This is a genomic window from Achromobacter sp. SLBN-14 (assembly GCF_006715415.1).
Taxonomy (GTDB): Bacteria; Pseudomonadota; Gammaproteobacteria; order Burkholderiales; family Burkholderiaceae_B; genus Achromobacter; species Achromobacter mucicolens.
Map to the genome: position 1 here is coordinate 795,787 of NZ_VFNE01000001.1, position 56,783 is coordinate 852,569.

The following is a 56,783-nucleotide window of genomic DNA, read 5'->3' on the forward strand; positions in this document are numbered from 1 at the left end:
CCACCGCGGCCGCCACGTCATTGAACGGCTGCGCCTTGCCGGTGCCGCAGTTGAAGATGCCGGATTGTTCGGGATGATCCAGGAAGTGAAGGTTCACCGCGACCACGTCTTCGACCGAGATGAAATCGCGGCTCTGGCCGCCATCCACGTAACCGTCCCAACCCGCGAAGAGGCGCACGTGCCCGTGTTCCAGGAATTGGTTCATGTTGTGAAAGGCCACCGAGGCCATGCGGCCCTTGTGCTGCTCGTGCGGGCCATACACGTTGAAATACCGCAGGCCGACGACTTGCGCCGTCAGGCTGTCCATGCGCTTGCGCAGCACCTGGTCGAACAGCAGCTTGGAATAGCCGTAGACGTTCAGCGGGCCTTCGTTGTCGGGATGCTCGACGTAGGTCGTCGACCCGCCGTACACGGCCGCGGAGGACGCATAGAGGAACGGCACGCGGCGCGTCTGGCAGAACTCGAAGAGCTCCAGCGTGACGCGGTAGTTGTTGTCCATCATGTAGCGGCCGTTGCGCTCGGTGGTGTCCGAGCACGCGCCCTGGTGCAGCACCGCGCGGATATCGGGCAGGCTGCCGTCGGCGACGCGGCGGCGGAAGTCGTCCTTGTCCATGTAGTCGGCGATCTTGCAATCGACGAGATTGACGAACTTGTCGCCTTCGGACAGGTCATCGACGGCAATGATGTCTTCGATGCCGCGGCGGTTGAGCCCGCGAACCAGGTTGCTGCCAATGAAGCCCGCGGCTCCGGTAACGACGATCATGAGGATTCTCCTGCCAATTCCGCGGCGGTGACGACGGACGTGCCCAGCTTGCCCACGGCGATGCCGCCGGCCTTGTTGGCCCAGCCCATGGCTTCGGCCCAGGGCAGCCCGATGGCGCGCGTGACCGCCAGCGTCGCAAGCACGGTGTCGCCCGCGCCCGACACGTCGAACACTTCGTGCGCCTGCGCATCGGTGTGATCGCGTCCCGCATCGGAAAACAAAGTCATGCCCTGCTCGGACCGCGTCACAAGCAGGGCTTCAAGGTCCAGATCCGCGCGCAGGCGCTGCGCGCGATCGGTCAATTCGGCCTCGGAATTCCAGCGGCCGACCGCCTGCTGCATTTCCGAGCGGTTGGGCGTGACCAGGGTCGCGCCGCGATAGCGCGAGTAGTCATCGCCCTTGGGATCCACCAGCACCGGGATGCCTGCGCTGCGCGCCAGCGCAATCAGCGACTCCACGCGGGTCAGCACGCCTTTGGCGTAATCCGACAGCACCACGATGTCGTGGTTGGCCAGGTGGCGCGCCAGGGCCGCGTCCACGGCGTCCAGCGACGCCTGCGAGGGATGCTGTTCGAAATCCACGCGCAAGAGTTGCTGCTGGCGGCCCAGGACGCGCATCTTCAGGGTGGTGTGCAGCTCGTTGTCGGCGATCAGGTCGCCCTGGATGCCGGCTTCGGTGGACAGGCGCCGGACGCTGTCGCCGGCCTCGTCCTGACCCAGCACGCCGACCAGCGTGACATGGCCGCCCAGCGCGGCCACGTTGCGCGCCACGTTGGCGGCGCCGCCCAGACGATCTTCGCGGCGGGCGACCCGCACGACCGGCACCGGCGCTTCGGGGGAGATGCGCTCCACTTCGCCGAACCAGTAGCGGTCCAGCATGACGTCGCCAACCACGAGCACGCGGCTACGCGAAATGGCTTCGGCGGGAAAAGAGTTCATTCAAGTTCTTCCAGACGGCGCGGCGCATAGGTTTCCCAGGCGTTGCAGCCGGGACATTGCCAGTAGAAGCGACGCGCTTGAAAACCGCAATTGCGGCATGCGTAGCGATCGAGCCGTTGCGTGTGTTTGTGGATCAGGCTGCGCAGCAGGGTCAGGTCCGCGCCAGGCACCGGGCCGTGGTCGCCATCGCTGTCGCCGTTGGCCAGTTCGGCCTCCAGGAGGCGATCCAGGCCGAGCAGCGAAGGATGGCTGCGCAGCGCGCCGCGCGCGAAGGCCCAAGCCGTCGCCGCGCCCTGCTGCACGCGCAGTTCCCGGAACACCACGTTGAACAGATCCAGGGACGCATGACGGCCGTACTGCTTTTGCAGGAAGTCCAGGCCCGCAGCGGCCTGGTTGGCGTTGCGATAGTTCGCCAGCAACTGCTCGGCCACCAGCCCGGCGTACTCGGACGCGTCGGTCATGACCGATTCCAGGTACAGCCTTTCGCGCTTGGGATCCTGCTCGATCAGCGCCAGGCGCGCGCGCAGCATGGCGGTGCGCACCTTGGCGCCCTTGCTCGAGGCGGCCTCGGTGGTGGTCAGCGCGTGGTCTGCGGCATCCAGCGCCTTGTGCGCGCTTTCGACGTCGGCGGGCTTGGCCGCCAGCGCGGTCTGCGCCTGCTCGCAGTAGTAGTGCACGATTTGCGGGACGGGCTCGTCGACCAGGCCCTGCAAGGTCTTGACGGCCTCGATCGCACGCGGCCAATCGTGTTCGGATTCATAGATGCGGATCAGCGAGCGCAGCGCGGGCAACGCATAACGCGTGTCCTTGAGCTGCTCGAAACCGCTTTCGGCCCGGTCCAGCATCCCGGCCTTCAGGAAGTCCTGCGCCAGTTCGTGCTGTGCGTGTTCGCGCTCGGCCTGCGGCAGGTCGGAACGGTTCAGCAGGCTTTGATGCACGCGGATGGCGCGCTCCATTTCGCCGCGGCGGCGAAACAGGCTGCCCAGGGCAAAGTGCAGCTCCGTGGTTTCCGGGTCCAGCTTGGCGACCTCGACGAACGCGTCGATGGCGCGGTCCGGCTCTTCGTTGAGCAGGAAGTTGAGCCCGCGGAAATAGGAGTCAGGCAGGCTACGCGTTTCCCGCAGCATCTGCCGGATATCGAAACGCGCGGCCAGCCAGCCCAGCGCGAACAGCACCGGGACGAAAATCAACCACCAAGGTTCAAAATCCACTATTCGGACTCATGCGGTAATTCGGTGCAAAAAAGCCGGCGCGATGTCACAGCGGCGACATGGGAGCGACGGCTTCGGGGGGCACGACGGGCGTGGTGCCGTTGGCGGCGGCCTGGATGCGATCCAGTTCGCGGCGCAGGCGGATGGCCTCGCGGCGGCGGCGCAGCGCTGCGGGAACGGTCAGCAGCAGCCCGAACAACGCGCCAAGCACGAATACGACCAGCATGACGACGATCAGCGGGACGTCCTGGATGACGTAGTCGGCGTAGAACTTCACGGCGACGGGGTCGGTGTTCTTCAAGGCGAACATCAACACCGCCACAAAGACGAGCAATCGCAGGGCCCAGACGAGATAGCGCATGGCGCATGCTCCAGATGATTCGAGACCGTCAATTGTAAGCGACGTCTTCACGGCGAGAGAAAAAAAAGCCCCAATGCGGAGCCCGGACAGCGAATGCCAAGGTGGGACGAACGCGTGAACGGGCGCCACAAAAACAAAGCCCCTTGATTTCTCAAGGGGCTTCGTTCGCGGTCCGATCTGCCCGAAGGCAGCTCTGCCTGGCCGACGCGTCAATGCATGGCGTGCAAACCTGCCATGGAAGACGGCATCGACTCGCTCGATCCGGAGGATTGAGCGTCCTCGTCATTGCCGCCGACCAGGTCCACCCGTTCGCGCAATTCCTTGCCTGCCTTGAAGTGCGGCACCTGTTTGCCAGGCACCAGCACCTGCTCGCCGGATTTGGGATTGCGACCGATGCGGGGAGACCGCTGCGACAACGAAAAACTGCCAAAACCGCGGATCTCGATGCGCTGACCCGAGGCAAGCGCCTGGGTCATTGCATCAAGTACGGTCTTGACCGCGTAATCGGTGTCGCGGGCGGCCAGCTGAGGATAGCGGGCCGCCAAGGCGGCGATCAGCTCCGACTTGGTCACGAATTAACCGTCGTTGCGCTGTTGGTCCAGCTTGGCCTTCAGCAGCGCGCCGAGGTTGGTGGTGCCGGACGAAGCGCTGGCGTCGGACATGCGCTGGATCGTGTCGGCGGTTTCGGCGTTGTCGCGGGCCTTGATCGACAGCTGGATCGAACGCGTCTTGCGGTCGATGTTGACGATCATGGCTTCGATGTTCTCGCCGGCGGACAGCACGGTGGTGGCATCTTCGACGCGGCCCGAGGAGATCTCGGAAGCGCGCAGGTAGCCTTCGACGTCCACGGACAGCGTAACCACGGCGCCCTTGGCTTCGACCGACTTGATGGTGCCCGGAACCACGGCGCCCTTGTCAAACGTGGCGACGAAGTTGTTGAAGGGGTCGCCTTCCAGCTGCTTGATGCCCAGCGAGATGCGTTCCTTGTCGGTGTCGATGCCCAGAACCACGGCTTCGATTTCGTCGCCCTTCTTGAAGTTGCGAACGGCTTCTTCGCCAGCTTCCGTCCACGACAGGTCGGACAGGTGGACCAGGCCGTCGATGCCGCCGGGCAGGCCGACGAACACGCCGAAGTCGGTGATCGACTTGATGGCGCCGCGGACCTTGTCGCCACGCTTGAAGTTCGTGGCGAACTCTTCCCACGGGTTCTGGCGGCACTGCTTCATGCCCAGCGAAATGCGGCGACGGTCTTCGTCGATTTCCAGGACCATGACTTCGACTTCTTCGCCCAGGGTCACAACCTTGCGCGGGTCGACGTTCTTGTTGGTCCAGTCCATTTCGGACACGTGGACCAGGCCTTCGATGCCGGCTTCGACTTCAACGAACGCGCCGTAGTCGGTCAGGTTCGTGACCTTGCCGAACAGGCGGGTGCCTTGCGGGTAGCGGCGAGCCAGGCCCACCCACGGATCTTCGCCAAGCTGCTTGACGCCCAGGGAGACGCGGCTCTTTTCCTGGTCGAACTTGAGGACCTTGGCTTCGACTTCCTGACCCACTTGCAGGACTTCGGAGGGGTGACGCACACGGCGCCAGGCCATGTCGGTGATGTGCAGCAGGCCATCGATGCCGCCCAGGTCGACGAACGCGCCGTAGTCGGTGATGTTCTTGACCACGCCCTTGACCACGGCACCTTCGTGCAGGGTTTCGAGCAGCTTTTGACGCTCTTCGCCCATGCTGGCTTCCAGCACCTGGCGACGCGACAGCACAACGTTGTTGCGCTTGCGGTCGAGCTTGATGACCTTGAATTCGAGGGTCTTGCCTTCGTACGGGGTGGTGTCCTTGACCGGACGCAGATCCACCAGCGAACCCGGCAGGAACGCGCGGATGCCGTTGGTCATGACGGTCAGACCGCCCTTCACCTTGCCGGTGATGGTGCCGGTAACCAGTTCGCCGTTCTCCAGGGCCTTTTCCAGTTGCAGCCAGGCCGACAGGCGCTTGGCGCGGTCACGCGACAGGATGGTGTCGCCGTAGCCGTTTTCCAGGGAATCGATGGCCACCGAGACGAAATCGCCGGGTTGCACTTCGAGCTCGCCCTGGTCGTTCAGGAACTCTTCCAGGGGGATCAGCGCTTCGGACTTCAGGCCGGCGTTGACGACGACGAAATTGTGGTCGACGCGCACGACTTCGGCGCTGATGACCTCGCCGGACTTCATGTCCTGGCTCTTGAGGCTTTGTGCGAAAAGGTCGGCGAAGCTTTCGCCGCCGGTGGCGGTAGTGGAAACGGAAGACATGGGGTTGAAATCCATTGGGCCGAAATGGCCGTTAAGAACACACCGCAGCGGATTGCCCGCCACAGTGGAGTCAAAATACCTGCCGGCAGGCTGACCCTTGCGGGGTGGCCCGTGGGGGAGTCGCCTGGCTTGAGCAGGGCCTAATCAAAAAACTGCTTTAAGTGCTGCGTCGCGCATCACTGGCTGGCTTGCTGCCAGAAATCCAGTATTGCCTGCACCGTTTCTGCGATTGTCAGGTTGGACGAATCCAGCACGTGTGCATCTGCTGCGGGAGCGAGCGGCGCGGTGGCGCGCCCGGTATCGCGCGCATCACGCTCGCGCATATCCCGCAAAAGGTCGTCTAGATTAGCAGAAATTCCCTTTTCGATCAACTGCTTACGCCGCCTCTCCGCCCGGGCGACAACGTCGGCCACCAGGAAGACCTTCAGGGACGCATCCGGGAACACGACGGTGCCCATGTCACGGCCGTCCGCCACCAGGCCAGGCGGCAGCCGGAACGCGCGCTGGCGCTCGAGCAGCGCCTGCCGCACGCCGGGAAAGGCAGCCACGCGGGACGCGAAATTGCCCACTTCCTCGCGGCGGATGTCATGGCCCGCATCGGCGCCCTCGAGGTACACGTGGGGCCCCTCGAAACGCACATCCAGCGTCTCGGCCACGCGCGCCACGGCCGGCTCGTCCTCGGCGGCAACGCCCCGGTTGATGGCGGCCAGCGCGGTCAGGCGGTACAGCGCGCCGCTGTCCAGCACGGCCCAGCCCAGCGCCTTGGCGACGCGATGAGCCACGGTGCCCTTGCCGGAGGCGGTGGGGCCGTCGATCGTGATGACCGGGGCTTGTGAGGCGGAAGTTGAAGCTGTCGAAGTCATGGATGCCATGCAGCGCTAGGCCGACACCAGGCCGGCGTAGACGTCAAAGTAACCCGGGAACGTCTTGCTGACACAACCGGGGTCGAGAATGCGGACCGCCGCCGGGCCAAACGCCGCCAGCGAGAAGCACATGGCCATGCGATGGTCGTCCCAGGTGCCGATGTGCGCATCGCGCCAGGCGTCCTGCGCCGGCGGCGTCACCTGCAGCCAGTCGGGGCCGGATTCCACCCGTGCACCCAGCTTTTCAAGCTCGGTCTGCATGGCGTGGATGCGGTCCGTCTCCTTGACGCGCCAGCTGCCGATGTTACGCAGCCGGCAGGGGCCGTCGGCATACAGGGCCAGCGCAGCGGCCGTCATGGCGGCGTCGGGAATCAGGTTGAAATCGGTGTCGAAAGCCTTCAGGCGCGCGCCGTCAGCGACCTGCACACCCGAGACTTCGATCCAGCCCGGGCCGTAGGTGACCTTGGCGCCCATGTCGGCCAGGGTGCTCGCGAATCCCACGTCGCCCTGGATACTGTCGGCACCCACGCCGGTCACCCGCACGGGGCCGCCGCCGATGGCGCCCAGCGCCAGGAAATACGACGCCGTCGATGCGTCCCCTTCCACGGCGATCTCGCCCGGGCTGCGGTATGCCGCGCCCGCGTCCACCACGAAACGGCTCCAGCCATCCCGCTGCACCAGCACGCCAAAGCGCGCCATCAGGTTCAGGGTGATGTCGATATAAGGCTTGGAGATCAGCGCGCCCACGACCTCGATGGTCACCGGCTTGCCGCTGCGGGCCGCCTGCAGCGGCGCGGCCAGCAGCAATGCGGTCAGGAATTGGCTCGACACCGAACCCTGCACGCGCGTCACGGCGTTCTCGGCGATGTCGCCGCGGCCGATGTGCAGCGGCGGATAGCCCGGCTGCCCCAGGTAGTCGATGCGCGCGCCCAGCGCGTTCAGCGCATCGACCAGGTCGCCGATGGGACGTTCGTGCATGCGCGGCACGCCGGACAGGCGATAGTCGCCGCCCATCAGCGCCAACGCCGCCGTCAGCGGGCGGATCGCAGTGCCGGCATTGCCCATGAAAAGGTCGGCGCTTTCCACCGGAAAGCGGCTCACGCCCTGCACCGTCACGCGGCCGGCGTCCAGGTCGGACACCTGCACGCCCAACTGGCGCAACGCAGCCAGCATGACGCGGGTATCGTCGGAGTCCAGCAGGCCGGTAATGACGGTCGTGCCCTCGGCAATGGCCGACAGCAGCAGCACGCGGTTGGAAATGCTCTTGGATCCCGGCAAGGCCATCATGCCCTGCGCGCGCCGCACGCGCGGCAGATCGAGGTAAGGCAAAGCGCCCATTGAACTACTCCTTGCGCCAGCCGCGGCGCGCACGCGCCGCCGTGTCCAGCAACGTCAGCAAAGCCTCGCCGTCGCCATCGGCAATAGCGCGCTCGGCACGGTCCAGCACCCCGCGCACCGCAGCCAGTTCGGCCAGCATCGCGTCGCGGTTGGACAGAAAGATGTCGCGCCACATCTCGGGCGATCCGGCGGCGATACGGGTGAAGTCGCGAAAGCCGCTGCCCGCCAGGTCAAGCCGGGTCTGGGCGTCGGCGGCCGTGGCCACCTGTTCCATATACACCGCGGAAAGCAGATGCGGAAGATGGCTGACCGACGCGAGCACACGGTCGTGCGCGCCTGCCTCCATGTCGATCACGTCCGCGCCGCAGGCCTGCCAGGCCCGGCGCACCAGCGTCAGGGCGGCTGCCTGGTTTTCCGGCACGGGCGTGAGGATGACGGTGCGACCGCGATACAGGCTGGCGTCCGCCGCCTCCGGCCCGGTACGCTCGGCGCCCGCGATGGGATGGCCCGGGACGAACTGCCCAATGCGGTCGCCCAGCGCCTCGCGCGCGGCGTCGACCACCTCGGCCTTGGTGCTGCCGCCATCGGTCAGGATGGTATTGGGGGCAAGGTGCGGCCGCATCTGCGACAGCACGTTGGTCAGGCCGCCAACCGGCGTGGCCAGCATGATGAGATCCGCCTGGGCGGCCGCGGCTTCCGCTGGCACGGCCTCGTCGATCAGGCCCAGCGCGACGGCGCGTTCCAGCGACTGCGCATTGCGTCCCACGCCCAGCACCTTGCCGACCTGCCCGGCTTGGCGCAAGGCCGCCGCGAACGAACCGCCGATCAAGCCGACGCCAACCACTGCCAACACAGGAATCAGGGGGCCCGCGGCCCCCTGATCGGAAGAAGGTAACGCGTCGTTCATGCGGTCAGGATGGCGGTCAGGGCGTCGATGAATCGGGCGTTTTCATGGGGCAGTCCAATGGACACGCGCAACCACTCCGGCAGGCCGTCGCCGGCCACCGGACGCACGATGACGCCACGCTTGAGAAGTTCAAGGTTGATGCGCGGCGCGTCGCCGACGTGGACCAGCACGAAGTTGCCGTAGCTGGGCACGTAACGCAGCTTGAGCTTGTCAAACGCGGCGCAGAGCTGAGCCTTGCCCGCCTTGTTGGAGGCGTAGGCTTCTTCCAGGTAGGCCGCATCGCCGAGCGCGGCGATGGCCGCGGCCTGGGCCAGCGTGTTGACGTTGAAAGGCTGGCGCACGCGGTTCAGCAGATCGGTCAGGCCGGGCTGCGCGACCGAGAACCCGACACGCAGGCCCGCCAGGCCATAGGCCTTGGAGAACGTGCGCGACACGATCAGGTTCGAATAGCGGCGCACCAGTGCAGTGCTGTCAAAGCGCAATTCGGGGTCGAGGTATTCGTTGTAGGCCTCGTCCAGCACAACGGTGACGCGGTCGCCGTGGGTGGCCTCTACGCGTTCGAGGAATTCGGCGACCTTCTCGCCCGGCACGAAGGTGCCGGTCGGGTTGTTCGGGTTTGCGATGAACACCAGCCGCGTGTCGTCGGCGATCGCCTCGAACATCGCATCCAGGTCATGGCCGTGGTCGACGGCGGGCACCACGATGTGGCGCGCGCCGCGCGCTTGCGTGGCCAGGCGGTAGACCGCAAACGAGTGCTGCGCGTACACCGCCGACGTGCCCGGTTCCAGCAGCGCGAGCGCGGCGATTTCCAGGATGTCGTTGGAACCGTTGCCCAGCGTGATCCAGTTCATCGGCACGCCATAGCGTTCGGCAAGCGCCGCCTTCAGGTCGAAACCGTTGGGGTCCGGATAGCGCGCCAGCGATTCGGCGGCGGCCAGCATGGCCGCGCGCGCCGACTTGGGCATGCCCAGCGGGTTTTCGTTGGAAGCCAGCTTGACGATGGTGGCCGGATCCAGCCCGAACTCGCGGGCCAGTTCTTCAATCGGCTTGCCGGCCTGGTACGGGGCAATGGCACTGACGTGCGCGGGGGCAACGAGGGGCTTGGATGCGTGGGTCATGATGTGGGATTCACTGCGCCGGGTACGAGCCCAGCACTTTGAGGTAGGCAACCTGCGCCTGCAAGGCTGCCAGGGCGCGCTCGACATTCGGGTCGTTCCGGTGGCCCAGGACGTCGACGTAGAAATAGTATTCCCACTGGCCGGTGCGCGCCGGGCGCGACTCGAAGCGCGTCATCGACACGCCGTTGGCGGCCATGGGCGCCAGCATTTCATAGACGGCGCCCGCGCGGTTGGGCACGGCCAGGATCAGGCTGGTCTTGTCCTTGCCGCTGACGAGCGGCTCGATGTTGCCGATCGCCAGAAAGCGGGTGCGGTTGTGCGGGTCGTCCTGGATGCCGGCGGCAATGATCTGCAGGTTCCAGGCAGGCGCCGCGACATCGCCGGCGATCGCCGCGATGGTCGGATCCCCGGCGGCAGCGCGCGCCGCTTCGGAGTTGCTGGACGCGGCCACGCGCTCGACGTCGGGGTGGTTGCGCGTCAGCCAGCCCTGGCACTGGGCCAGCGCCTGCGGATGCGCGGAAATGGTCTTGATGCCGTCCATGCTGCCCGATTGCGACATCAGGCAATGACGAATCACCAGCGAACGCTCGCCCAGGATCTTGAGCGGAGTGTTCAGCAGCAGGTCCAGGCTGCGGTTGACGGCGCCTTCGGTCGAATTCTCGACAGGCACCATGCCCACGTCGGCCTGCCCGGCCTCGACGGCCCGGAAAACTTCGTCGAACGAGGCGCAAGGCAGCTTCTGCACCGCATGCCCGAAGTGTTCCAGCGCGGCCTGTTCCGAAAACGAACCCTGCGGGCCCAGGAACGCGACCGTCATGCCGCGCTCAAGGCCGCGGCATGCGGAAATGATTTCGGTCCAGACCGACGCCACGCCGGCATTCGGAAACGGACCCGGATTGATCTGCTGCAGGCGGCGGATGACTTCGGCCTCACGCTCGGGCCGCAGCACGGGGCCATCGGCATGCGCCGCATGTTTGGCCTCGCCCACTTCCAGCGCGGCGCGGGCGCGCTGCGACAGGAGATCAAGGATTTGCGCATCGAGGTCGTCGATACGCTTGCGCAGGGGAAGCAGCTTGCGCTGCAGCTCTTCATCCATGGCGGCGCTCGAAGTCCTTCAGGTACTCGACCAGCGCCTTCACGCCTTCGAGCGGCAGCGCGTTGTAGATGGAGGCGCGCATGCCGCCCACGCTCTTGTGGCCCTTCAACTGCGTGAGGCCCGCTGCCTCGGCGCCCTTCAGGAAGGCGTCGTTGAGCGACTCGTCATGCAGCACGAACGGCACGTTCATGCGCGAACGCACGGGAGCGTGAATGGGATTGCGGTAGAAACTGGTGCTATCCAGGTAACCGTACAGCAGGTCGGCCTTGGCCTTGTTGGCCGCTTCCATGCCCGCCACGCCGCCATTGGCCTTGACCCACTTGAACACCAGGCCCGCGATGTAGATCGCAAAGGTGGGCGGGGTGTTGTAGCGCGAGTGTTCGGCGGCCACGTTGGCGTAGTCGAACGCGGACGGGCAGATCGGCAATGCCTGGCCGATCAGGTCGCGGCGCGCGATGACCATGGTGACGCCGGCCGGACCAGCGTTCTTCTGCGCGCCGGCGTACATCATGCCGCAGCGCGTCACGTCCATCGGGCGCGACAGGAAATGCGAGGAAGCGTCGATGACCAGCGGCACGTCGGGCGCGCCCAGGTCGGCGGTATCGGGCCAATCCAGGAACTCGACGCCGCCGATGGTCTCGTTGCTGCACAGGTGCAGGTAGGCCGATTCCTTGCGCACCTGCCAGGTGTCGGCAGCCGGCACCCAGGTCAAGGGCGCCTGCTCGCGGCCGTCGATCTGGGTGGCGTGGTCGGAGCTGGCCGCGATATGCGTGCTGCCGTAGCGGCCGGCTTCCTTGTACGAGCGCTTGGACCAATGGCCCGTCACGACGAAGTCCGCGGCCGGCGCGCCGCGGCGTCCCATGAGATTCATGGGAACGATGGCGTTTTCCCCGGAACCGCCGCCTTGCATGAACATGACGGCGTAGTCCGCCGGCAGGCCCAGCAGGTCGCGTAGATCGGACTCTGCTTCATCGCAGATCTGCACGAAATGCTTGCCGCGATGGCTCATTTCCATCACGGACATGCCGCTGCCGTGCCAGTCCAACATTTCTGCAGCGGCTTGCTGCAGCACCACCTCGGGCAGGACCGAGGGGCCGGCCGAGAAGTTCCAGGGGCGGGCCATTATTGCTCCGTAGGTTCCGTCGAATCTGCTGCGTCGCTGCTGTCGTCGCCACCGGCTTGCTGGCCGTCTTCGTCCAGTTCGCCGTCGTCGTCCGCATCGCTTTCCACGACACGGCGCACGCCGGACAGCGTGCTGCCATCGTCGACGTTGATCAGCGTGACGCCCTGCGTCGCGCGGCCCATTTCGCGGATTTCCGCGACGCGGGTGCGCACCAGGACGCCGCCAGTGGTGATGAGCATGATTTCATCCGTGGGCGTGACCAGCACCGCACCCACGACCTTGCCGTTACGCGAGGTGGTCTGGATGGCGATCATGCCCTTCGTGCCGCGGCCGTGGCGCGTGTATTCCGCGATCGGCGTGCGCTTGCCGTAGCCGTTTTCGGTGGCGGTCAGCACCGTCTGCGTTTCGTCGCCGGCGACCAGCAGCGCAATGACGGTCTGCGTGTCTTCGAGCATCATGCCGCGCACGCCGCGGGCATTGCGGCCCATCGGACGCACGTCGTTCTCGTCGAAGCGCACGGCCTTGCCGGCGTCCGAGAACAGCATGACGTCATGCTTGCCGTCGGTGAGGTCGGCGCCGATCAGGTAGTCGCCATCGTCAAGGTCGACGGCGATGATGCCGGCCTTGCGCGGGTTGGAGAAGTCGGACAGCGGGGTCTTCTTGACCGTGCCGCGCGAGGTCGCCATGAAGACGAAGTGGTCTTCGCTGAACTCCTTGACCGGCAGCACCACCGTGATCTTCTCGCCGTCGGCCAGCGGGAACATGTTGACGATCGGCTTGCCGCGCGAATTACGCGTGCCCTGCGGCACTTCCCAGACCTTCAGCCAGTAGACGCGGCCGCGGTTCGAGAAGCACAGCAGGAAGTCGTGCGTATTGGCGATGAAGAGCTGGTCGATCCAGTCGTTTTCCTTCATGGCCGTGGCCTGCTTGCCGCGTCCGCCGCGCTTTTGCGAACGGTATTCGGACAACGGCTGGCTCTTGATGTAGCCGCCGTGCGACAGCGTCACAACCATGTCGGTCGGCGTGATCAGGTCTTCGGTATCCAGTTCCGTCGCGTTCAGTTCGATTTCCGAACGGCGCGAATCCTTGGCGCCGGTCGAGAACTCGGCCTTGATGGCCTGCAGTTCTTCGCTGATGATCGTCGTGATGCGCTCGGGACGAGCCAGGATGTCCAGCAGGTCGGCGATGGTGGACATGATGTCCTTGTATTCGCCGACGATCTTGTCCTGCTCCAGCCCGGTCAGGCGTTGCAGGCGCATGTTCAGGATTTCCTGGGCCTGGGTGTCGCTCAGGCGGTACAGGCCGTCGCCCTGAAGGCCGAACTCGACGCCCAGGTCGTCCGGACGGAAGGCCGCGCGGCCTCCCGGCGTGTCGCCGTCGGCGCGCGACAGCATTTCACGCACCAGCGACGAATCCCAGGACTTCGCCATCAGTTCCTGGCGGGCCACCGGCGGGGTCGGCGCTGCCTTGATGATCGCGATGAAATCGTCGATGTTGGCCAGCGCCACCGCCAGGCCTTCCAGCACGTGGCCGCGCTCGCGGGCCTTGCGCAACTGGAACACGGTGCGGCGCGTGACCACTTCGCGGCGATGCTGCAGGAAGTAATCGATCATCTGCTTCAGGTTGAGCAGGCGGGGCTGGCCGTCGACCAGCGCCACCAGGTTCATCCCGAAGGTGTCCTGCAGCTGGGTGTTCTTGTAGAGGTTGTTCAGCACGACCTCGGGCACTTCACCGCGCTTGAGCTCGATGACAAGGCGCATGCCGTCCTTGTCGGACTCGTCGCGGATGTCGGAGATACCTTCGATCTTCTTGTCGTTGACCAGCTCGGCAATGCGTTCCTGCAGCGTCTTCTTGTTGACCTGGTAGGGAATCGCGTCGATCACGATCGCCTGGCGATTGCCCTTCTCCATGTCTTCGAAGTGCGTCTTGGCGCGCATGATGACGCGGCCGCGACCCGTGCGATAGCCTTCGCGCACGCCGGACATGCCGTAGATGATGCCGCCCGTGGGGAAGTCCGGCGCCGGGATGAGCTCGATCAGCTCATCGACCGTGCACGCCGGATTGCGCAGGCAGTACAGGCAGCCGTCGACCACTTCCTGGAGGTTGTGCGGCGGAATATTGGTGGCCATGCCCACCGCGATGCCCGAGCTGCCGTTGACAAGCAGGTTGGGCAGGCGCGACGGCAGCAGCAGCGGTTCCTGTTCGCTGCCGTCGTAGTTGGGTCCGAAATCGACGGTTTCCTGGTCGATGTCGGCCAGGAGCTCGTGCGCGATCTTGGCCAGGCGGATTTCGGTGTAACGCATCGCGGCGGCGTTGTCGCCGTCGATGGAACCGAAGTTGCCCTGCCCGTCGACCAGCATGTAGCGCATGGAGAAATCCTGCGCCATGCGGACGATGGTGTCGTAGACGGACTGGTCGCCGTGGGGGTGGTACTTACCGATGACGTCCCCGACGATACGCGCGGACTTCTTATAGGCGCGGTTCCAGTCGTTGTTCAGCTCGTGCATCGCGTAGAGCACGCGCCGGTGGACGGGCTTCAAGCCGTCCCGCACATCCGGTAGCGCCCGACCGACGATCACGCTCATCGCGTAATCGAGGTAACTGCGGCGCATCTCTTCTTCCAGCGATACCGGAAGCGTCTCCTTGGCAAAGGAATCCATATATATAACGACAGAATCGTGTAAGGAGGAACCCGGGCCGGGTAAACAGGAAATTCTATCATTCGATTGAGGGACCGGTCGGATGGGCCGTCGGAAGGCGCCGCAAGCGGACCGCGACGGATCGATCGGAAACGCCGCCCGGCCAAGCCCACCCGCGCCCCGCGGCCCTGTTGTCAAAAACCAACATGGGAAACGGCAGGAGTGCCGAAAACGTCATATCCAGCATTAATGCGCCTGTCCAGGGAAGCCAAAGCCCCCCAAATGCCTTAAGATTGTTTCCAGCACGCAGGAAACCCAGTAGCTATTCCTTTGAACCAGCTCTTGGCGTTGCTATACTGGCCCCGTTTTCCTGATATGCGGCGGGGGTTCGCTGCGAGTCACTTATCCAGCTTCAAGCTCAACGAGGAGAAACATGAACAAACCCTCCAAATTCGCTCTGGCGCTCGCCTTCGCCGCCGTCACGGCCTCTGGTGTAGCTTCCGCGCAAACCGTGGACAACTGGCGCAACCCGTTCGGTAACGTTTGGAAGAACGGTACGAACGAACTGTGCTGGCGCGATGCCTTCTGGACCCCGGCCACCGGCATCCCCGGTTGCGACGGCGTCCCGGTTGCCCAGCAGAAGGCGAAGCCGGCCCCGATGGCGGCAAAGGTCGTGTTCAATGCTGACACGTTCTTCGACTTCGACAAGTCGACCCTGAAGCCCGAAGGTCGCCAACTGCTGCAGCAAGTCGCTCAGCAAGCCAGCACCATCGATCTGGAAACGATCATCGCCGTCGGCCACACCGACTCGATCGGTACCGAACAGTACAACCAGAAGCTGTCCGAGCGCCGCGCCGCTTCGGTCAAGGCTTACCTGGTCAGCCTGGGCATCGACCCCAACCGTATCTATACGGAAGGCAAGGGCGAACTGCAGCCGATCGCTTCCAACAAGACGAAGGAAGGCCGCGCCCAGAACCGTCGCGTTGAGATCGAAATCGTGGGTAGCCGCAAGTAATTGCTGGACTAGCTACAATAAAGGGGCCTCGCATAGCGAGGCCCTTTTTTTCGCCTGCGCCGCGCCCGTCGGGTGCAGCGCCGAGCCCTCTCCTCGCCTAGCGCGCTGGACCCCTCTATATATAGAGCAGCCTTACGCCGGACCGCCCATGAACACGCAAACTCACGACACCGCGCAAGCCTCCGTCAACGCCGACCAGGCCGAAATCGACAAGTTCAGCGCCCTGGCCAGCCGCTGGTGGGATCCCGAAAGCGAGTTCAAGCCGCTGCACGCCATCAATCCGCTGCGCCTGGAGTGGATCCAGGAATGCGCGGGCAGCCTGGCCGGCCGCAAGGTGCTGGACGTGGGCTGCGGCGGCGGCATTCTGTCGGAAGCCATGGCCCGCAGCGGCGCCGAGGTGACCGGCATCGACCTGGCCGACAAGTCCCTGAAGATCGCGCGCCTGCACGGTCTGGAATCGGGCGTGAAGGTTGAGTACCGCAAGGTGCCCGTCGAGGAACTGGCCGCCGAGCAACCCAGCCAGTACGACGTGGTGACCTGCATGGAAATGCTGGAACATGTGCCGGATCCCGCCTCGATCGTGCGCGCGTGCTCGACCCTGGTGAAACCGGGCGGCTGGGTGTTCTTTTCGACCCTGAACCGCAACGCCAAGTCCTTCGTGTTCGCCATCATCGGCGCGGAATATGTCCTGCGCCTTCTGCCGCGCGGCACGCATACCTACGACCAGTTCATCAAGCCGAGCGAACTGTCGGCCGCGGCGCGCGGCGCCGCGCTGGAGCCGGTGAGCATGCGCGGCATGGAATACAACCCGATCACCCAGATCTACTCGCTGTCGTCCGACACCTCGGTCAACTACCTGATGGCTACCCGTAAATGAGCGCCCTGATTCTGTTCGATTTCGACGGCACCCTGGCCGACACCGCCCCCGACCTGGCAGCCGCCGCGAACCGGCAACGCACCCGCCGCGGCCTGGAGCCAATGGCTTACGAGGTGCTGCGTCCCGTGGCGTCCCAGGGCGCGCGAGGCCTGCTGCGCGTCGCGCTGGACCTGCAACCGGGTCATCCGGACTACGAGCCCACCCGCCTGCAGTTCCTGGAAGACTACGCCGCCAGCTCGACGGTGCACAGCAAGCTGTTCCCGGGCATCGAGGAACTGCTGGCCGATATCCGCAACCGGGGCATGTCCTGGGGTATCGTCACCAATAAGGTCACCTACCTGACCTTGCCCATCGTCGAATTCCTGGACCTGACGCGCGACAGCGCCGTGCTGGTGTGCGGCGACACCACCGCACACGCCAAGCCCCACCCCCTGCCCTTGCAGCACGCCGCGCGCGAAGCAGGCTTTGAGATCGACCGCTGCGTCTACGTCGGCGACGACCTGCGTGACATTCAGGCTGCCCACGCCGCCGGCATGCCCGCCGTGGCGGCTGCCTATGGCTACGTGGGCGAAGAAGACAACGTCATTGCCTGGCAGGCGGAAACCTGCGCCAATTCGCCCACGGAATTGTGGGCGGCCATCGAGCCCTTGCTGCCGCGCGACCTGCGCTGACCGTCGCGCACGGGCGGCCCGCCGGCTGCCCGTCCCGCCGGGGCGGCGTACGCGCCTGCCGGGTGCCCGCCACTGTTCGGCCTTATTAGCGCAACTGACCGAACAATCTATCCGGACGCCGGGGCTTTATCCGCCCCGCAATCTCCCCTAAAGTGTGAACCGTACACCGCGCTCCGGTTTTTTCGGATCGCTTCGCTACCGGCGCATGCCGGCGTCGTGGCCCAAGCAGGCTGCGGCGACTTCCCCGTGCTGACGGCCCTCAGCGTCCCGTCGCACCGTGCCCTGCCTGGCGTGGCGCACGCCAGACCTTTTAGACCTTGCCTTCAACTCCCTGCACGCGCGGCGCCTTCCGGCCTCGCGCCCAAGGAATGCCTATGCTTTTGCCCATCCTGCTTCTTTCCGCCGCCGGCTTCACCGTCCTGACCACCGAGTTCCTGATCGTGGGCCTCTTGCCCGGGCTTGCCCGCGACCTGAACGTCACCGTTTCCCAGGCCGGCCTGCTGGTGACGCTGTTCGCCTTCACCGTCGCGGCGACCGGCCCCCTGCTCACCGCCCTCGTGGCCAACATGGAGCGCAAGCGCCTGTTCATCGGCGTGCTGGTGCTATTTGGGCTGTCCAATGCGCTGGCGGCGGTGGCGCCCAACATCTGGATCATGGCGATCGCCCGCTTCGTGCCGGCGCTGGCGCTGCCGGTATTCTGGTCGCTGGCCAGCGCCACCGCCGTGGAACTAGTGGGACCGGCACGCGCCGGACGCGCCATCTCGACGGTGGCCTTCGGCATTGTGGCCGCCACGGTGTTCGGCATTCCCATCGGGGTGCTGATCTCGGACGCCTTCGGGTGGCGCGCCGCATTCTGGGTGCTGTCCGCGGTGGCATTCGCCAAGGCCCTGCTGCTGCTCCTGACCTTTCCCAGCACGCGCGTCCGGGCCGACAGCGTGCGCCTGGTCACGCAGTTGCGCATCCTGCGCGATCCCATGGTGGTCAGCCACGTGTTGCTGTCGCTGCTGGTATTCACGGGCATGTTCACCGCCTACACCTACCTGGCCGACATGCTCGAGCGCCTGGGCGGTTTTGACGGCGAGACCGTAGGCTGGACGATGATGGCGTTCGGCGCGGTCGGACTGGCCGGCAACACGCTGGGCGGGCGCCTCGTGGACCGCAGCCCGCTGGGCGCCACGGCCCTTTTTTCGGCGCTGATGGCCGTGGGCCTGACGTTCGTTGCACCCGCCATGCAGTCGCATGGCCTGCTGGCGGTGGCGCTGGGAATCTGGGGCATCGCGCAGGCCGCGCTGTTCATCGTCTGCCACGTGCGGCTGATGAAGTCCGCCCCCGAAGCGCCCGCCTTTGCCGCGTCGCTGAACATCTCGGGCGCCAACATCGGCATCGGCCTGGGCGCCGTGGTGGGCGGGCACGTGATCGACCACTACGGCCTGGCGGCGCTGGGCGGCGCGGCCGCCATCATCGTGGCAGTTTCCGTGGGCCTGGCCGCGCTGATGATGGCGGCGGCGCGCGGCCGGCGGCAGTCCAAGGCGGCGTGCGCCAACGCCATCTGAGCCGGCGCCCGTGTCCTGGCCGCCACGCCGGTTCCGGCGGGCAATTGCGCGATGGCAGGCTATTGCGTTTGACAGTACAATAGAGGTTCTTGGGGCCGATCCGGATTCGACGTGGGTCGCGAAACAACTCAGGGCATGCCGAGCACCAGTACGCTCGTTAAACCACTGGAACACTACAAACGCCAACGACGAGCGTTTCGCTCTCGCCGCTTAAGCGGTGAGCCGCTGCACTGATCTGTCCTTGGGTCAGGCGGAGGAAGGCAACTTCCTAGGGGGGTAACCCTCGAACCGCAGCAGCGACATTCACAAGGAATCGGTCTGCGCTGGGGTCACACGGCTCAGATTTAGATTACGTGAATCGCTTTGGTCCGGCCTGTCGGTTGGCTAAGTCCAAAGTTAAAACCAAATAAATCGACTACGCATGTAGAACTGGTTGCGGAGGGCTTGCGGACGGGGGTTCAATTCCCCCCGGCTCCACCAAATACTCTAGCAATATCAAGCACTTAGAAAAGGCCAACCCTTAAAGTTGGCCTTTTTTTTGGGCTGTTTGGGGCTGTTCGGTCAGCTCTTTGGTCAGCTTTTAATCGCCTGCCTAATCCCCTGACCGGCTGGCGGACCGGCCAGAAACACATTTCCATATGTGTAACAATAGGGAGTTCTTGGTCGTCGCCTCTCAGTCTATGAAAAGAATTCCGCTCGAACAGGCTCTAATGGCTCTGCGCCGCCGTCCCGCGTTGGACCTCCAGAAAAGAAAACGCATGATGGCGCAACGTCGTCGGCGTGGTCTGAGCGTAGAGAGCGGAGAGAGGCGAGATTTGTTCGGACCCAGGTCGAAGGTCATCGCCCTGCTGGCTCGGCACTCATCGAGGGCGCTGACCGCGCACAAGCGAAAAATTACCGTCAAGGTTCCGCCGGTATTGTCCATACTGGACGCCCCGGAAGACGCTGTAATACTGGCCTGCTCGTTCGCACGAGCATTGCACGAGGGCAAGGCGATTCGGACTATTACGTTCCACCATCAGCAATTGCGAAAGTACGACTTGGCGGCGAACGCTCTGCTGGACATCGTGGCGTCCGAATTTGAGGCTCAGTTCAAGATCAAGCGCAGCCGAGCACGATTGCGGTTCAACGGCTTTTTACCCACGGATGCGAGTGTTCAGCGCTTTATTCGCGCAATAGGCATCATCAAACACCTTGGGGTCGAGCATGAAGCGCCCAGCAAAGCTGAGGCTAGCCATCTTGAAGTTTTTGACTCTAGGCAAAAGCACTACTCCCCGAAGAAAAAGGGGACGGGGGCCGGCAAGGTCGACTCCACCGCGCGCCGATTCGTAGATCACATCAACAAGTGTCTCAACACAACGGGGCACGAACTTACCCCAGACGGCTTGAACAGCCTTACCGAGTACATCACTGAGATCCTCAACAATGCGGAGGAACATCCGGGATTTGTCGATTGGACACTACAGGGCTATTTGGATCAAAGCGCCCCCACACCGTGGTGCGAAATCGCGATCTTCAACTTTGGCCGATCAATTGCCGAATCCCTATTGCAATTGCCTAAGCCTTGCTACACCTGGGACCAGATAGGGCCCTACGTAGATATGCATAGCGGCAAGCGCCTGTTTAGCCCTGATTGGCGCGAGCAAGACCTGATCACAGTCGTCGCATTGCAACCTGACGTCAGTTCCAAGAATGAGACGGTGACGGACACCCGGGGGCAAGGTACGGTTGACCTCATCCAGTTTTTTCAAAGAGTGTACGAAGAATGCACTAGCGCAAAAAACTGCGCAGCGGAGATGGCAATTCTGTCCGGAAGCACCTATATTAGGTTTGATGGCACTCACAAATTGGCGTCGGACGCGCCTGGCGGTCGGCGAAAGATTGCGTTCAACGCGACCAACGACTTGAACGAACGGCCAGACTCGAGCTTTGTGCGGTCGCTAGGTAAGTTACATTTCCCGGGTACAATCATCAGCATCAGGTTTCCCCTAACCTCTGCAACCTTGGTCGGGGAGAGCGAGAATGGAACAAAAAGTGATGAAGATTGACTTAGCGAACTTCGAAGGCCCGGTGTACTCCGGGCGTGAGCGAGGTGAGACCATTCGCAAGCAGATCCGGTTGGATAAGGCGGATGCTGACGCGAGTCTGCTGGTGGATGTGGTCGTTCCGCACAACGCGTACAGCGTGACGAGCTCTTTCTTCCTAGGTTTGTTCGGGCCCAGCATTGTCAATGCAGGGTCCAGAGAGCATTTCTATCGTAAGTTTCGCTTTGCGGCGCAGCCGACTATCCTCAAGCGAATGGATTCGTTTGTGGTTCGCGCGCTTCAGCGAAAGGCTCTGTTTGGTTAGCCGACGGATCACACTGCAAGCTGAAGGCGGCCGCTCGGGAGCGGCCGCTCTTGCGTGCAGCTTCGTGTTGCTGACAGTCAGTTTGCTAACCTTTTCCATTGCGGAAGCAAGCCCTCCGAAGACACTATCAACGGTCGCAGAGTCATCGTCCGCGCAGGCTTCGCCCGACCGTAGTGTCGAATCTCCCCCCGCCGAGGCAGAACACAACTCCCCCTCCGCGCAACCCGCAGCTACACCGGGCACAACCTCAACACCGAGCCCGACGTCTAAAGCGGAAGCCGGACGATCTCTAGAGACGGTTTCCACCGAGACCGAGAGCGCAAAAGGGGATACGGTAGCTGACTCCTCTGAGCCTCTCCAATCATTCGATCGAACATCCCGTTCCGTCGCCAATGAACCACCAGTGGACAGCCCAACGCGCCTTCCCGCCGCGTCCCTGAGTGATCTTGGTCGCACGACTCCCTTCAAAGTGGAGATGGTGCCTGCGGAGTCGTTCTTGGAGAAGCAAGGCGTCGCGATGCTGGCCTTGCTCGCATCTCTTGCCGGCTTCTGGTTCACGTGGTTCATGACATCGCGCTCTCGTAAACAATCCATCCACGACGAATTTTGGATGCGACAGGTGACGTATCCACGGATCGTAGAGCCGATCATTCAGTACATGGCGCAGGTCACGCAGCAATTGCCCAGCGAGGCGACCTTGGAAGAAGCATCTGCCGATGCGGATTCATTTGGCCAGGATTTTGCAGCAGAAGTCGAGGGTCTGAGGTCATCCCTGGTACTGCTCAAGGCAACGATGAGTGAGCATGTTGCCGGACAGGTCTATGACACGATGGGCACCGCGTTAGACGACATTGAAGATGCAGTGACCCGCTACTGTTTTCTGCATTCCGAACCGATATCCGAGTATCCCCCACCGCTTACTCACACATCCACTCTTCAAGCAATTCAGGCGGGCATGGGCAAGTTGGTCGGTGCATTAAGAGACTTTCAGCAAAAAGCCTGAACCATCACTTTCGCCGAGGGCAGCATGTGCAGCCACTACCAGACGCTGAAAGACGCCGAACTGCTGCTAAAGAAGTTCGGCGTGACCCGGCCGGGTGTTCTAGGCAAATACGACATGTGGCCGCGGTACCAGGGCATCTTCGTGCGTCGGCCGCCAGAGCATGACGCCGGCGACGAGGCCGTACCCGGCATCGAAGCCGTCACGGGTCGGTGGGGCCTGATATCTGGTTCCACCCGCCCAGACGCGCTGGCCGGCGCGGAGAAGCTGTCCACCTTCAACGCCCGCGACGACCGTGTCGCCAACGCCTTCACCTTCCGCAACGCCTTCCACAGCCAGGCAACGCCCAGCCGGGCGTGGCGACTATAACCCCGGCTTCGAGCAACTAGACGTTTTTTAAGACCCGTCGCGCCCCTGAAGACAACCGGCAAACACGGCGTTTTTGAATTCCGCGATTGCATCATCTTGGTCTTCTAGCGACTTGCCATCTCCGTAAGAGTGGCGATCGACCTTCCCCAATAGCCCCCTGTCTCGGCTGCAACCGTCATGACTTCTGACATAGCAGCCCCCTCTTGGCGCAACGTCATCACTTTGCCTGCCATGTCCTCAAGATCCTTGGAGTTACCAGGGTTCAGTGGACAAGAGTAGTATCTGAACCGATTGGGGATGATCCATGTCTGCGAACAAGACGCCAAGCAAAGTAAGGCGAGCATACAAGTTCATTGAAGCCCATAGCGACGAGTACAGCATTTCGGCTATGTGCCGGGTTCTTGGCGTGGCGCGTGCTGGCTACTACGCTTGGCTAAGTGATCCAATTTCTGATCGGACGCAGGAGGACGTTCGGCTTCTCCGTTTGATTCGTGCCTCTTTCACGGCGAGCCATGGCATCTACGGCGCTCCCCGCGTCTTGCAAGACTTGCGAGAACGCGGAGAGACGTGCAGTAAGCATCGAGTGGCTCGACTCATGAGAGAGAACGGCTTGCGGGCGTTGCATGGTTATCGCACAAGACATATTCCGGCACCCAAGCCATCACCACTGATCCCCAACCTGTTGCAGCGGAAATTTACCGTTTCGAAGCCCAACGAGGCCTGGGTGACAGACATCACCTACATTCGAACGTGGCAAGGATGGCTTTACTTGGCCGTAGTTATGGATCTTTTTTCCAGAAAGGTCATTGGTTGGGCCACAAAGCCAACGATCCATCGAGAATTAGTCTTAGACGCTGTGATCAAAGCCGTACGACATCGACGTCCTCGGGGCACGCTGATCCATTCAGACCAAGGCACTCAGTATGGCAGTGATGCTTGGCGGCGCTTTTGCAAGGTCAATCACCTTGAGCCGAGCATGAGTAGGCGGGGAAACTGTTGGGACAACGCTGTAGCCGAGTCCTTCTTTAGCAGCCTGAAGAAGGAACACATCAAAAGGCATATCTACTCTGATCGAGATGCTGCCCGAGTGAGCTTGGCGGAGTACATTGATGATTTCTACAATTCCGTGCGACGGCACAGCTACCTCGGCGGAGTTAGTCCGAATGAATTCGAAGCTGCACATAGCAAGCGGAAATAGGCTGTCCACTGAACCCTGGTAACTCCACCTTGCAGTGTTCTAGCGCTTCCTTACTTGGCTTCCCAAGAGCCACGCCGGATTTTGCTAAGACCACAAGCGAAAGCGCAGCGACCAAAAAAAACTTAGATCGATTCAAGCGGAAACCCTCCTATTGAACGGCTAAGTGTAGCCATCCAAACCGCTGAAAAGCGGGTTTCGGCCAGCGTGGCGAGTCAGCGCTTGCCGAAACCCATCAGCTAGGAATCCAACTTGAACAAAGAACGCCGCAAGCAGCTTGACGCCCTGCGCCAGTGCATCGAAAACCTCAAGTCTGAAGCTGAAAGCCTTAAAGACGATCTGGAACGTCAGCTGAAACCAAAAATCCTCAAGGATGCAGATCCTTGAGGATTTTTTTCGTCTGAGCCTGGCGGGCCCGCCGGCATTGCGGCGTCACTGCCGGTTGATCCAGTCTTGCGCGCCCTCGATGAACCACGGCAGATTCAAGCGTTCGCCCTCGCCGGACTGGATGGTCAGGCGCTGGCCGGACGGGTTGGAATCTGCCCCTGCCGGGGAATCCAACGGCCGGCTGCGGTAGTCCACGTTGCTGCGCGGTTGCTGCGGCGTGTCGGCGCAGGCTGCGAGGGATGCGAGGGCTGCGAGGGCTGCTCCGGCAAGGAGCAGCCGCAGCGCTGCGTGATGTGTCTTCATGGTGTGCGGGTTCCTGCTGGCGGCACAGGCCGGTGTGCCGGGCAATAAGGCCTTCCCCGTACCTTACTCGCATTGGGCTGCCCGCGTCAGCCCGCCCCCATCCGGCGGCCGAGTCGGCTCCCCGCGTCAGAACTGGTACTTCACTGTCAGCATGGCGTGGCGCGTGGGCGCGTAGATGCCGGTGTAGAACGTGGAGTCCAGACCCTGCAGGTATTTCTTGTCGAACACGTTGTTCAGGTTCAGCGTGGCCGAGACCTGGCGGTTGAAGTCGTAGCGCGCCATCAGGTTGGCGACGGCGTAGGCCGGCTGCTCGCCCTTGAGGGTCACGCCGGGCAGGGACCAGGTGGTGGCGCTGTAGTAGATGCGGCTTTGCCAGTTGACGCCGCCGCCCACGGTCAGGCGATGCCATGCGCCGGGCAGACGGTAGGTGGTCCACAGCTTGGCCATGTGGCGCGGGAAGATGGTGCGGATGGTTTCGCCCGCGCCGTCCTGGGTGATGCTGTAGCTGTAGCTCAACGCCGCCTGCCAACCGGGGGCCAGTTCGCCGTTGAGCTCGACATCCAGGCCAGACGTCTTGGCGCCGCTGACGGCGCGATAGGCCGGCTCTCGCACCGTGCCGGGCACGAACTGGCCTTCGTCCACTTCGGCCAGGTTGTCCTGGCGGATCTGGTAGAGCGCGATGGCGCTGGTCAAGCGGCCGCCGAAGTAGTCGCTCTTCAAGCCGATTTCGTAGTTGTCGCCGGTGCGCGGGTCCAGCACGTTGCCGTCGCGGTCGCGGGCGCTTTGTGGCTTGAAGATGCTGGTGTAGCTGGCGTAGACGGAATGCTGGTCGTTCAGGTCGTAGACGAGGCCGGCGTAAGGCGTGACGACGCCGCTTTCGCTCATCTCTGTGATCTTGTTGTTGCGCGCCCACTCGGGCGACGTATAGATCTGCGAGAGTTTGTAGCGGTAGTTGCTGACACGCGCCCCCAGGATGACGGCCAGATCATCCGTGGGCTTCAGGCGCAGCGCGGAGTAGACGCCTTGCTGCTTTTGCCAGCCGTCGTAGTCCATGAGCTTCTGGCCAGACACGTTCGGCTTCGGCGTGTCGTTGCCCCAGTCGTAGATGTTGACGGCACGGCCTTCGATGTCGTCATCGGCTGGCTGGTGATAGTTCTTGAACTGCGCCCAATTCATCCCCACGACGAACTCGTGCTGCCGCCCCCACAACTCGAATGGTCCGGCTGCCTGCACGTCGAAGCCGGTCTGGCGCTGGCGGGCGCTGCCCAGGCCGCCATAGAACAGCACGCCGTCGCCCGTGTTGCGCTCGACGAAACCCCAACTAGCGTCGGCCGACGAGAACTCGCGTTTACCGTGCAGGTAGTTGCCCGAGAACTTGAGCTTCCAGTCATTGGCGAACTTGTGCTCGAGATTGAGAAAGGCGTTGTAGACCTTGAGTTCGTCGGTGTTCCAGCGTGCACCCGCGTTGTCGGATGCCTTGAAATCGGTCTGCTGGCCGTCGCTGTAAAAGAGCGGGAGACCAGACGACGACTGTCCGCGCGGATCGTTGTTCTGGTAGTCGACCCCCGCCGTGAGCAGCGTGTCGGGCGTCAGGTCGGCTTCCATCACGCCGTAGAAGACCGTCTTGTTTTCCTTGTAGTAGTCGATATGGGTGTTGCCTTGCTCGTGCGCGGCAACGAAGCGGCCGCGCAACGTACCGGCCTCGTTGATGGGGCCGCCCACGTCCAGCTCGCCGCGGCCGCGGCCCCAGGTGCCGGCGCCCGCGCTGACGTAGCCCTGGAATTCACGCGTGGGCTTCTTGCGGATGAGGTTGACGGTGCCCGAAGGATCGCCTGCGCCGGTCAGCAGGCCGGTTGCACCGCGCAGGACTTCGACCCGGTCGTAGATGGCCAGGTCTGTCTGGCTCTGCGGGATGTTCTGCGACACGATGTCGGTGGCGGTCAGGACGCCATCGAACTGGTAGTTGTCGATGTTGTAGCCTCGCGAGAGGATCGAGAACCGGCCGGTGCCGATGTTTTGCACCGAGATGCCGGCGGTGCGATCAAGCAGCGCCTCGATGCTGTCGACGCCCTCGTCCTCGATGCGCTGGCGCGTCATCACGCTGATGGTTTGCGGCGTCTCGCGCTGCGTGAGCGGCAGGCCGGTGGCAAAGGACAAGGGTCCGGTCATTGCGTAGCTGTGCGACCCCTCCGTCGCGCCGACGCCGTCGGCCTGCACCGTGACGGGCGCCAGCGTCGCCACGCCGCTGCCCGGCGCCGCGCGATGCAGCACATAGCTGCCGCCTTGCGCGGGTGAAGCCGCCAGACCGGTGCCGGCCAGCAAGGCGTTCAGAGCAGCCTGAGGGGTCAGGTCGCCCGACACGCCGGGGCTGTGGCGGCCTTGCGCGAGCTCGCCAGCGCCGGCAACCAGCACGCCCGATTCACTGGCGAAGCGCGCGAGCACCGTGCCCAGCGGGCCGGCGGGAATGTCATAGTGCCGCGACGCGAGCGCGGAGGCCGGCGCAGGCGGTTGAACGATCGCGGTCTGCGCGGCGGCGTCGGGCGCCCACCCGGCCAGGACCGCCACGCCGCCCGCAATCGCCAGTTGCACGAGGCACGCCGGGCGGGTCAGGCGAAAGCCGCCTGCGAGGCGGGGAAGCGACAGGGGCGGCCAAACGGCGGCGGGGACTGAATGACGGGGCATGACGAACTTAGGTTCCGATGAGGTTTATCGACGAGCCGTGCGATTGAATTCGCTCTCATTAGGGGAATCGAACGAGAACCTCAAAAGCGGAACCGGGCGGGAGAAGTTTTTTGCAATGCGGGGGCGGGAGCCGCTGCAATGGCGGCCGCAGGGTTGAGCCAAACGTTGGCCGCCACGGGTGCGAAGGTGCGCCTCGGCAGCGCGGGGTTCACGTCAGCGGCCGGTGGGCGGGCCGCTTCTTGGCTGAATGCTGATCCACCACGGCAAGGTGCGCTGGACGCGGATCGGGAGAACCGCTTCCAGCATGGTCAGCGCCCGATCGGGGTCGGTGGCGGGATAGCTGCCAATGACTGGCAGATGCGCGATCTCTGGCGCGACGCGTATTACGCCGCCGCGATAGCGCTGCAATTCGCTGGCGACATCGGAGAGCGGCGTGTCGTTGGTCACCAGAATGCCGCGCGCCCAGGCTTCGCGAGCGGGATCGGCCGATTGCGTGGCGGCGAGCATTGCATCCGTGAAACGCGTCTGCTCGCCTGTCTGGACGACGCGGGTGCTGCCGGTGGCGGCAGTGCGGGCTTGGACGGCGCCCTTGAAGACGGCGACCAGGGTCTCGTCGCCTTCCAGCCGGACCGTGAAGCGGGTGCCAAGGGCACGGACGCGTCCTTGTGGCGTATCGACGACAAATGGCCGCGCGGGGTCGGCGGCGGTCTGTATCAAGATTTCACCGGTCAACAGGTGCAGACGGCGCAGGCCTGCGCGGTAATCCTCGTCGAATGCGCTGCCGGTACTTAGCCAGACCACCGATCCGTCGGCCAGCTCAATGCGGCGGACCTCGCCGGACGGGCTGCGGTAATCCGCAGTCCAGGCCAGCACCGCGCCCGGCAAGGGCGTGAGGCGCCAGGCCGCCAGCCCGGACAAGCCCGTGCCGGCCAGCGCAGCCAGACCCAGCAGCATCTGGCGGCGCCGCGCCATGCGGCTATTGGCGGCACAGAAGCCCTTGGCGGCCGAGTCCCGGCTGGGACTGGTCTGGACGGGCTGGAAATGGCTGCTGATGCGCTCGACGTAGCGCCACGCGGTCCGGTTTTCCTGCGCGCGATCGAGCCAGGTCTGCCAGCCCCGGCGCTCGTCGGCCGTGGCCTCGCCGGAGCGCAGCAACGCAAACCATTCTGCGGCCTGCTCCAGCGCCTGATGCGAGGGTTCGGCCGGCGGCAGCAAGCCGTTCATGCCGGCCCTCTTGCTGATTCCGAGCGCCTCATGCCGGACCGGTTCCCACGGACGCCGCCGGACGCGCCGGCGCATCGGCCACCGCGGACCGCGCTTCCAGCATCAGGCAGTGCAGCATCGCCTGGGCGACGTACTTGCGCACCATGCGGGTGGACACGCCCAGCTCCAGCGCCACTTCCTTATCCGACATTTCGCAGGCGACCGCCATGACGAACGCATTGGCGGCTTTGACCGGCATGCTGCGCAGCATGCCGTCGATTTCCAGCAGCGCCTGGATCAAGATGACCTGATGTTCGGCCGATGGCGCCAGGGCTTCGGGCCGCGCGGCCAGCTCTTGCAGCCACATTTGCTCGATCTGGCGGCGGCGCCACAGGTCGACGCACATGCCGTTGGCCATGGCGCGCAGATAGGCGCGGGCTTCGGGCGCGCTATCGAAGCGGCGGGGTTTCTGGATCAGCCGCACGAAGGCGTCGTGCGCCAGGTCCGCCGCATCGCACGAATCGCCCAGGCGGCGGCGCAGCCACCCATGCAGCCATCCGTGATGGTGGGAGTAAAGGGATTCGATCTGGGAAGACGGCGTGTCGCTGGCCACGGCGGTAGAAGGACCTCGAGCCATCCTGGGACGCCCGGAAATCTAAATAAGAATTAATCGTGATTATCCTTGCAACCGCCCCCTTTTGCAACGCAACCTCTCCGTCCGCATGAAACGGCGCCGTGGACGCGGGCGTTCATAACGGAATTTTATTGTTTCATGCTTTATCTTGCCGGCAGAAACGACCGCCCGGGTTTCGACCCCAAATTTTGGAGGAAGTGTCTCCCGCTCCTGCGGCGCGATGGCGACCACTTCGTACTCAATGGGCAAAAGACCTTCATCACCAATGGCGTGAACGCGGGCCTGGCCATCGTGCTGGCCAGCACCGATCCGGACCTGGGCGCGCGCGGGCTGTCGCTCTTCTGTGTAGCGGAAAACCTGCCCGGCTTTACGAAGGGCCGGCCGCTGCACAAGATCGGCCAGCACAGCCAGGACACCTGCGAGCTCTTTTTCAACGACGCGCGCGTACCGGCCGATTGCCTGCTGGGTCCGCTCAACCAGGCGTTCGAGATCATGACGCGCGAACTGGCGCGCGAACGCCTGGCCATTGCGCTACGCGCCGCGGCCTCGCAGGAAGGGATGCTGGACGAAGCCGCGCAATACACGCGCGATCGCAAGGTGTTTGGCCGCCGCGTGATCGACTACCAGAACACGCGCTTCAAGCTGGCGAACGCACGCGCGCAGAGCGTCATGCTGCGCGTGTTTCTGGACGATTGCCTGGCGCGCATGATGGAAGGCGAGCTGGACGCCACGACGGCGGCCATCGCCAAGCTCAATGCGACCGAGATGCAGGGCAGCATCCTGGACGACCTGCTGCAGCTGTACGGCGGGTATGGCTACATGGCGGAATACGGCATCGGCCGCGCCTGGGCCGATGCACGCGCGCTGCGCATCTTCGGGGGCACGAGCGAGGTCATGCTGGAAATCATCGGCCGCAGCTTCAATTGACGCGGCGCGCGTCAGACGCGCGCGTCCATCCAGGCCTGCATCAAGGCGTGCGCCTCAGGCGTATCGCCGATCACCCACGGGTCCAGCGCGAAAGCCACGATGCGCTTGGCGCCATAGCCGCGCGCCACTTCCCATTGCTCGTACACCCGGGGAAAGTCGGCCGGACGGGCCTTGAACGTCGAACCGTCAGTCGCGCCTGACGGCAGTTCCTCGAAGAGCTCCAGGATCAGGTCGAACGACGCACGGCGTTCCAGCAGCATGTCGTGCAGCGGCGCCAGCGCGCGCAGGTTGTCCATCCCCGCCACCCCCACGCCATCCTGGATCATGGGATGGATACCCACGTGGTCCAGAATGCGGCTCCACAGTGTCGCCAGCGACCCGTTGCCCGGCAGCCGGCTGAAATAGGTGGAGATGCAGGGCACGTTGCCGCTGGTCTCCTGCGCCGCGCGCGACAGCGCGTCCAGCCACGGCATCAGCAGCGACTGGCGCTCGGCGGACGCCCAGTTGTACTGTTCCAGCTCATACGGCAGATACCATCCGCGGAAGGCGCGGCGCTGGTTCCAGCCGGATTCGCGCATGTACGCGATGCCGCGCTCGCGCGTCTGGTCCAGGAAGGCGGCCAGCGCGGGGGTGTCGGCGCGGGCCAGCACGTCCCACCAGCGCTGGTCGTACGGCAGGCCGACGTGGATGCCCAGGCCCTGGTGCGCGGCTTCGTCGAACAGCGTGTCCAGCAGCGCGCCGGGCGCCATCCAGTCGTCTGGCCGCCCGCCTTCCAGGCCGGTCCATTGCAGGAAGATCTCGCGGCTGCCCAGCCGGCGGAAACTGCGCAGCCGCAGCCGCCAGTCGTCAGCCGTCAGGTCCGCGTGGCTGCGCCAGAGCTGCAGGAACGTGGCATTTACGGAAACCGGCGGCGAGCATGCCGCCAAGGGCGCCAGCGCGCCGAGGGCCAGCGCCTGAAACAGGCGCCGGCGCAGGGGGGACTTGAGCTGCGGATGTTCCAGAAGACTGCCCTGCCCTTATCCGCGGTTGCCGAAGATGCCCGAAAGCGAACCCAGCAGATCGGCCGGGTTGAAGGATTGGCCGGGTTGCACCGCGCCGTCAGGCGTGGCCTTGTCGACCAGTTGCGGCAGCAGGGCCGACAGGGAATCCAGCACGGCGCTCTCGTCTTGCCCCGTCTTGGCGGCCAGTTCGTTCACGACGCCGGGATCCAGCACGGCGCCGAGCTGGCTCGGGCTGACGGGCAGGTTCTGGCCCGTGCCCACCCATGACGCCACGACTTCGCCCAGTCCGCCCTTCTGGAAGCTGGCGATCAGCCCGGTCAGGCCGCCGGGGTACTTGTTCAGTTGTTCGATCAGCGCGGGCAGCAGCGAGGCCGATCCGCCTTGCTGACCGCCGCCGGCCATCGAGGCCAAAGTGTCCAATAGGCTCATTGCCGCGCTCCTGAAAAAGTCGGGAAATCAGTATAGGCCCATGAAAAGCGCGGTGTGCGTCAATGCTGTTGCCGCCGGCGACGACTTTGCAAAAGTTGTAAATCGCGCGCGTGGCCACGCGATCCGGTTCACCCTTTGGCCGGGGCCGCCGATGCCCGCAGCGCCTTCAACGCCTTCTGGCCCGCGCGCCCGTCCGGCGGCAGTCCCAGTTCGCGCTGGGCGGCCTGCAAGGCCTGGCGCGTACGGGCGCCGATCATGCCGTCGGGTTCGCCCAGGTCGTAACCCCGGGCGATCAAGAGGCGCTGCAGCTCGCGCCGCTCGGCGCGCGACAGGCCAGGATCGTCCGTCGGCCAGGCCTGCAACAGCGGACCGCCGCCCCGCAAACGGTCTGACAGATGCGCGATCGCCAGCGCGTAGCTTTCGGCCGCGTTGTACGAATACAAGGCGTCGAAATTGCGCGTGACGAGAAACGCCGGGCCGTTGCGGCCGGCCGGCAGCAGCAGCCCGGCCGGGGTGTCGCCCGCCGGCAACGCCTGCCCGTCGGCGCGCGTCACGCCCTGTCTGGCCCACGCGGACATCGGGCGTTTGTTCTTGCGGCCTGCCCCGGACGTATCCAGCCCGGCCGGCAGCTTGACCTCATAGCCCCAGACCAGCCCCGGATTCCAGCCCGCGCGCTTGAGGAAATTGGCCGTCGAGCCCAGCGCATCCGGCACGCTGTCGACCAGATCCCGGCGGCCATCGCCGTCAAAGTCCACCGCCAACCGCAGGTAGGTGGACGGCATGAACTGGGTCTGGCCGAAGGCGCCCGCCCAGGATCCGACAAGACGCTCGGGCGCGATGTGCTCGTCCTGGATGATCTTCAGCGTGGCAAAGAACTCGCCGCGGAAATACGCCTGCCGCCGGCCGTAGCACGACAGCGTGGACAGCGAGGTCAGCAACGGCCGGCCGCCCAGCGTGCGGCCGAAATTGCTTTCCACGCCCCACACCGCGGCGATGGTGGCCGGGTCCACGCCATAGCGCACCGAGGCCCGGTCCAGCTCGGCCTGCCACCGTGCCATGCCGGCCTGCCCGTCGGCCACGCGCTCGTCGTCCACCAGACCCGCCATGTAGTCCCAGATGGGCGTCTTGAATTCCGGCTGCGCGTCCAGCAGATCGATCACCGCCATGTCGGGCACAAGCTGGGCGGTATGCGTGTCGAACGTCGCGCCCGAGACGCCGGCCTTCAAGGCGGGCGCCCGCAGTGTCGACAGGCAGGCGGCAAAGGAGTCGGCGGCCAGCGCCGCAGGCGCGGGCAGGATCAGCGCGGCGGTCGTTACCGCGGCGGTCGTCACCGCGGCGGTCGTCACTGCGGCGGTCGTCACCGCGGCGCGGGCGCCGCTCAACAGGGATTTCATGCTTGGGATTCCTTGGGAGGTGCGATCGCGGCATCGCCTTGCAGGCGCCGCGTCCAGTCTTCGACTTCACCGGCACGAGCGCGCTTTTCAAACAGCGCACGCCAGTTGGGCGACAGTTCGGGCAGCGCGGCAAGCGCGTGCAGCACGCCGGGATCGAGCACCCGGCGGTTCAGGATGTCCTGCACGCGCGCCAGCGTCCATTGCGGATGCAGCCGCTCCGCAAGCGTGAGGGTGTCGCCAGCGGACAGCCAGCCCGTCTGCAGCACGCGGTAATACCAGCCCGTCATGCCGCTGGCCTGAACCTGCGCGGCCATGCCCTTGTGCTGAAACCGGTGATCCAGTTTCCAGCATGGCTGGCGGGCCTGCGACACCTGGATCAGCGCCGTGCCCGCGCGATAGATGTCGCCCACGCATACGTCGCTTTCGGTCAGGCCGGTCGTGGAAAGATTTTCGCCGAAGGCGCCGGGCGCACGCAGCACGGCGCGTTCGCCCAGCGCCTGGCGCCATGCGGGATAGTGGTCGCGCGCATAGTGATGCAACGCCTTTTCCGGGCCGCCATGAAAGCGCCGGTCCGCCTGTTCGTCCCCGTCCAGCCCTTCCAGGCCCAGCCAGCGCCGTTCGGCAACCGGCTGCTTGTCGATGCCGCTGTCGCGCCCCGAGTCGCCCAGCGGCCGCACCGCGCCCGTCAGCAGGGCGTCGATCGTGATGTTCATTTTTCCGTCTTCCAATCAGCCGGCCTGCAGCGCGGCAAGCTCGTCGTCGTCGAATCCGGCGGCGCGCCGCGCCTCCAGGTTGAAGGGGCCACGCAGGCGGGGCGCCTGGTAGCGCGCCGCCAGTTCGGCGTAGCAGGCGACCGGCTCCTTGCCCGCCAGCGCGCACTGCTGCTTGTACCAATGGTTGCCGATCGCGACATGGCCGATTTCGTCGCGCAGGATGATGTCCACGATGGCCGCGCTTTGCGCATCCCCCGCGCCCGCCAGCTTGTTCCGGATCATGGGCGAGGCATCCAGGCCGCGCGCCTCGAGCGTGCGCGGCACTAGCGCCAGGCGCGCGAGCAGGTCGTCCCGCGTGCGCTCGGCCATGTCCCATAAGCCGTTATGCGCGGGGAAGTCGCCATAGGCGAATCCCAGCGCGTCCAGCCGCTGGCGCAGCAGGTCGAAATGCAGCGCCTCTTCGCGCGCCACGCGCAGCCAGTCGCGGTAGAAGGCCTCGGGCATGCCGGCAAAACGCCACATGATGTCCAGCGCCAGGTTCACGGCGTTGAACTCGATGTGGGCCAGCGCGTGCAAGAGCGCCGCGCGGCCCTCCTGCGTGGCCATGGAACGCTGGCTGACCTGGGCCGGCGGGACGAGTTCGGGCCGCGGCGGGCGGCCAGGCAACCCCGCGGCCGGCGCAAAGACGCGTGCGCAATCGAGCCGCGCATCGTCGGCAATGGCGCGCACGCGCGCCAGCTTCTCGGGCCATGCCGTGGCGGCCAGCGCCGCCAGCGCCTGCGCGCGGATGCAACGCGCATCGTCCTCCTGCCCGCCGGGGGCCGTCTTGCTGCTGTCCATGTTGCCGTCGTTCCCGGGCGCCGCCTGGGCGCCTCAAATCCCTGTCATTGCCATGGCTTGCACGCCAGGCATTGCCGAAGACTTTATCATTCGCGGATGGATCCCTTGCGCCTTACCTTGGAAACCGATCTGTCCCGCATCGACGCCCGCCAATGGGACGCGCTGGCCGGGGATCAGCCCTTTCTGCGCCACGCCTTTCTGCTGGCGCTGCACGAGACCGGCTGCGCATCGCGCCAGACGGGCTGGGCGCCGCATTTCATGGCGTTGTGGCGGGACGATGTGCTGGCCGGGGCCGTGCCGCTTTACCTGAAGTCGCATTCGCGCGGCGAGTATGTGTTCGACTACGCGTGGGCCGACGCCTTTCAGCGGCACGGCATGCGCTACTACCCGAAGCTGTTGTCGGCCATCCCGTTCACGCCGGTCACCGGCCCGCGGCTGTTGGCGGCCAACGACGAAGACCGCGCCACGCTGGTGCGCGGGCTGGTCGCGTTTGCCGAAGAGGTCAACGTGTCGTCGCTGCACCTGCTGTTCCCGATCGACGCCGACGTGCGCGCGTTGCGGGAAGCCGGCTTCATGATCCGCGAGAGCGTGCAGTTTCACTGGACCAATGCGGGCTATGCCGACTTCGACGCGTTCCTGTCCGCCATGAGCCACGACAAGCGCAAGAAGATCCGCCAGGACCGCAAGAAGGTCGCGGCGGCGGGCCTCGCTTTCCGCTGGCTGCGCGGCGGCGAAATTGGCGTGGAGGAACTGGATTTCTTCTACAGCTGCTACTGCCGCACCTACTTCAACCACGGCAACCCGCCCTACCTGAGCCGCGAGTTCTTCGAGCAGGCTCATCGCGACCAGCCCGACGCCTTCGTGCTGATCCTGGCCGAACGCGACGGCGATCCGGTGGCGTGCGCCCTGAATCTGGCGGGCGGCGACGCCCTGTACGGGCGCTACTGGGGCGCGACGGAATACGTGCCGGGACTGCATTTCGAGACGTGCTACATGCAGTCGATCGCGTATTGCATCGCGCATGGCATTGCGCGCTTCGAAGGCGGCGCGCAGGGCGAACACAAGATGGCGCGCGGGCTGCTGCCTACGCCGACGTGGTCAGCGCACTGGGTGGCGCACCCCGGTTTTGCCGAGGCGATCCAGAACTTCCTGGACGAGGAAACCGCGGCAGTGACGGATTATCTGGGGGAACTGGAATCGCACACGCCGTTCAAGGGCACGGGTATCTGACACCGACTTGGAAAGCCCGCCGGAACCGTCAGAGAAACCGGTCCAGCAGCTTGCGGCTGTGCTTGTCCAGCGACTGGATGTCGCGCACCAGGTAGAAGATGCCGTGGTTGTCGGCGATGAGCAGCGTCTGCGCGGACAGGCGGCGGATGTCTTCTTCGCCGCGCAGCGTGAACGAGGTCGCGCCGCGGTCGGTCTCGACCTTCCAGACGCTGGGCGTGGCGTAGGTGGACACGCTGGTCAGCTTGCGGATCTCGGGCATGAACTCGCGGCTGGCGAGTTCTTCTTCGATCAGGGCGCGCGGCTCGGCGGGGACGTCGGACAGGTGTTCGATCCACAGCAGCTCGTGCCCGTCGCTGGTCACCAGCGACAGGCCGCGGCCCGCCTCGCTGATCGGGAAGGCGCGCACTGGCAGGACGCCTTCATGCGATTCGCCGTCGGCGGACTGGAACTCCAGGCGGCCAAAGGCGTTGCGGCGCAATTGAAAGAACGGCAAGGTCATGGCGAGGTTATTCCGTTTCCGCGTCAGGCCACGGCGGCCATGTCTTCGCTGCCCGACGCCTGGGCGTCGGCTTCCGCCTGGCGCGCCTGCGCCTGATAGAGGCGGTAGTAGGCGCCCTCGCGGGCCATCAATTCTTCGTGCGGGCCCTGCTCCACGATCTGGCCGCGGTCCAGGACCACCAGGCGGTCGGCCTTGCGCAGCGTGCTCAGGCGGTGCGCGATCGCAATCGTGGTGCGGCCGCGCACCAGGTTGTCCAGGGCCTTCTGAATCTCTTTCTCGGTCGTGGTGTCCACCGACGACGTCGCTTCGTCCAGGATCAGGATGCGCGGGTCGATCAACAGCGCGCGCGCGATCGAGATGCGCTGGCGTTCGCCGCCCGACAAGGCCTGACCGCGTTCGCCCACCAGCGAGTCGTAGCCATGCGGCAGGCGCAGGATGAACTCGTGCGCATGCGCGGCGCGCGCCGCGGCCACGATCTCGTCACGGGTGGCGTCAGGCCGGCCGTAGGCGATGTTCTCGGCAATGGTGCCAAAGAACAGGAACGGCTCCTGCAGCACCAGCCCGATATTGCGGCGGTAGTCGGCCACGCGGACCGAACGGATGTCGGCGCCATCGACCAGCACCGCGCCTTCGGATACGTCGTAGAAGCGGCAGATCAGGTTGATCAGCGTGCTCTTGCCGGAACCGCTGTGTCCAACCAGCCCGATCATTTCGCCCGGCGCGATAGTCAGGTTCAGCCCGCGGATGACCTGGCGGTTGCCATAGCGAAAACCGACGTCGCGCAGCTCGATGCGGCCATTGATGTGCGGCAGCTTGGCGGGGTTTTGCGGCTCGGGCACGCTGGACACATGGTCCAGGATGTCGAAGATGCGCTTGGCGCCGGCAGCGGCCTTTTGCGTGACCGACACGATGCGGCTCATGGAATCCAGGCGCATGTAGAAACGCCCGATATACGCCAGGAACGCGGCCAGCACGCCCACGGTGATCTGCTTTTGCGAGACCTGCCAGATGCCGAAGATCCACACCACCAGCAAACCGACTTCGGTCAGCAGCGTGACGGTGGGCGAGAACAGCGACCACGTGGTGTTGACGCGATCGTTGACTTCCAGGTTGCGGTTGTTGGCTTCGCGAAAGCGCGCGACCTCGCGTTTTTCCTGCGCAAACGCCTTGACCACGCGAATGCCGGGAATGGTGTCGGCCAGCACGTTGGTGATCTCGGACCAGATGCGGTCGACTTTTTCGAAGCCGTGGCGCAGGCGGTCGCGCACGGCATGGATCATCCAGATGATGAACGGCAGCGGCACCAGCGTGACCAGCGCAAGCCACGGATTGATGCTGATCAGGATGACCGCCGTCATCGCGATCATGAGGATGTCGGTGGCGAAGTCCAAGAGGTGCAGCGACAGGAACACGCAGATGCGGTCGGTTTCGCTGCCGATGCGCGAAATCAGGTCGCCGGTGCGCTTTCCGCCGAAATACTCAAGCGAAAGCTGCTGCAAGTGCGCATAAGTGGTGGTGCGCAGATCGGCCCCGATACGTTCGCTGACCCACGCCAGAATATACGTGCGCGCCCAGCCCAGCCCCCACGCCAGGATCGCCGATCCCAGCAGACCGCCCAAATACAGGCGCACCAGGCTGTAATCGATGGGTGCGCCGTTTTGGAACGGGATCAGCACGTCGTCCATCAAGGGCATTGTCAGGTACGGCGGCACCAGCGTGGCCGCGGTGCCCAGCACTGTCAGCAGAAAGCCTGCAAACAGCGGGCCGCGATAGGGCCGCGCAAACCGCCACAGCCGCAGCAGCGCCCAGGTGGTCGACGGCGCGGCCTGTTCCTGGTTGCAGGTCGGACATTCTTCCTCGCCCGCAGGAATGACGTTATTACAGATGGTGCAGGTGCGCTCTTCCAGCGCTTCGGCCTGTTTGCCCGACAAACGGATGGACTGCTGGGTTTCAAACTGCGCCAAAAGCCGCAACGCCGCGGGATTGCACGCCAGCGTGAACCGCCAGACGGCAAGGCGCGCGCTGTCGTCATGCAGTTCCAGCACGGCGGCGCCGGCATGGTCGCTGAGGGATAGCTTCAGTTGGGGGCCATATGGCCAGGATTCCCAACCGGAATCGTCGGGAAGGCGGGCGATCAGCCGTTTATCGGTGACGGCGACCAGCCCCGGCTGGAACTTCAAGCGCTGATCGAGGTCTATTTCGACCCAGGCCAGAAGGGTTTCGTCATCCGCCAGTTCGGTGCGGATTTCATCCCGCCAGCGGGCAGGAAATGCGTCGGCAAGGCCGGAAAGCAGGTTTGGTTTTTTCATTGGAACGCATACCGGGCCAGGACTCTGCCCTACTAGGCGGCAACCGGTTTGACGCCAGGGGCGGCAAACGTGTCCCTTCCTTACAACACAACGAGTTCACGCCATGAAGGCGTCGTATAGTATCAGCCGATTTTTCTAATTAGGAACATCTGGGATCCCCCACTCGTTGGCATTATTCTTAAGGCGCAACCCCAATAAAATCGCGGTCTTGCATAGGGGCGTCCGCGCGTGCCAACCTGCTTCTCGAGCGAATTAAAACATGAAAAAGAAAGACATTGAATTTATCGATGTCGTGGCTTTGCGCGGCCCGAACATTTGGACGTATCGTCCGGTCCTTGAAGCATGGGTGGATATCGGCGAACTGGAGGACTACCCCTCCAACACGATTCCCGGATTTTATGAGCGCCTGACCGAATGGTTGCCGACCCTGATCGAGCACCGGTGCAGCCCCGGCGTGCGAGGCGGCTTCCTGGCCCGCCTGAAAGAAGGCACCTGGCCCGGCCACATTCTCGAGCACGTCACGCTTGAACTGCAGAACCTGGCGGGCCTGCGCGGCGGCTTCGGCAAGGCGCGCGAAACCTCCAAGCGCGGCGTCTATAAAGTCGTGGTGCGCGCCTGGCAGGAACAGGTCACCCGCACCGCGCTGAACGAAGCGCGCGACCTCGTCATGGCCGCCATCGAGGACCGCCCGTTCGACGTGTCCGCCACCGTCGCCAAGCTGCGCAGCCTGGTCGACCGCCACTGCCTCGGCCCCAGCACCGCGTGCATCGTGGATGCGGCCGACGACCGCGACATTCCGTATATCCGCCTTTTTGAGGGCAACCTCGTCCAATTCGGCTACGGCTCGGCGCAGCGCCGCATCTGGACGGCCGAGACCGATCGCACCAGCGCCATCGCCGAGGGCATCTCGCGCGACAAGGACCTGACCAAGGAACTGCTGTCGACCTGCGGCGTGCCGGTGCCCGAAGGGCGCCTGGTCGACAGCGAGGAAGACGCCTGGGACGCCGCCGAAGACATCGGCCTGCCCGTGGTGGTCAAGCCCTACGACGGCAACCATGGCCGCGGCGTCTTCACCAACCTGACGACCCGCGAGGAAGTGGTGTCGGCCTACCGCGTCGCCGTGGATGAAGGCAGCGGCGTCATCGTCGAACGCTTTGTGCTGGGCAACGAACACCGCCTGCTGGTGGTGGGCAACCGCATGGTCGCCGCTGCTGCCGGCGAACCGGCGTGGGTCACGGGCGACGGCAAGTCCACGGTCACCGAACTCATCGACAGCCAGATCAACACCGACCCGCGCCGCGGCCGCACCGAGAACCATCCGCTCAATTTTGTGCGCCTGGATTCCGCCGCCCGGCTGGAAATCGCGCGCCAGGGCCTGACCGAAGACAGCGTTCCGCCCGACGGCCAGCGCGTGCTGGTGCAGCGCAGCGGCAACGTCGCATTCGACGTGACCGACCGCGTTCACCCCAGCGTCGCGGCCACCGTGACGCTCGCGGCACGCATCGTCGGCCTGGACATTGCCGGTGTGGACCTGGTGGCCGAAGACATCACGCGCCCCCTGGACGAACAGCGCGGCGCCATCGTCGAAGTCAACGCCGGCCCGGGTCTCCTGATGCACCTGAAGCCCGCCGACGGCGCGCCGCGCCCCGTGGGCCGCGCCATCGTCGATCACCTCTTCCCCGAGGGCGAGGCTGGCCGCATTCCGATCGTCGGCGTGACCGGCACCAACGGCAAGACCGTCGTCGCCCGCCTGGTGGCGCGCCTCTTGCACCTGTCGGGCAAGCGCACGGGCCTGGCGTGCAGCGAAGGCCTGTATCTGGACCGCCGCCTGGTGCAAAAGGGCGACCGCGCCGACTACGCGTCGGGCACGCGCCTTCTGATGAACCGCAACGTGGACGCTGCCGTCATCGAGAACGACAGCGGCGTGATCCTGGGCCAAGGCCTGGCCTACGACCGCTGCCAGGTCGGCGTCGTCACCAACATCGATGACGGCGACCATCTGGGCGACTACGACATCAACGAGACCGAGCGCCTGTTCAACGTGTTCCGCACGCAGGTCGACGTCGTCCTGCCCGATGGCGTGGCCGTGCTGAATGCACGCGATCCGCGCGTGGTCGAAATGGCCGAGCTCTGCGACGGTTCCGTGATCTTCTTTGGCATCGACCCCGCCCTGCCCGCCATCGTGCAGCATCTGGCCCAGGACGGGCGCGCGGTGTTCGTGCGCGACGGCAGCATCGTGCTGGCCCGAGGCAGCCATGAGGAACGCCTGGCCGACGTCGCCGCCATTCCGCTGACGCACGGCGGCCGCGTGGCCTTCCAGGTCGAGAACGTGCTGGCGGCCGTGGGTTCGGCCTGGGCGCTGGACATTCCCGTTGAATTGATCCGCGCCGGCATCGAGACCTTCGACATCGATCAGGCCGATGCCCCGTGGCAGTTCACGCTGTTCGAGCGCAATGGCGCGACCGTCGTCGTGGACGACGTGCATAACGCGTCGGCGCTGCGCCCGCTGATCGCCGCCATCGACCAGTTTCCTTCCGGCAAGCGCGCCGCGGTCTACTCGGCCGGCGCGGACCGCCGCGACGCGGACCTGATCGACCAAGGCAAGCTGCTCGGCGACGCATTCGACCGCGTGGTCCTCTACGACGACACGACCGTGCGCAGCAAGCGTCCCGAGGGCGAGGCGCGCGCGCTGCTGCGCCACGGCCTGGCGCAGGGCAGCCGCGTCAAGGACATCCAGGAAGAGCCTGACCACGGCAAGGCCATCGCCAGCGTGCTCGATGGCATCGGAAGCGGCGACTTCGCCCTGCTGCAGTCCGACGAGGCGTTCTCCGGCCCGACCATCGACCTGGTCCGCCGCTGGATCCAACAACACTGACACTATTGCGCTCGCGTCCGCCCCCCGTGGCGGACGCGCGCCAGACGACAGGAAACCCTGCCATGGAAGTCTCCCGTATCCGAGCATTGCGCGGCCCCAACCTGTGGAGCAAGAACACCGCCATCGAGGCCATCGTGTCTTGCGGCGATGCCGAATGCTCCATCGATAACCTGCCCGAGTTCGAAGCCCGCCTGCGCGCGCGCCTGCCGCAGACCGGATTGCTGCGTCCCGAAGGCCATCAGGGCGCGGTGTCGATCGCGCACGTGCTGCAGATCGTCGCGCTGACGATGCAGGCGCACGCCGGCTGCCCCGTCACGTTCGGCCGCACCGCCTCCACCATCGAGCCCGGCGTGTTCCAGGTGGTGGTCGAATACAGCGAAGAAGAAGTCGGCAAGCTGGCCATGGAACTGGCCCAGGACCTCGTGCGCGCGGCGCTCGATGACACGCCGTTCGACATCGCCGACGCCTTGAAGCGCCTGCGCGAACTGGACGAAGACGTCCGCCTGGGGCCCAGCACCGGCTCCATCGTGAACGCCGCCACGGCGCGCAACATCCCGTACCGCCGCCTGACGCAAGGCAGCATGGTGCAGTTCGGCTGGGGCAGCAAGCAACGCCGCATCCAGGCCGCGGAAACCGACCTGACCAGCGCCATCTCGGAATCCATCGCGCAGGACAAGGACCTGACTAAGATGCTGCTGGACGCCGCCGGCGTGCCGGTGCCGATGGGCCGTTCCGTGACCAGCGCCGAAGAGGCCTGGGAAGCGGCGCAGGAACTGGGCGGTCCGGTCGTGGTCAAGCCGCGCGACGGCAGCCAGGGCCGCGGCGTCGCAGTCAACATCGAGACCCGCGAGCGCGTGATCCAGGCCTTTGAAGTGGCCGAGGAAATCAGTTCCGAGGTCATCGTCGAACGCTACATTCCCGGCCACGATTTCCGCCTGCTGGTGGTCGGCGGCGCGCTGGTGGCGGCCTCGCGCCGCGATCCTCCGCAAGTCACGGGCGACGGCCAGCACACGATCCGCCAACTGGTCGACCAGGTCAACGCCGACCCCTTGCGCGGCGATGGCCACGCCACGTCGCTGACCAAGATCCGCTTTGACGACATCGCCCTGGCGACGCTGAAAAAACAAGGCTTTGACGCCGATTCCGTGCCGCCCGCCGGCACGCTGATCTTCCTGCGCAACAACGCCAACCTCAGCACGGGCGGCTCGGCCACCGACGTGACCGACGAGGTCCATCCCGAAATGGCGGCGCGCGCGGTGTCCGCGGCCCGCATGATCGGCCTGGACATCTGCGGCGTGGACGTGGTGGCCGAGACCGTGCACTACCCGCTCGAAGAGCAGCACGGCGGCGTGGTCGAGGTCAACGCCGCGCCCGGCCTGCGCATGCACCTGAACCCCTCGTTCGGCAAGGGCCGCGCGGTGGGCGAAGCCATCATCGCCAACATGTTCGCGGACGGCGAGGACGGCCGCATCCCGGTTGTGGCCGTCGCGGGCACCAACGGCAAGACCACCACGGTGCGCCTGACCGCGCATCTGCTGGGCGTGGCCGGCAACCGCGTGGGGATGACGAACTCCGACGGCGTGTACGTGGACAACCTGCGCATCGACACCGGCGACTGCAGCGGCCCGCGCAGCGCGCGCAGCGTGCTGATGCACCCGGACGTGGACGCCGCCGTGTTCGAAACCGCGCGCGGCGGCATCCTGCGCGAAGGCCTGGCGTTCGACCGCTGCAACGTCGCGATCGTCACCAACATCGGCATGGGCGATCACCTGGGACTGGGCTACATCAGCACGGTCGAGGACTTGGCCGTGGTCAAGCGCGTGATCGTCCAGCATGTGCATCCGAGCGGCATGGCGGTTCTGAACGCGGCCGATCCGATCGTGGCCGAAATGGCGTCGAGCTGCCCGGGCGCGATCACCTACTTTGCCGAAGACCGCAATCATCCCGTGCTGGCCACGCACCGGGCCCAGGGCCTGCGGTCGGTGTACCGCGATGGCGATGCCATCGTCGCGGCACAGGGCGCCGACGAAGTGCGCTTCCCGCTGGCCGATATTCCGCTCACCCGCAACGGCACGATCACCTTCCAGGTCGAGAACGCGATGGCGTCGATTGCTGCGGCATGGGCGCTGAACCTGGGCTGGGACGTGGTTCGCCGCGGCCTGGCCACGTTCGTCAACGATGCGCAGACGGCGCCGGGCCGCTTCAACGTGTTCGATTACCGCGGCGCGACCGTGATCGCCGACTACGGCCACAACCCCGACGCCATCCAGGCGCTGGTGCGCGCGGTGGACGCCATGCCGGCCAAGCGCCGCTCGGTCGTCATCAGCGGCGCGGGCGACCGCCGCGACGAAGACATCCGCATGCAGACCGAGATCCTGGGCGCCGCCTTCGACGACGTGCTGCTCTACCAGGATCAATGCCAACGCGGCCGCGAGGACGGCGAGGTGCTGGCCTTGCTGCAGCAGGGCCTGGTGGGCGCCAGCCGCACCACGCACATCGACGAGATTCACGGCGAGTTCCTGGCCATCGACACGGCGCTGTCGCGTCTGAACCCGGGCGATCTGTGCCTGATCCTGGTGGATCAGGTGGAAGAAGCGCTGGCGCACATCGCCCAGCGCATCGCGCAGCCCTGACCGGGTCGTGCGACGAAGACGGGGCGCTCAGGCGCCCCGTTTTTTTTGTCCAGCGCCGCGTCAGCCGTGCGGCGCCACCACCGGCGCCGAGGCCTGATACCTGTCGGTCACATGGGTGCATCCCACCGCAGCCATGGCGCCCAGCGCCAGCAAGATCGCGCTGCAAAGTCGTTTCGTCATGCGGGCTTTCTCCCTTCGGATGTGTCGAACCGCCAGCCGGTTCCCCGTGGACTATACCGGCCCGCCGACCGCCCGGCCACCCGCGCCATTGCTGGCGTTCGAGCGGATCGGTTACCAGCCGCGCTCAAAAGGGGTCAAATCGTTGCTCAAATGTAACTCGCCCCTATCGCTCCCGGGACGCGATTTCTCGAATCAAACACGGGGCTTTTTCCACATTGGCGCAGTTACATTTCTCCACAGCGTCGTTTGACAGCCCCAGGGGCCGACTCGTAGCTTAGAACCTAGCTGATCAGTACCCAACACACCGCGTCACGGCAGCTTCATAGGCCATGAACCTGCCGCCGCACGTAACCAGAGAGAGGTCACCATGAACAACGACATCATCGCCGGAAAGTGGAAGCAACTGACGGGCAAGGCCAAGGCGGCTTGGGGTGAACTCACCGACGACGAGCTGACCCGCACCGAGGGCAATGCCGAACGCCTGGCTGGTCTGATCCAGGAGCGCTACGGCAAGACCAAGGACGAGGCGCAAAAGGAAGTCCGGGATTTCTTCGACCGTAATCCCTGATCTACATAAACACCAGGAGAAGCTGTCATGTTGCATTACGCCGTAGTTTTCTTCGTCATCGCGATCATCGCGGCTGTCCTGGGTTTCGGCGGCATCGCCGCCGGCGCCGCGGGGATTGCCAAGATCCTGTTCTTCGTCTTTCTGGTTCTGGCACTGCTGTCCATTCTGGGCGGCGCCTTCCGCAAGAAATAGAACGAGCACCTGAACGTTTTTAGTTAGTCATTGCGTCTCGAACGCGCTGAACACCAATAAAAAGGAGCATTACTATGGAAATTCGCAAGCTGATCGCCGCCGCCGCACTGGGTACGGGCGCTGTCTTCACTTCCATGGCTTTTGCCGCCGACGACGGCAAGCCGAAACAGTCCGTGGGTGAATACGCGTCCGACGCCACCGTGACCACCAAGGTCAAGGCCGCCTTCGTGGCCGACAAGCAGCTGAGCGCCCTGGAAATCGCTGTTGAAACCAACAACGGCGTTGCCACGCTGACCGGCACGGTCGGTACCGCTGCCGAAGCGGATCATGCCGCGACGGTTGCCCGTGGCGTCGAGGGTGTGAAGCAGGTCAAGAACAACATCAAGGTTGATCCGGCCAAGAACCGCAAGTAATCAGGCATCGAACTTTCGACGCCGGATTTGAAACCGGCGCCTGTGCAAACACAGGCGCCGTTTTCACGTTCGCAATCTGGAAAGCGCTGGTGTTACAGCGTGACGGTCCCGCGGCCGATTTCCCGGGCGCGCCCGCCGACCAGGATGCGGCCGTCTGCCGGGACATCCAGAAGCAGGCGGCACGGACGACCGGTCTGGTCGCCCTGCTCGACCAGCACGCTGGCAGGCTGCGCCGCCTTGCGATGCAGCAACCAGCCGCCCAGGTTGGCGCAGGCCGAACCGGTGCCGGGGTCTTCGTTGATGCCGCCGCCGGGCTTGGCATAGAAGTAGCGGGACACCACCACCTGCCGCCCCGACTGAACATTGCCTTTGTCGAAGGCGAACAGATACATCGTCTTGCGCCCCAGCGCGCTGGCCTGCCAGCGGTTCAGCAGCGACACGTCCGGGACCGCGCGCCGCACTGCATCCACATTGGCAACCGGCACGAGCAACTGGTCCGCGCCGGTGTCGACCCAGATCGGGTCGGCTGCCAGGTCCTCCTCCGACAGTCCCATCAGTTCCGCGATGCCCGCGCGGTCCAACGCCGGCGTGGCCGTGCGCACGCCGTCCGGACAAGGCGCGGTGAAGGTCCATGCATCGCCCTGGGCAGTCATGGGCACGACGCCCGCCTGAAACTCCAGCGTCACCGCGTCTTCGGCCTGCCGCAGGTCACGCACGACCTGCGCGGTGCCGATGGCCGGATGCCCGGCAAACTTCATTTCAAAGCCCGGCGTGAAGACGCGCACGCGCGCGTCGGCCCGCTCCGACGGCAGGATGAACGTGGTTTCGGACAGATTGAATTGCGCCGCGAGATTGAGCATGGTGGCGTCGTCCATGCCGCGGGCGTCTTCAAAGACACAGAGCTGATTGCCGCTGAACGTCGAATCGGCAAAGACGTTGAGAAGTCGGAACGCGTAAGAAACCATGGCGAAGATCTGAAAGGGATGACGCCGGCAACGCCGGCGCGGTCCCCAACTTTATCGCAGCGCTGGCACGACCGCTTACCAGACCGCGAAGAACAGCACCCACGCGATGCAGAACGGCACCAGACCTGCCGCCAGCACCAGGCCCGCGCCGATCTTGCGCGCCATGCCAACCGGACGCGCGTTCAGCAGGCGGGCGTAGAGACGCAGCGTCCACAGCACCGCCAGCGTCAGCAGCGTGAACCGGACCGGCGTCGCCCATGCCGCCCGCACGCCTTCATGCTTGAGCAACGTGATCGTCGTGGCGGACAGGCCCAGGAACACGCCAATGCCGGCCGACGGGATCAGCGCCTGCGCCAGCTTGTGCAAGCCCGCCCGCCCCCAGCGCGATACGGGTGCATGGGCAGCATGGGAATTAAGGGGCGCCTGCGGCACGGGTGCGGCGGGCGCAATGCGGTCCGCAATCCACAGCGACAGGAAGGTCGCGCCGCCCACGCACACCGTGGCGCCGACGACAAAAAGCAGGATGCCGGCGCCGTCCAGCCACGAGAAGCTGTCGTTCACGTCGGGGTAATGGGTCAGGATGAACCACGGCGCGTTGTCCATCAGCGGCCACAGGATGTCGTGCTCGACCAGCCACGTCGCGGCCCACTGCTTGGCCGTCACGAACCAGGGGCTGGCGCTCCAGAGGAACGCGCCGATCGCAATGCCCATCAGGCCGAAGCACAGCAACGCCGTTTGCCACGGATCGCCATCGGCCACGTGAACGATCTCTTCCTCGGGCGAGCGCGGCGTGAGCGCGATGGCGCCGCGATAGCCGCTGCAGCGGCCACAGACGTGGCAATCGCCCGCGCCCTTCATGTGGCGCAGCGGCACCAGCGGCGCACAGTTGATGGGTTCGATGCGGATGACCGGATGGCGCCACTTTTCTTCGTCGACCTTGAAGTGCCACGGCGCCAGCTTGGCCAGAAGATTGAACACGCCATTGACCGGGCACAGGTACTTGCACCACACGCGCTTGCTGCGGCCGTAACGCCAGCCGACGATCATGGCCGCCACCGTGGAGCCGCCCAGCACGGCCAGCACCGCCAGCGGATACTGGTAGACGCTGACGAGCTGCCCGTAGATGGTCGTCAACGCGAAGGCCACGAACGGCCAGCCGCCCCAGCGCATCCACTTCGGAATGGCGCGGCCCTGGCCGCGCTCGCTAGCCCATTCGGTCAGCATGCCTTCCGGACAGAGCCAGCCGCACCAGGCGCGTCCCAGGATCGGCATGGAGATCAGCACGAACGGCCACCACACGCCCCAGAACGCAAACTGCGCCACGACGGTCAGGTTGTTGAACACCGACGCCGCGTTGTCGGGCAGCGGCAGCAGCGCCGGCACGATCAGCAGGAACGCGTACAACGCAACAATGCCCCACTGCAGCTTGCGCAACAGCGGGGCATGGTCACGGAGGAAGTCGGCGATGCGGGAGGTTGCCCTCCCGAGTGCAGCAGCCATGGTCAAACCTTCAAATATTCAGTCCGGAAAAAACCGGAATCAGGATGCTCCCCGGGCGGCGGCCACGGGTGCGGGCCGTCCGCCCGCCCAGCGCAGGAGCGCCCAGACGATGATCCAGTAAGCCACCCACAGCAGCACCGAAGTCAGCGCCGGCAGTGCGCGGTAACCCGCGAAGTCGGCCAGCACCTTGCCCACGCCCGTGCTGTCGCTGAGCAGCCAGGAACTGTCCCACACCGGGTCCACGAGGGTCGGCAGGACATCCAGGGAAATCAGGTGATCCAGCCCGCCCACCAGCAGCGAGCCGGCCAGGAGCAGCAGCAGGATTTCGGTCACGAAGAAGAAGCGGCGCCACGTGATGAGCTTGCCGCCCAGTTGCAGCAGCCAGAACGTCAGCAGCGCCACGGCGAAACCCGCCACGCCGGCGACGGCCAGCATGAGCATGTCGCTGCCGCCCTCGCCCGCCGACACCGTGCCGTACAGGAACACGACGGTCTCGCTGCCTTCGCGGGCGACGGCGATGGCAACCAGCACCAGGAGGCCCCACCAGCTGTCATTCGCCACGGAGGCGCGCGCCCCGCTTTCGAGCTCGCCCTTGAGCGTGCGGCCGTGCTTTTTCATCCACACGACCATCTGCACCACCAGCGCGCATGCCGCCAGCGACATGATGGCCTGGAACCATTCCTGGCCTTCATCGCTGAGCCAGGAGGACACGCCCAGCAGCACGAGCGCCAGCGCGACGGCCAGCGCCAGCCCGGCCGCGACGCCGCCCCACAGGTAGGGCAGGCCGCGCTTGCCTTCCGGCGTGGCGCGCAGCCACGTGTACAGGATGCCCACCACGAGCAGGGCTTCGACGCTTTCGCGCCAGACGATGAAAAGTACCTGTTCCATGCTTTGGTGCCGCGTTATTCCTTGGGCTTGACGACCAAGGTGCCTTTCACGCTCTGGTGAAAGTCGTCAAAAAAGGGATACTCGCCCGGACGCGAGATGGTGATGACCACGAAGGATTTCACCCCCGGTCCCAGGACTTTTTCCTTGCGCAGCGGAATGCTTTCGAATTCCACCGGCTCATTGCTTTCATTGATGAGTTCGATCTTGAAGCGGCCCGCCGGGACCTCGAGCGTGGCGGGCTCGAACGTGCCGTCGGGCTTGAACCGCAAGGTGAACGTGGGCAGCTCGTCCGCCTGCGCGGGCGCCATGCCCGCCACGCCGGCCAGGCCGATCAGCATTGCGGCAAGTACGCGAAGCAGGCGGCGCACGATCAGTAACCGCCCTTCTTGCCGGTGCCGGCGTACACGAACTCATATTCCAGGTCGAACGGCTCGAACCAGTCGGCCACGCCGGTTTCCTTGTCGATGTGGCGGCCGAAGTGGCTCATCTTGTTCGCGGTCGGCGGCAGGATCGTGTACTTGAGCTTGTACTTGCCCGGGCCTTCCAGTTTGACGTTTTCGCCGTAGTGCGGGCCGTCGTTGGCGACCATCGGCATGAACGTGCCCTTCTGGACGTTCTGGCTGCCGACCTTCTGGATCTCGTAGTTCACGACCAGGTAAGGCACCCATTCGCCTTCCGGAAAGCCCGTCTTGTTGCCGGCGGTGGCGTGGATGTCGGCCTCCAGGTGCACGTCGGAATCCTTGGCCGGACGCATCATTCCGGGCGGATCCATTTCGATCGGCTGCAGGTACACCGCGCCGATTTCCATTCCGCCCTTCTCGACAGGCTTGCCGATGGGGTATTCGGCCGCATGGGCGGCGGACACGCTCAACGCGACAATGGCCAGCGCCAAGGCTTTCTTGATCATGTGCATAATCCTTGAGACACAAAAGAAAATAGCGGCTCTCAAAACACAAACAAGAACCGTTTTCATTAATTTAGTGGATTTTGCTGACACAACCCTGAACCTGGGCCGACTAAAAGTGCCGGATCATTGCGTTCAGTCAATTGGCAAAAAGCCGCCTGGCATTCGCCAAGGCGGCTTTTTTGCACTGCGGCGGGCCACATCGGCCCGGCATCCGGCGGGATTACTTGCGGCCGGAGCCCGGGTTGCTGCCCGGCGTGAACGGGAAGGTCGAGAACATGGCGCGGGTCTGATCCTGCATCTGGTCCTGCATCTGCACGAACAGGTTTTTGCTCTGGTCGATGTAGTTGTTCATCATGTTCTGCAGCATCGGCGTCTGCACATTCATGAACTGCGTCCAGGCTTCCGGCCCGAACTGGCTGCCGTACAGGCCCTTGGACTGCTCGGCCATGCGCTGCTGGATCTCCATGAATGCCTGGATGTTCTTCTCGAGGTAAGAACCCATGATGCCTTGCATGGCGTGGCCGTAGAAACGGATGATCTGCGACAGCATGTTCGAAGAGAACATGGGCATGCCGCCGCTCTCCTCTTCAAGGATGATCTGCAAGAGAATGCTGCGCGTGAGGTCTTCGCTGCTCTTGGCGTCGACGACCTGGAATTCCTCGTTGGCCAGGACCAGTTGCTTGACATCTGCCAGGGTGATGTAGGTGCTGGTCCGGGTGTCGTATAAACGACGGTTGGGGTATTTTTTAATCAGGCGCAGGCTGGCGCCGGGTTGTGCTTGCGTCATGGTTGTCCCCGGATCGGGCGATCTCTTTAGGCTTCGAATAATGTGAGTGTAATGCCGTACGGCCCTCTGCCCGAAGCCGTACAGCGCCAGCGGGCCGCCCAGCGGCGGCCCACGTCGCGTCAGCCCATGTGCAGGCCGCCGTTCAGCGAGAAATCCGCGCCGGTCGAAAAGCCGGATTCATCGGACGCCAGCCACGAGGTCATGGAGGCGATTTCCTCCGGCGTGCCGAGGCGGCGCACCGGAATGGTGGCAATGATCTTTTCCAGCACGTCCGGCCGGATGGCGCGAACCATGTCGGTGCCGATGTATCCCGGCGAGATCGTGTTGACCGTCACACCCTTGCTGGCCACTTCCTGCGCCAGCGCCATCGTGAACCCATGGATGCCGGCCTTTGCCGTGGAGTAGTTGGTCTGGCCGAACTGCCCCTTCTGGCCGTTGACCGAGCTGATGTTGATGATCCGCCCCCACTGGCGCTCGACCATGCCGTCGATGACCTGTTTGGTCACGTTGAACAGGCTGTTCAGATTGGTGTCGATGACCGCGCGCCAATCGTCGGCGCTCATCTTCCGGAACAACCCGTCGCGGGTGATGCCCGCATTGTTGACCAGCACATCCACCGGCCCGAGGTCGGCCGTCACCTTTTCAAAGGCGGCAACGGTGGAGTCCCAATCGGACACATTGCCCACCGACGCGTAGAACGTAAAACCCTGTGCGGCCTGCTCATCCAGCCATTGCTGGTAGTTGCGGCTGGGGCCGCAACCTGCCACGACGCGAAAGCCATCCTTGGCCAAGCGCTGGCAAATAGAGGTGCCGATCCCGCCCATCCCGCCTGTTACGTAAGCCAGTTTTGCGCTCATTGGACTTCCTCCTGTGTGCGACGGACGCCTCGTTGATTAAACATCTTTCTGCCGGGGACCGGACCGCGGTGCGCGGTATCAGGCCGCCCGGACCTTTACATATCTGCCAGGCGCCGGCTCGATCGGCCGGTACTTGGCATTGCCTGCCTTTGCCCTCGCCTTGATCTGCTTGCCCGAATGTCCTGCCAGCCAACCGGTCCAATCGGGCCACCAGCTGCCGGGGTGCTCCACCGCCTGCGAAAACCAGGTGTTGGGGTCGCCGGGCAGCGGCTGGCTTTGCTGTTCGAGCGCATCGGCCACCCAGTAGCTGCGGCGCTTCTTGGCGGGCGGATTGACCACGCCCGCGATGTGGCCGGACGCGCCCAGCACGAAACGCTGCGGCCCGCGAAGCACCTGCGTGGACGCGTAGGCCGACACCCAAGGCACGATGTGGTCTTCGCGCGAGCCGAATATATAGACCGGCATGCGCAACCGCGTCAGGTCCAGCGGCAGGCCGGCGGCCTGCGCGCGGCCCGGCACCTTGAGATTGTTCTCGAGGTAGGTATTGCGGAAATACCAGGAAAAGAAAGGCCCCGGCAGGTTCGTGCTGTCGCCATTCCAGAACAGGAGGTCGAAAGCCGGAGGCTTTTGCCCCTTGAGGTAGTTGCCCACCACGTAGTTCCAGACCAGTTCGTTGGGCCGCAGGAACGAGAAGGTGGTGGCGAGGTCGCGGCCCGGCATCAGGCCGCCGTTGCCCAATTGATGATCGCGCATCAGCGCGTGGGCCTCGTCGACGAACACGTTCAGGATGCCGGTGTCGTGGAAATCGAGCAGCGAGGTCAGCAGCGTCAGCGACGCCACCGGGTGCTCGCCGCGCGCTTCGGCCAGCGCCAGCGCCGAGGCCAGCATCGTGCCGCCCACGCAGAAGCCCAGCGCATTGACCTGCGGCTGCTTGGTGATGTCGCTGGCCACGCGCAGCGCCTGCAGCACCGCGTCGTCCAGGTAGTCGGACCAGGTGGCGCGGTCCACGCCGTCGGTATCGGCAGCGACCGGATTGCGCCATGAAATCAGGAAGACCGTGTAGCCCTGCCCCACCGCGTGGCGCACGAAGGAGTTCTCGGGCTGCAGGTCCAGGATGTAGAACTTGTTGATGTTCGGCGGCACGATGACCAGCGGCCGGTCGTACACGGTGGCGGTCGAGGGCGCGTACTGGATCAGCTGGAACAGCTTGTTTTCGAACACCACGTCGCCGGGCGTCGTGGCCACATTGCGGCCGATCTCGAACTGCGACTCGTCGGTCTGGGTGATGCGGCCCTTCTGCACGTCGCCCAACAGATTGGCGAGCCCTTCGTTCAGCGCGCGGCCGGCGCTTTCGACGATGGACTGCTGGGCATCGGGATTGAGCGCCAGGAAATTGGCCGGCGACAGCGCGTCGACCCACTGCATGATCGAGAATCGAAGGCGGTCGCGCATGGGCTCGCTGACCTGCGCGGCATCGACCATGCGCTGCATGGCGCGCGCGGACAGCAGATACGTGTGCGCCAGGAGCAGGTGCGAAGCATTCGCCGCCCAGGCGTCGCCGGAGAAACGGCGATCGGACGGCGGCGCCAGCGCGCCACGCCGGACATCGTCGCAAAGGCGTTGCCATTCGCGCGAGAACTCTGCCTGGATGTCAGCCAGGACTTCCGGTGCCACGCTCACCGGAATGGGACCTGCGGAGAGATTGGCATTCACTTCGACACCTTGTTATCGAAACTTCGCGATTGATGTTGCATTCCGGGTTCAGGACTGTCAATGCGGGTATACAAGGAGGCTTACTACGGTAAAACGCAAGCCCGGCACTGGCCTTTGCGCGGCGTCAAACCGGGCTCAACCAGGCCAGCAGCGCCATGCGTCCGGTCACGCCGTCACGGCGGTAGGAAAAGTACCGGTCCGCGCGGGTCACCGTGCATTCCCCGCTGAGGGACACCTCTTGTACCCCGGCACGCCGCAGCCGGAAATCGGCCAATCCGGCGAGGTCGGCCAGCCATTTGCCGGCAAGGCCGGGGCGCGGCGCAAAAAAACGCGCCGTCGCCGGATCGTCGGCGGTGAACGCGTCCAGCACGTCCTGCCCGACTTCGAAGTGCTGCGGCCCGATGCCGGGTCCGATCCAGGCGCGCCAGCCGGACGCCTGCGGCGCCTTGGCCCGCATGGCCTGCAGCGTGTTTTCAAGCACCCCGCCCGCCAGCCCGCGCCAGCCGGCGTGCGCCGCACCCAGCACCGTGCCCTCGGCATTGGCAATGACCACCGGCAGGCAATCGGCCACCATGACGGCCAGCACGCGGCCGGGCTGGGCCGTGACGCTGGCGTCGACCGCGGGCTCGGCCGGCACGTCCGGCGCGTCCGCGTCGACGACCTCGCTGCCATGAACCTGGCGCAACCACAGGGGATCGGCGGACACTGCGGCGCAAACCCGGCGCCGGTTCTCGGCCACGGCCTCGGGGTTGTCCTCGGCACGCAGGCCCAGGTTGAGGGTGTCGTGCGGCGCCACGCCCACGCCGCCGGCGCGGGTCGTGCAGAAGTAGCTCACGCCCTGCCAGTCGGGTCCCGTCACGACGGGCAGGCCTGCGATCAGGCGTTCCATGCAATGTTCTCCTGGACCTGCGCCATGTCGGCGGGCACGGGCGCCGCGAACTGGACGTCGCCCTTGCCGCCCGGGTCGTCGAAATGCAGCGCGCGGGCGTGCAGCATCTGGCGCTCTGCCCCCGCGATGTTCTTGCCGCCGTAGATCGTGTCGGCCAGCAAAGGATGCCCCAGGCTGGCCATGTGCACGCGGATCTGGTGGGTGCGCCCCGTTTCCAGCCGGCACACCACTTCGGTCACCCGCCCGCCCGGATCGACCGAGCCCCGGCGGGCCGGCGCGTAATTGGTGATGGCCGGCTTGGGTGCGACGGGGCGCTCGACGCTCATGCGCACCGGCACGCGCGGATCGCGCCCGATGGCGCGGTCGACCTTGCCCGCAGCGGCCAGCCATCCGTGCGCCAGCGCCACGTACTCGCGGCCCATGGTGCGTGCCTGAAGCTGGCGCACGAGGTGAGTCTGGGCAATTTCGTTACGGGCCACCACCATCAGGCCGGAGGTGTCCTTGTCCAACCGGTGCACGATGCCCGCACGGGCGACCTGCGCAAGTTCCGGATAACGATGCAGCAGGCCGTTGAGCAGCGTGCCGCTCCAGTTGCCGGCGCCCGGGTGGGTAACCAGGCCCGCCGGCTTGTTGACGACGATCCAGTCGGGGCTTTCGGCCACCACGCCGAATTCGACGGGTTCAGGCGTGAAGGCCTGCGCGTCGGGCGCGGGCTGGGCCCAGATGGTGAGTTCGTCGCCAGGTCCGACCGTCTGGCGGATCTTGCCCGGCGTCCCGTTGACCAGGACGTTGCCGGATTCGATCCAGCCTTGCAGGCGATTGCGGGAATGGTCGGGCAAGAGGCCCGCCAGGACCTTGTCCAGCCGGTCAGCGCGCGTGGCCGACGGCACGGTTACAAGTTGCGGCTCGGGGCGGCCGGATTCGTCGAGATTTTCGTCGGCGCTCTCGTCGGAAACAAGATCTGCGCGGGCGGCTGTATCAGACATGGAGACAAATCATATAATCAGCCTGCCATGCTAACACCAAGGATACGATTCTCGTGATTCACCACCCTGCAGCTCCCTCGAACCCCGCATCCCGCAGCGGGTCGGTTTTGCGCGTGGTCATCGCGCTTTTTGCCGTCATCGTCATCGCTGGTTGCAGCGGGGCGGACAGCAAGTACGACAAGACCACCAACTGGAGCGCAGAACAACTCTACGCGGACGCCAAGGCCGAAATGTCGTCGGGCGGCTGGAAGGAAGCGCGCGAGCGCCTGACCGCCATCGAAAGCCGCTACCCCTTCGGCGTCTACGCGCAGCAGGCCCTGCTTGAACTGGCCTACGTCAACTGGAAAGACGGCGAAAACGAACAGGCGCTTGCCGCCATCGACCGCTTCCAGCAGCTGTACCCCAATCACCCCGGCACCGATTACGCGCTCTACCTGAAGGGCCTGATCAACTTCACGCCGGCCAGCGCCTTCATGAGCAACCTCACCGGCCAGGATCCGGCCGAGCGCGACCCCAAGGGCCTGCGCGCGTCCTATGACGCCTTCACCGAGCTGATCAAGCGCTACCCGGAAAGCAAGTACAGCGTCGACGCCGAAAAGCGCGTGGCCTGGCTGGTCAACACCATTGCCATGAACGAAGTCCACGTGGCCCGCTATTACTACGAGCGTGGCGCCTACGTGGCCGCCGCCAACCGCGCGCAGACCGTCATCACCGACTTCGAGGGCGCCCCCGCCACCGAAGAGGCGCTCTACCTGATGGTTCAGTCGTACGACAAACTGAACATGACGGACCTGAAGAACGACGCGCAGCGCGTCTATGACAAGAACTTCCCTAACAGCGAGTTCCGCACCAAGGGCCTGAAGGCCGACAAGAGCTGGTGGAATCCCTTTAACTGATTCCGCTCGCATGGGAAGAGAAAAGCCCTTCAATATTGAAGGGCATTTTTTTGCCTGCGCGGCGCGGACGGCGCCGCCCGGAGCCGCGTTCCTTGCGTCGGTCTATTCGTCGTCCGGTCCGCGCTTGCGGCGGTAGAACGCCAGCACCTCTTCCAGCTCGCGCGTGCGCGCAAATGGCGGCAGACCGCGCCACAGGCGCTTGCCGTAGGGCTTTTCCACCAGCCGGGCGTCACCCACCATCAGCACGCCCCAGTCCGATTCCGTGCGGATCAACCGGCCCGCGCCCTGCTTGAGCGAGATGGCGGCTTCCGGAAGCTGGTATTCCGCAAACGGGTTGCCGCCCTGCGCGCGGCAGGCGCGCAGACGGGCCTCGATGACGGGGTCGTCGGGCGGCGCGAACGGCAGCTTGTCGATCGCCACCAGGGTCAGCACATCGCCCGGCAGGTCGATGCCTTCCCAGAAGCTGGCGCTGCCCACCAGCACCGGGTGCTTGAGCTTGCAGAAGCGGTCGAGCAGATCGCGGCGCGTGCCCTCGCCTTGTTTGAGCAGCGGCCAGTCATGGCCCGCATCGTCAAAGGCATCGGCCAGCAGATTGGCCACCTTGTCCACGGCGCGCAGTGTCGTACAGAGCACCAGCGTGCCGCCCGGGCTGGCCTCCAGCAACGGCATGAGGGTCTGCACGAAGCGGTCCAGGAACTGCGGCGATTGAGGTTCGGGCATGCCGCGCGGCACGAACAGCAGCGCCTGCTCGGGGTAGTCGAACGGGGACTCCCACTTGCCGGTGCGCGCGGACTCCAGGCCAAGCTGGCTGGTGAAGTGCGTGAATTCACCGTTCACCGACAGCGTGGCCGAGGTCATGATCCAGGCCTGGCCAGGCTTGCGGAATTTGGAGAAGGCCTGCGCCACCGACAGCGGCGCCGAATGCAGGCGAACATGGTGCAGTCCGTGCTCGACCCAGCGCACGGCCGGGCCCGTCCATTGCTCGGCCAGCGCCGCGCCTTCGAGCAGGGCCGCAGGCGTGGAGGGACCGTCGCCGAGCGGGCTTTGCACGGGCGCCTGGTCGTCGCGGCCCCAGCCCTCGTCGTCATGCGCGCCGGTGCTACGCCCGGGTGTGGCCCAGCGCTTGAGCTTGACCGAGATCTCGGCCCCCATGCGTGCTGCCGCGAGCAGGTCCGGGTGTTTTTCGGCCACCGCGCCCAGCGCCTTGGTGGCGCTGTCCACGGCCTCGCGCAGCGACAGCAGCGCGACGTCGAATTCCTCGGGGTTGGGAATGGCCTCGAACGTGGCCTTGCGGCCCGGCATCTTGTCC

Annotated in this window: 51 protein-coding genes, 1 other RNA gene and 2 pseudogenes (2 of these 54 only partly in view); 19 read left to right on the forward strand and 35 right to left on the reverse strand. The window is 65.0% G+C overall.

Features of this window, described 5'->3' with window-relative positions; all coding sequences use genetic code 11:
- The 13 genes from rfaD to gyrA all read right to left on the reverse strand — a co-directional run.
- Positions 1 to 763 carry the 5' portion of an ADP-glyceromanno-heptose 6-epimerase gene (rfaD, locus tag FBY20_RS03665; RefSeq protein ID WP_056322266.1) on the reverse strand. 227 nt of this gene lie to the left of the window's left edge, so 763 of the gene's 990 nt are visible here — the first part of the coding sequence; its start codon is at positions 761 to 763; its stop codon lies beyond the left edge, outside the window.
- Positions 760 to 1,701 (reverse strand): D-glycero-beta-D-manno-heptose-7-phosphate kinase, encoded by a 942-nt coding sequence (gene rfaE1 / locus FBY20_RS03670; RefSeq protein ID WP_056322264.1) that lies wholly within the window; start codon positions 1,699 to 1,701, stop codon positions 760 to 762. The genes rfaD and rfaE1 overlap by 4 nt, the downstream gene beginning before the upstream one ends.
- Positions 1,698 to 2,912, reverse strand: a complete 1,215-nt coding sequence (gene lapB, locus FBY20_RS03675; protein ID WP_056322260.1) for a lipopolysaccharide assembly protein LapB — start codon at positions 2,910 to 2,912, stop codon at positions 1,698 to 1,700. Before lapB ends, rfaE1 begins: the two co-directional genes overlap by 4 nt.
- A 46-nt stretch (positions 2,913 to 2,958) precedes the next feature.
- Entirely contained in the window at positions 2,959 to 3,273 is a 315-nt protein-coding gene (locus FBY20_RS03680; protein WP_062838607.1) for a lipopolysaccharide assembly LapA domain-containing protein, read from the reverse strand.
- 209 nt (positions 3,274 to 3,482) lie between these two features.
- The gene (locus FBY20_RS03685; RefSeq protein WP_056322254.1) at positions 3,483 to 3,845 is read right to left on the reverse strand and encodes an integration host factor subunit beta; all 363 of its coding nucleotides are present in this window, start codon (positions 3,843 to 3,845) and stop codon (positions 3,483 to 3,485) included.
- Between the two features lie 3 nt (positions 3,846 to 3,848).
- The gene (rpsA, locus tag FBY20_RS03690; RefSeq protein ID WP_056322251.1) at positions 3,849 to 5,561 is read right to left on the reverse strand and encodes a 30S ribosomal protein S1; all 1,713 of its coding nucleotides are present in this window, start codon (positions 5,559 to 5,561) and stop codon (positions 3,849 to 3,851) included.
- A 176-nt stretch (positions 5,562 to 5,737) separates the two neighbouring features.
- Positions 5,738 to 6,424 (reverse strand): (d)CMP kinase, encoded by a 687-nt coding sequence (gene cmk, locus FBY20_RS03695; RefSeq protein ID WP_142050101.1) that lies wholly within the window; start codon positions 6,422 to 6,424, stop codon positions 5,738 to 5,740.
- A 15-nt stretch (positions 6,425 to 6,439) separates the two neighbouring features.
- Entirely contained in the window at positions 6,440 to 7,762 is a 1,323-nt protein-coding gene (gene aroA, locus FBY20_RS03700) for a 3-phosphoshikimate 1-carboxyvinyltransferase (protein ID WP_142050104.1), read from the reverse strand.
- Positions 7,763 to 7,766: 4 nt separating this feature from the next.
- Positions 7,767 to 8,669 carry a prephenate dehydrogenase/arogenate dehydrogenase family protein gene (locus FBY20_RS03705; RefSeq protein WP_142050107.1) on the reverse strand — a complete coding sequence of 301 codons (903 nt, stop codon included), beginning with the start codon at positions 8,667 to 8,669 and terminating at the stop codon, positions 7,767 to 7,769.
- Positions 8,666 to 9,787, reverse strand: coding sequence for a histidinol-phosphate transaminase (gene hisC, locus FBY20_RS03710; protein WP_142050110.1), 1,122 nt, complete (start codon positions 9,785 to 9,787; stop codon positions 8,666 to 8,668). Before hisC ends, FBY20_RS03705 begins: the two co-directional genes overlap by 4 nt.
- Positions 9,788 to 9,797: 10 nt before the next feature.
- Positions 9,798 to 10,883: a prephenate dehydratase gene (pheA, locus tag FBY20_RS03715; RefSeq protein ID WP_142050114.1), complete on the reverse strand. Its 1,086-nt coding sequence runs from the start codon at positions 10,881 to 10,883 to the stop codon at positions 9,798 to 9,800.
- A complete protein-coding gene (serC, locus tag FBY20_RS03720; RefSeq protein ID WP_056322236.1) occupies positions 10,876 to 12,006 on the reverse strand; it encodes a 3-phosphoserine/phosphohydroxythreonine transaminase in 1,131 nt (376 codons plus the stop codon). Before serC ends, pheA begins: the two co-directional genes overlap by 8 nt.
- Positions 12,006 to 14,666, reverse strand: coding sequence for a DNA gyrase subunit A (gene gyrA / locus FBY20_RS03725; RefSeq protein ID WP_056322234.1), 2,661 nt, complete (start codon positions 14,664 to 14,666; stop codon positions 12,006 to 12,008). The genes serC and gyrA overlap by 1 nt, the downstream gene beginning before the upstream one ends.
- A 412-nt stretch (positions 14,667 to 15,078) precedes the next feature.
- On the opposite strand from gyrA, the gene ompA reads away from it, so the two are divergent.
- The 11 genes and pseudogenes from ompA (at position 15,079) to FBY20_RS27905 (ending at position 24,061) form a co-directional block, all read left to right on the forward strand.
- Positions 15,079 to 15,660: an outer membrane protein OmpA gene (gene ompA / locus FBY20_RS03730; RefSeq protein WP_056322232.1), complete on the forward strand. Its 582-nt coding sequence runs from the start codon at positions 15,079 to 15,081 to the stop codon at positions 15,658 to 15,660.
- 148 nt (positions 15,661 to 15,808) lie between these two features.
- Positions 15,809 to 16,537, forward strand: a complete 729-nt coding sequence (gene ubiG, locus FBY20_RS03735) for a bifunctional 2-polyprenyl-6-hydroxyphenol methylase/3-demethylubiquinol 3-O-methyltransferase UbiG (RefSeq protein ID WP_142050122.1) — start codon at positions 15,809 to 15,811, stop codon at positions 16,535 to 16,537.
- Positions 16,534 to 17,208, forward strand: a complete 675-nt coding sequence (locus FBY20_RS03740; RefSeq protein ID WP_056322226.1) for an HAD-IA family hydrolase — start codon at positions 16,534 to 16,536, stop codon at positions 17,206 to 17,208. Before ubiG ends, FBY20_RS03740 begins: the two co-directional genes overlap by 4 nt.
- 374 nt (positions 17,209 to 17,582) lie before the next feature.
- Positions 17,583 to 18,761, forward strand: coding sequence for an MFS transporter (locus FBY20_RS03745; protein WP_142050125.1), 1,179 nt, complete (start codon positions 17,583 to 17,585; stop codon positions 18,759 to 18,761).
- A 91-nt stretch (positions 18,762 to 18,852) separates the two neighbouring features.
- Positions 18,853 to 19,241: a transfer-messenger RNA gene (ssrA, locus tag FBY20_RS03750) on the forward strand.
- A gap of 278 nt (positions 19,242 to 19,519) precedes the next feature.
- Positions 19,520 to 20,809 (forward strand): hypothetical protein, encoded by a 1,290-nt coding sequence (locus FBY20_RS03755; RefSeq protein WP_142050127.1) that lies wholly within the window; start codon positions 19,520 to 19,522, stop codon positions 20,807 to 20,809.
- Complete coding sequence (locus tag FBY20_RS03760) at positions 20,784 to 21,110, forward strand: hypothetical protein (protein WP_142050130.1); 327 nt, start codon at positions 20,784 to 20,786, stop codon at positions 21,108 to 21,110. Before FBY20_RS03755 ends, FBY20_RS03760 begins: the two co-directional genes overlap by 26 nt.
- A 496-nt stretch (positions 21,111 to 21,606) precedes the next feature.
- A complete protein-coding gene (locus FBY20_RS03765) occupies positions 21,607 to 22,113 on the forward strand; it encodes a hypothetical protein (protein WP_142050133.1) in 507 nt (168 codons plus the stop codon).
- Between the two features lie 24 nt (positions 22,114 to 22,137).
- Positions 22,138 to 22,479: an SOS response-associated peptidase family protein gene (locus FBY20_RS03770; protein ID WP_255452227.1), complete on the forward strand. Its 342-nt coding sequence runs from the start codon at positions 22,138 to 22,140 to the stop codon at positions 22,477 to 22,479.
- A gap of 334 nt (positions 22,480 to 22,813) precedes the next feature.
- A pseudogene (locus FBY20_RS03775) lies at positions 22,814 to 23,677 on the forward strand (IS3 family transposase); the annotation flags it as partial.
- Between the two features lie 249 nt (positions 23,678 to 23,926).
- On the forward strand, positions 23,927 to 24,061 hold the full coding sequence (locus FBY20_RS27905; RefSeq protein ID WP_255452228.1) for a hypothetical protein: 135 nt from the start codon (positions 23,927 to 23,929) through the stop codon (positions 24,059 to 24,061).
- A 45-nt stretch (positions 24,062 to 24,106) separates the two neighbouring features.
- Here the strand turns inward: FBY20_RS27905 and FBY20_RS03780 are convergent, their stop codons facing one another.
- The 4 genes from FBY20_RS03780 to FBY20_RS03795 form a co-directional block, all read right to left on the reverse strand.
- Entirely contained in the window at positions 24,107 to 24,364 is a 258-nt protein-coding gene (locus tag FBY20_RS03780; RefSeq protein ID WP_142050140.1) for a hypothetical protein, read from the reverse strand.
- Between the two features lie 126 nt (positions 24,365 to 24,490).
- A complete protein-coding gene (locus tag FBY20_RS03785) occupies positions 24,491 to 26,953 on the reverse strand; it encodes a TonB-dependent siderophore receptor (protein ID WP_255452229.1) in 2,463 nt (820 codons plus the stop codon).
- Positions 26,954 to 27,259: 306 nt separating this feature from the next.
- Positions 27,260 to 28,270, reverse strand: coding sequence for a FecR domain-containing protein (locus FBY20_RS03790; RefSeq protein WP_142050146.1), 1,011 nt, complete (start codon positions 28,268 to 28,270; stop codon positions 27,260 to 27,262).
- A 28-nt stretch (positions 28,271 to 28,298) separates the two neighbouring features.
- On the reverse strand, positions 28,299 to 28,886 hold the full coding sequence (locus FBY20_RS03795; protein ID WP_142050148.1) for a sigma-70 family RNA polymerase sigma factor: 588 nt from the start codon (positions 28,884 to 28,886) through the stop codon (positions 28,299 to 28,301).
- Between the two features lie 216 nt (positions 28,887 to 29,102).
- Here FBY20_RS03795 and FBY20_RS03800 point away from each other — a divergent pair.
- A pseudogene (locus FBY20_RS03800) lies at positions 29,103 to 29,810 on the forward strand (acyl-CoA dehydrogenase family protein); the annotation flags it as partial.
- 11 nt (positions 29,811 to 29,821) lie between these two features.
- On the opposite strand, the gene FBY20_RS03805 reads toward FBY20_RS03800, so the two are convergent.
- From FBY20_RS03805 to FBY20_RS03825, 5 genes are all read right to left on the reverse strand, one after another.
- Positions 29,822 to 30,745 carry a DUF4434 domain-containing protein gene (locus FBY20_RS03805; protein WP_370458362.1) on the reverse strand — a complete coding sequence of 308 codons (924 nt, stop codon included), beginning with the start codon at positions 30,743 to 30,745 and terminating at the stop codon, positions 29,822 to 29,824.
- Positions 30,746 to 30,826: 81 nt separating this feature from the next.
- Complete coding sequence (locus tag FBY20_RS03810; protein WP_056322216.1) at positions 30,827 to 31,240, reverse strand: YidB family protein; 414 nt, start codon at positions 31,238 to 31,240, stop codon at positions 30,827 to 30,829.
- Between the two features lie 128 nt (positions 31,241 to 31,368).
- Positions 31,369 to 32,634: a lytic murein transglycosylase gene (locus FBY20_RS03815; protein ID WP_255452232.1), complete on the reverse strand. Its 1,266-nt coding sequence runs from the start codon at positions 32,632 to 32,634 to the stop codon at positions 31,369 to 31,371.
- Positions 32,631 to 33,347 (reverse strand): MOSC domain-containing protein, encoded by a 717-nt coding sequence (locus FBY20_RS03820; protein ID WP_142050154.1) that lies wholly within the window; start codon positions 33,345 to 33,347, stop codon positions 32,631 to 32,633. Before FBY20_RS03820 ends, FBY20_RS03815 begins: the two co-directional genes overlap by 4 nt.
- A gap of 15 nt (positions 33,348 to 33,362) precedes the next feature.
- Positions 33,363 to 34,187: a ferritin-like domain-containing protein gene (locus FBY20_RS03825; protein ID WP_062838583.1), complete on the reverse strand. Its 825-nt coding sequence runs from the start codon at positions 34,185 to 34,187 to the stop codon at positions 33,363 to 33,365.
- Between the two features lie 96 nt (positions 34,188 to 34,283).
- Here FBY20_RS03825 and FBY20_RS03830 point away from each other — a divergent pair, with 96 nt between their 5' ends.
- The gene (locus tag FBY20_RS03830; RefSeq protein ID WP_142050157.1) at positions 34,284 to 35,417 is read left to right on the forward strand and encodes a GNAT family N-acetyltransferase; all 1,134 of its coding nucleotides are present in this window, start codon (positions 34,284 to 34,286) and stop codon (positions 35,415 to 35,417) included.
- 28 nt (positions 35,418 to 35,445) lie between these two features.
- Here FBY20_RS03830 and FBY20_RS03835 read toward each other — a convergent pair whose 3' ends face one another.
- Positions 35,446 to 35,916: a DUF1854 domain-containing protein gene (locus FBY20_RS03835; protein ID WP_056322203.1), complete on the reverse strand. Its 471-nt coding sequence runs from the start codon at positions 35,914 to 35,916 to the stop codon at positions 35,446 to 35,448.
- A 23-nt stretch (positions 35,917 to 35,939) separates the two neighbouring features.
- The gene (locus tag FBY20_RS03840; protein ID WP_056322199.1) at positions 35,940 to 38,225 is read right to left on the reverse strand and encodes an ABC transporter ATP-binding protein; all 2,286 of its coding nucleotides are present in this window, start codon (positions 38,223 to 38,225) and stop codon (positions 35,940 to 35,942) included.
- A gap of 259 nt (positions 38,226 to 38,484) precedes the next feature.
- Between FBY20_RS03840 and cphA (FBY20_RS03845) the strand changes: the two genes are divergently transcribed.
- The 5 genes from cphA (FBY20_RS03845) to FBY20_RS03865 all read left to right on the forward strand — a co-directional run bounded on the left by cphA (FBY20_RS03845) (position 38,485) and on the right by FBY20_RS03865 (position 45,086).
- A complete protein-coding gene (cphA, locus tag FBY20_RS03845) occupies positions 38,485 to 41,100 on the forward strand; it encodes a cyanophycin synthetase (protein ID WP_142050160.1) in 2,616 nt (871 codons plus the stop codon).
- Positions 41,101 to 41,162: 62 nt separating this feature from the next.
- Positions 41,163 to 43,733 carry a cyanophycin synthetase gene (cphA, locus tag FBY20_RS03850; protein ID WP_142050163.1) on the forward strand — a complete coding sequence of 857 codons (2,571 nt, stop codon included), beginning with the start codon at positions 41,163 to 41,165 and terminating at the stop codon, positions 43,731 to 43,733.
- Positions 43,734 to 44,280: 547 nt separating this feature from the next.
- Complete coding sequence (locus FBY20_RS03855) at positions 44,281 to 44,481, forward strand: CsbD family protein (RefSeq protein ID WP_006218180.1); 201 nt, start codon at positions 44,281 to 44,283, stop codon at positions 44,479 to 44,481.
- Positions 44,482 to 44,508: 27 nt separating this feature from the next.
- Entirely contained in the window at positions 44,509 to 44,673 is a 165-nt protein-coding gene (locus FBY20_RS03860; RefSeq protein ID WP_006389411.1) for a DUF1328 domain-containing protein, read from the forward strand.
- A 74-nt stretch (positions 44,674 to 44,747) separates the two neighbouring features.
- Positions 44,748 to 45,086 (forward strand): BON domain-containing protein, encoded by a 339-nt coding sequence (locus FBY20_RS03865; RefSeq protein WP_056322192.1) that lies wholly within the window; start codon positions 44,748 to 44,750, stop codon positions 45,084 to 45,086.
- A 92-nt stretch (positions 45,087 to 45,178) separates the two neighbouring features.
- Here FBY20_RS03865 and FBY20_RS03870 read toward each other — a convergent pair whose 3' ends face one another.
- From FBY20_RS03870 to FBY20_RS03915, 10 genes are all read right to left on the reverse strand, one after another.
- Entirely contained in the window at positions 45,179 to 46,051 is an 873-nt protein-coding gene (locus FBY20_RS03870; RefSeq protein WP_142050165.1) for a PhzF family phenazine biosynthesis protein, read from the reverse strand.
- Positions 46,052 to 46,126: 75 nt separating this feature from the next.
- A complete protein-coding gene (locus tag FBY20_RS03875; RefSeq protein ID WP_142050167.1) occupies positions 46,127 to 47,551 on the reverse strand; it encodes a 4Fe-4S binding protein in 1,425 nt (474 codons plus the stop codon).
- 39 nt (positions 47,552 to 47,590) lie between these two features.
- The gene (locus FBY20_RS03880) at positions 47,591 to 48,439 is read right to left on the reverse strand and encodes an FTR1 family protein (protein WP_142050170.1); all 849 of its coding nucleotides are present in this window, start codon (positions 48,437 to 48,439) and stop codon (positions 47,591 to 47,593) included.
- Between the two features lie 14 nt (positions 48,440 to 48,453).
- Complete coding sequence (locus FBY20_RS03885) at positions 48,454 to 48,777, reverse strand: cupredoxin domain-containing protein (protein ID WP_056322182.1); 324 nt, start codon at positions 48,775 to 48,777, stop codon at positions 48,454 to 48,456.
- 32 nt (positions 48,778 to 48,809) lie between these two features.
- Entirely contained in the window at positions 48,810 to 49,346 is a 537-nt protein-coding gene (locus tag FBY20_RS03890; protein WP_056322179.1) for an iron transporter, read from the reverse strand.
- Between the two features lie 220 nt (positions 49,347 to 49,566).
- Positions 49,567 to 50,133, reverse strand: a complete 567-nt coding sequence (gene phaR, locus FBY20_RS03895; RefSeq protein ID WP_056322176.1) for a polyhydroxyalkanoate synthesis repressor PhaR — start codon at positions 50,131 to 50,133, stop codon at positions 49,567 to 49,569.
- A 119-nt stretch (positions 50,134 to 50,252) separates the two neighbouring features.
- The gene (locus FBY20_RS03900) at positions 50,253 to 50,990 is read right to left on the reverse strand and encodes a 3-ketoacyl-ACP reductase (RefSeq protein ID WP_142050173.1); all 738 of its coding nucleotides are present in this window, start codon (positions 50,988 to 50,990) and stop codon (positions 50,253 to 50,255) included.
- 78 nt (positions 50,991 to 51,068) lie between these two features.
- A complete protein-coding gene (gene phaC, locus FBY20_RS03905) occupies positions 51,069 to 52,703 on the reverse strand; it encodes a class I poly(R)-hydroxyalkanoic acid synthase (protein ID WP_142050176.1) in 1,635 nt (544 codons plus the stop codon).
- 124 nt (positions 52,704 to 52,827) lie between these two features.
- Positions 52,828 to 53,592, reverse strand: coding sequence for a peptidoglycan editing factor PgeF (pgeF, locus tag FBY20_RS03910; protein WP_142050179.1), 765 nt, complete (start codon positions 53,590 to 53,592; stop codon positions 52,828 to 52,830).
- Positions 53,580 to 54,578 (reverse strand): RluA family pseudouridine synthase, encoded by a 999-nt coding sequence (locus tag FBY20_RS03915; RefSeq protein WP_056322167.1) that lies wholly within the window; start codon positions 54,576 to 54,578, stop codon positions 53,580 to 53,582. The genes pgeF and FBY20_RS03915 overlap by 13 nt, the downstream gene beginning before the upstream one ends.
- Before the next feature lie 107 nt (positions 54,579 to 54,685).
- Between FBY20_RS03915 and FBY20_RS03920 the strand changes: the two genes are divergently transcribed.
- Entirely contained in the window at positions 54,686 to 55,474 is a 789-nt protein-coding gene (locus FBY20_RS03920; RefSeq protein ID WP_056322165.1) for an outer membrane protein assembly factor BamD, read from the forward strand.
- 102 nt (positions 55,475 to 55,576) lie between these two features.
- On the opposite strand, the gene FBY20_RS03925 is transcribed toward FBY20_RS03920, so the two are convergent.
- A protein-coding gene (locus FBY20_RS03925; RefSeq protein ID WP_056322164.1) for an ATP-dependent DNA helicase crosses the window boundary here: on the reverse strand, positions 55,577 to 56,783 show its 3' portion. Its footprint extends 884 nt past the window's final position; 1,207 of the gene's 2,091 nt are visible here — the last part of the coding sequence; its start codon lies beyond the right edge, outside the window; its stop codon occupies positions 55,577 to 55,579.

What these genes read in the sequence shown, in the direction of transcription:
- FBY20_RS03745 (WP_142050125.1), top strand. Translation starts at nt 17,583, where the DNA reads ATGCTTTTGCCCATCCTGCTTCTTTCCGCCGCCGGCTTCACCGTCCTG.
- ubiG (WP_142050122.1), top strand. Translation starts at nt 15,809, where the DNA reads ATGAACACGCAAACTCACGACACCGCGCAAGCCTCCGTCAACGCCGAC.
- rfaE1 (WP_056322264.1), bottom strand. Translation starts at nt 1,701, where the DNA reads ATGAACTCTTTTCCCGCCGAAGCCATTTCGCGTAGCCGCGTGCTCGTG.
- FBY20_RS03825 (WP_062838583.1), bottom strand. Translation starts at nt 34,187, where the DNA reads ATGGACAGCAGCAAGACGGCCCCCGGCGGGCAGGAGGACGATGCGCGT.
- cmk (WP_142050101.1), bottom strand. Translation starts at nt 6,424, where the DNA reads ATGACTTCGACAGCTTCAACTTCCGCCTCACAAGCCCCGGTCATCACG.
- FBY20_RS03760 (WP_142050130.1), top strand. Translation starts at nt 20,784, where the DNA reads ATGGAACAAAAAGTGATGAAGATTGACTTAGCGAACTTCGAAGGCCCG.
- hisC (WP_142050110.1), bottom strand. Translation starts at nt 9,787, where the DNA reads ATGACCCACGCATCCAAGCCCCTCGTTGCCCCCGCGCACGTCAGTGCC.
- cphA (WP_142050163.1), top strand. Translation starts at nt 41,163, where the DNA reads ATGGAAGTCTCCCGTATCCGAGCATTGCGCGGCCCCAACCTGTGGAGC.
- pheA (WP_142050114.1), bottom strand. Translation starts at nt 10,883, where the DNA reads ATGGATGAAGAGCTGCAGCGCAAGCTGCTTCCCCTGCGCAAGCGTATC.
- ompA (WP_056322232.1), top strand. Translation starts at nt 15,079, where the DNA reads ATGAACAAACCCTCCAAATTCGCTCTGGCGCTCGCCTTCGCCGCCGTC.
- FBY20_RS03900 (WP_142050173.1), bottom strand. Translation starts at nt 50,990, where the DNA reads ATGAGCGCAAAACTGGCTTACGTAACAGGCGGGATGGGCGGGATCGGC.
- FBY20_RS03740 (WP_056322226.1), top strand. Translation starts at nt 16,534, where the DNA reads ATGAGCGCCCTGATTCTGTTCGATTTCGACGGCACCCTGGCCGACACC.
- FBY20_RS03815 (WP_255452232.1), bottom strand. Translation starts at nt 32,634, where the DNA reads ATGAAATCCCTGTTGAGCGGCGCCCGCGCCGCGGTGACGACCGCCGCA.
- FBY20_RS03915 (WP_056322167.1), bottom strand. Translation starts at nt 54,578, where the DNA reads ATGTCTGATACAGCCGCCCGCGCAGATCTTGTTTCCGACGAGAGCGCC.
- gyrA (WP_056322234.1), bottom strand. Translation starts at nt 14,666, where the DNA reads ATGGATTCCTTTGCCAAGGAGACGCTTCCGGTATCGCTGGAAGAAGAG.
- FBY20_RS03770 (WP_255452227.1), top strand. Translation starts at nt 22,138, where the DNA reads ATGTGCAGCCACTACCAGACGCTGAAAGACGCCGAACTGCTGCTAAAG.
- FBY20_RS03890 (WP_056322179.1), bottom strand. Translation starts at nt 49,346, where the DNA reads ATGATCAAGAAAGCCTTGGCGCTGGCCATTGTCGCGTTGAGCGTGTCC.
- FBY20_RS03790 (WP_142050146.1), bottom strand. Translation starts at nt 28,270, where the DNA reads ATGAACGGCTTGCTGCCGCCGGCCGAACCCTCGCATCAGGCGCTGGAG.
- FBY20_RS03880 (WP_142050170.1), bottom strand. Translation starts at nt 48,439, where the DNA reads ATGGAACAGGTACTTTTCATCGTCTGGCGCGAAAGCGTCGAAGCCCTG.
- FBY20_RS03830 (WP_142050157.1), top strand. Translation starts at nt 34,284, where the DNA reads ATGGATCCCTTGCGCCTTACCTTGGAAACCGATCTGTCCCGCATCGAC.
- FBY20_RS03840 (WP_056322199.1), bottom strand. Translation starts at nt 38,225, where the DNA reads ATGAAAAAACCAAACCTGCTTTCCGGCCTTGCCGACGCATTTCCTGCC.
- FBY20_RS03705 (WP_142050107.1), bottom strand. Translation starts at nt 8,669, where the DNA reads ATGAACGACGCGTTACCTTCTTCCGATCAGGGGGCCGCGGGCCCCCTG.
- FBY20_RS03870 (WP_142050165.1), bottom strand. Translation starts at nt 46,051, where the DNA reads ATGGTTTCTTACGCGTTCCGACTTCTCAACGTCTTTGCCGATTCGACG.
- FBY20_RS03875 (WP_142050167.1), bottom strand. Translation starts at nt 47,551, where the DNA reads ATGGCTGCTGCACTCGGGAGGGCAACCTCCCGCATCGCCGACTTCCTC.
- FBY20_RS03755 (WP_142050127.1), top strand. Translation starts at nt 19,520, where the DNA reads ATGATGGCGCAACGTCGTCGGCGTGGTCTGAGCGTAGAGAGCGGAGAG.
- pgeF (WP_142050179.1), bottom strand. Translation starts at nt 53,592, where the DNA reads ATGGAACGCCTGATCGCAGGCCTGCCCGTCGTGACGGGACCCGACTGG.
- serC (WP_056322236.1), bottom strand. Translation starts at nt 12,006, where the DNA reads ATGGCCCGCCCCTGGAACTTCTCGGCCGGCCCCTCGGTCCTGCCCGAG.
- FBY20_RS03860 (WP_006389411.1), top strand. Translation starts at nt 44,509, where the DNA reads ATGTTGCATTACGCCGTAGTTTTCTTCGTCATCGCGATCATCGCGGCT.
- FBY20_RS03865 (WP_056322192.1), top strand. Translation starts at nt 44,748, where the DNA reads ATGGAAATTCGCAAGCTGATCGCCGCCGCCGCACTGGGTACGGGCGCT.
- cphA (WP_142050160.1), top strand. Translation starts at nt 38,485, where the DNA reads ATGAAAAAGAAAGACATTGAATTTATCGATGTCGTGGCTTTGCGCGGC.
- FBY20_RS03810 (WP_056322216.1), bottom strand. Translation starts at nt 31,240, where the DNA reads ATGAGCCTATTGGACACTTTGGCCTCGATGGCCGGCGGCGGTCAGCAA.
- FBY20_RS03820 (WP_142050154.1), bottom strand. Translation starts at nt 33,347, where the DNA reads ATGAACATCACGATCGACGCCCTGCTGACGGGCGCGGTGCGGCCGCTG.
- FBY20_RS03885 (WP_056322182.1), bottom strand. Translation starts at nt 48,777, where the DNA reads ATGCTGATCGGCCTGGCCGGCGTGGCGGGCATGGCGCCCGCGCAGGCG.
- rpsA (WP_056322251.1), bottom strand. Translation starts at nt 5,561, where the DNA reads ATGTCTTCCGTTTCCACTACCGCCACCGGCGGCGAAAGCTTCGCCGAC.
- FBY20_RS03780 (WP_142050140.1), bottom strand. Translation starts at nt 24,364, where the DNA reads ATGAAGACACATCACGCAGCGCTGCGGCTGCTCCTTGCCGGAGCAGCC.
- FBY20_RS03795 (WP_142050148.1), bottom strand. Translation starts at nt 28,886, where the DNA reads ATGGCTCGAGGTCCTTCTACCGCCGTGGCCAGCGACACGCCGTCTTCC.
- FBY20_RS03680 (WP_062838607.1), bottom strand. Translation starts at nt 3,273, where the DNA reads ATGCGCTATCTCGTCTGGGCCCTGCGATTGCTCGTCTTTGTGGCGGTG.
- FBY20_RS03835 (WP_056322203.1), bottom strand. Translation starts at nt 35,916, where the DNA reads ATGACCTTGCCGTTCTTTCAATTGCGCCGCAACGCCTTTGGCCGCCTG.
- phaR (WP_056322176.1), bottom strand. Translation starts at nt 50,133, where the DNA reads ATGACGCAAGCACAACCCGGCGCCAGCCTGCGCCTGATTAAAAAATAC.
- FBY20_RS03855 (WP_006218180.1), top strand. Translation starts at nt 44,281, where the DNA reads ATGAACAACGACATCATCGCCGGAAAGTGGAAGCAACTGACGGGCAAG.
- aroA (WP_142050104.1), bottom strand. Translation starts at nt 7,762, where the DNA reads ATGGGCGCTTTGCCTTACCTCGATCTGCCGCGCGTGCGGCGCGCGCAG.